The 54,162-nt window shown below is 65.7% G+C and carries 58 protein-coding genes, 1 tRNA gene and 3 pseudogenes (1 of these 62 only partly in view); 36 read left to right on the forward strand and 26 right to left on the reverse strand.

Going from position 1 to position 54,162, the window contains the following annotated elements; translation table 11 throughout:
- Nucleotides 1-249 precede the first annotated feature (249 nt).
- A pseudogene (locus QPR87_RS07940) lies at nt 250-366 on the forward strand (DUF3363 domain-containing protein); the annotation flags it as partial.
- On the opposite strand, the gene tetR(G) reads toward QPR87_RS07940, so the two are convergent.
- Nucleotides 363-989 carry a tetracycline resistance transcriptional repressor TetR(G) gene (gene tetR(G), locus QPR87_RS07945; RefSeq protein ID WP_000163574.1) on the reverse strand — a complete coding sequence of 209 codons (627 nt, stop codon included), beginning with the start codon at nt 987-989 and terminating at the stop codon, nt 363-365. The pseudogene QPR87_RS07940 and the gene tetR(G) overlap by 4 nt on opposite strands.
- Nucleotides 990-1,092: 103 nt before the next feature.
- Here tetR(G) and tet(G) point away from each other — a divergent pair, with 103 nt between their 5' ends.
- The 3 genes and pseudogenes from tet(G) to QPR87_RS07960 form a co-directional block, all read left to right on the forward strand.
- A complete protein-coding gene (gene tet(G) / locus QPR87_RS07950) occupies nt 1,093-2,268 on the forward strand; it encodes a tetracycline efflux MFS transporter Tet(G) (protein WP_001257840.1) in 1,176 nt (391 codons plus the stop codon).
- A 56-nt stretch (nt 2,269-2,324) separates the two neighbouring features.
- Nucleotides 2,325-3,281 carry a LysR family transcriptional regulator gene (locus tag QPR87_RS07955; protein WP_022675688.1) on the forward strand — a complete coding sequence of 319 codons (957 nt, stop codon included), beginning with the start codon at nt 2,325-2,327 and terminating at the stop codon, nt 3,279-3,281.
- Nucleotides 3,218-3,403, forward strand: a pseudogene (locus QPR87_RS07960) (DUF3363 domain-containing protein); the annotation flags it as partial. The gene QPR87_RS07955 and the pseudogene QPR87_RS07960, both read left to right, overlap by 64 nt.
- A gap of 123 nt (nt 3,404-3,526) precedes the next feature.
- On the opposite strand, the gene fabF reads toward QPR87_RS07960, so the two are convergent.
- Nucleotides 3,527-4,789 (reverse strand): beta-ketoacyl-ACP synthase II, encoded by a 1,263-nt coding sequence (gene fabF, locus QPR87_RS07965; RefSeq protein WP_084639837.1) that lies wholly within the window; start codon nt 4,787-4,789, stop codon nt 3,527-3,529.
- Between the two features lie 4 nt (nt 4,790-4,793).
- Nucleotides 4,794-5,300 (reverse strand): winged helix-turn-helix transcriptional regulator, encoded by a 507-nt coding sequence (locus QPR87_RS07970; RefSeq protein WP_031623797.1) that lies wholly within the window; start codon nt 5,298-5,300, stop codon nt 4,794-4,796.
- 269 nt (nt 5,301-5,569) lie between these two features.
- Between QPR87_RS07970 and QPR87_RS07975 the strand changes: the two genes are divergently transcribed.
- A complete protein-coding gene (locus QPR87_RS07975; protein ID WP_029074264.1) occupies nt 5,570-7,558 on the forward strand; it encodes a conjugal transfer protein TraG in 1,989 nt (662 codons plus the stop codon).
- Between the two features lie 10 nt (nt 7,559-7,568).
- The gene (locus QPR87_RS07980) at nt 7,569-8,042 is read left to right on the forward strand and encodes a hypothetical protein (RefSeq protein ID WP_029074263.1); all 474 of its coding nucleotides are present in this window, start codon (nt 7,569-7,571) and stop codon (nt 8,040-8,042) included.
- A 76-nt stretch (nt 8,043-8,118) separates the two neighbouring features.
- Here the strand turns inward: QPR87_RS07980 and QPR87_RS07985 are convergent, their stop codons facing one another.
- Nucleotides 8,119-8,883: an alpha/beta fold hydrolase gene (locus QPR87_RS07985; protein WP_158581548.1), complete on the reverse strand. Its 765-nt coding sequence runs from the start codon at nt 8,881-8,883 to the stop codon at nt 8,119-8,121.
- 55 nt (nt 8,884-8,938) lie between these two features.
- Between QPR87_RS07985 and QPR87_RS07990 the strand changes: the two genes are divergently transcribed.
- The 9 genes from QPR87_RS07990 (at nt 8,939) to trbF (ending at nt 16,426) form a co-directional block, all read left to right on the forward strand.
- Nucleotides 8,939-9,073: a hypothetical protein gene (locus tag QPR87_RS07990; RefSeq protein WP_255302509.1), complete on the forward strand. Its 135-nt coding sequence runs from the start codon at nt 8,939-8,941 to the stop codon at nt 9,071-9,073.
- A 194-nt stretch (nt 9,074-9,267) separates the two neighbouring features.
- On the forward strand, nt 9,268-10,215 hold the full coding sequence (gene trbB, locus QPR87_RS07995) for a P-type conjugative transfer ATPase TrbB (RefSeq protein WP_200973972.1): 948 nt from the start codon (nt 9,268-9,270) through the stop codon (nt 10,213-10,215).
- Entirely contained in the window at nt 10,212-10,544 is a 333-nt protein-coding gene (locus QPR87_RS08000) for a TrbC/VirB2 family type IV secretion system protein (protein WP_029074261.1), read from the forward strand. Before trbB ends, QPR87_RS08000 begins: the two co-directional genes overlap by 4 nt.
- Entirely contained in the window at nt 10,544-10,825 is a 282-nt protein-coding gene (locus tag QPR87_RS08005) for a VirB3 family type IV secretion system protein (protein WP_029074260.1), read from the forward strand. The genes QPR87_RS08000 and QPR87_RS08005 overlap by 1 nt, the downstream gene beginning before the upstream one ends.
- Before the next feature lie 10 nt (nt 10,826-10,835).
- Nucleotides 10,836-13,328, forward strand: a complete 2,493-nt coding sequence (gene trbE / locus QPR87_RS08010) for a conjugal transfer protein TrbE (protein WP_029074259.1) — start codon at nt 10,836-10,838, stop codon at nt 13,326-13,328.
- Entirely contained in the window at nt 13,325-14,101 is a 777-nt protein-coding gene (gene trbJ, locus QPR87_RS08015) for a P-type conjugative transfer protein TrbJ (protein WP_029074258.1), read from the forward strand. The genes trbE and trbJ overlap by 4 nt, the downstream gene beginning before the upstream one ends.
- A 14-nt stretch (nt 14,102-14,115) precedes the next feature.
- Nucleotides 14,116-14,382, forward strand: a complete 267-nt coding sequence (gene trbK-alt, locus QPR87_RS08020; RefSeq protein ID WP_031623918.1) for a putative entry exclusion protein TrbK-alt — start codon at nt 14,116-14,118, stop codon at nt 14,380-14,382.
- 2 nt (nt 14,383-14,384) lie between these two features.
- Nucleotides 14,385-15,740, forward strand: coding sequence for a P-type conjugative transfer protein TrbL (gene trbL, locus QPR87_RS08025; protein ID WP_029074256.1), 1,356 nt, complete (start codon nt 14,385-14,387; stop codon nt 15,738-15,740).
- Nucleotides 15,737-16,426 (forward strand): conjugal transfer protein TrbF, encoded by a 690-nt coding sequence (gene trbF, locus QPR87_RS08030; RefSeq protein ID WP_285049080.1) that lies wholly within the window; start codon nt 15,737-15,739, stop codon nt 16,424-16,426. The genes trbL and trbF overlap by 4 nt, the downstream gene beginning before the upstream one ends.
- 5 nt (nt 16,427-16,431) lie before the next feature.
- Here trbF and QPR87_RS08035 read toward each other — a convergent pair whose 3' ends face one another.
- Nucleotides 16,432-16,809, reverse strand: a complete 378-nt coding sequence (locus QPR87_RS08035) for a nuclear transport factor 2 family protein (RefSeq protein WP_029074878.1) — start codon at nt 16,807-16,809, stop codon at nt 16,432-16,434.
- Nucleotides 16,810-16,905: 96 nt separating this feature from the next.
- Between QPR87_RS08035 and trbG the strand changes: the two genes are divergently transcribed.
- The 7 genes and pseudogenes from trbG to QPR87_RS08070 all read left to right on the forward strand — a co-directional run.
- Nucleotides 16,906-17,823 (forward strand): P-type conjugative transfer protein TrbG, encoded by a 918-nt coding sequence (gene trbG, locus QPR87_RS08040; RefSeq protein WP_200523655.1) that lies wholly within the window; start codon nt 16,906-16,908, stop codon nt 17,821-17,823.
- Entirely contained in the window at nt 17,820-18,956 is a 1,137-nt protein-coding gene (locus QPR87_RS08045) for a TraB/TrbI/VirB10 family type IV secretion system protein (RefSeq protein WP_031623920.1), read from the forward strand. Before trbG ends, QPR87_RS08045 begins: the two co-directional genes overlap by 4 nt.
- 2 nt (nt 18,957-18,958) lie before the next feature.
- On the forward strand, nt 18,959-19,180 hold the full coding sequence (locus QPR87_RS08050; RefSeq protein WP_029074252.1) for a DUF2274 domain-containing protein: 222 nt from the start codon (nt 18,959-18,961) through the stop codon (nt 19,178-19,180).
- Between the two features lie 135 nt (nt 19,181-19,315).
- Entirely contained in the window at nt 19,316-19,633 is a 318-nt protein-coding gene (locus QPR87_RS08055) for a hypothetical protein (RefSeq protein WP_029074251.1), read from the forward strand.
- A complete protein-coding gene (locus tag QPR87_RS08060; protein ID WP_029074250.1) occupies nt 19,630-19,983 on the forward strand; it encodes a toxin-antitoxin system TumE family protein in 354 nt (117 codons plus the stop codon). The genes QPR87_RS08055 and QPR87_RS08060 overlap by 4 nt, the downstream gene beginning before the upstream one ends.
- The gene (locus QPR87_RS08065; protein ID WP_029074249.1) at nt 19,980-20,378 is read left to right on the forward strand and encodes an HVO_A0114 family putative DNA-binding protein; all 399 of its coding nucleotides are present in this window, start codon (nt 19,980-19,982) and stop codon (nt 20,376-20,378) included. Before QPR87_RS08060 ends, QPR87_RS08065 begins: the two co-directional genes overlap by 4 nt.
- A pseudogene (locus QPR87_RS08070) lies at nt 20,375-21,427 on the forward strand (recombinase family protein); the annotation flags it as partial. The gene QPR87_RS08065 and the pseudogene QPR87_RS08070, both read left to right, overlap by 4 nt.
- A 576-nt stretch (nt 21,428-22,003) precedes the next feature.
- Here QPR87_RS08070 and QPR87_RS08075 read toward each other — a convergent pair.
- The 10 genes from QPR87_RS08075 to coaBC form a co-directional block, all read right to left on the reverse strand.
- A tRNA-Arg gene (locus QPR87_RS08075) sits at nt 22,004-22,080 on the reverse strand.
- Nucleotides 22,081-22,126: 46 nt separating this feature from the next.
- On the reverse strand, nt 22,127-23,338 hold the full coding sequence (locus QPR87_RS08080; protein ID WP_285049081.1) for a cysteine desulfurase: 1,212 nt from the start codon (nt 23,336-23,338) through the stop codon (nt 22,127-22,129).
- Nucleotides 23,335-23,922: a YIP1 family protein gene (locus tag QPR87_RS08085; protein ID WP_011750203.1), complete on the reverse strand. Its 588-nt coding sequence runs from the start codon at nt 23,920-23,922 to the stop codon at nt 23,335-23,337. The genes QPR87_RS08080 and QPR87_RS08085 overlap by 4 nt, the downstream gene beginning before the upstream one ends.
- Nucleotides 23,919-24,407 (reverse strand): hypothetical protein, encoded by a 489-nt coding sequence (locus tag QPR87_RS08090; protein WP_011750202.1) that lies wholly within the window; start codon nt 24,405-24,407, stop codon nt 23,919-23,921. Before QPR87_RS08090 ends, QPR87_RS08085 begins: the two co-directional genes overlap by 4 nt.
- Complete coding sequence (locus QPR87_RS08095) at nt 24,404-25,750, reverse strand: SufB/SufD family protein (protein ID WP_285049082.1); 1,347 nt, start codon at nt 25,748-25,750, stop codon at nt 24,404-24,406. The genes QPR87_RS08090 and QPR87_RS08095 overlap by 4 nt, the downstream gene beginning before the upstream one ends.
- A complete protein-coding gene (gene sufC / locus QPR87_RS08100; protein ID WP_285049083.1) occupies nt 25,750-26,505 on the reverse strand; it encodes a Fe-S cluster assembly ATPase SufC in 756 nt (251 codons plus the stop codon). Before sufC ends, QPR87_RS08095 begins: the two co-directional genes overlap by 1 nt.
- Nucleotides 26,506-26,514: 9 nt before the next feature.
- Nucleotides 26,515-26,826: a heavy metal-binding domain-containing protein gene (locus tag QPR87_RS08105; protein ID WP_011750199.1), complete on the reverse strand. Its 312-nt coding sequence runs from the start codon at nt 26,824-26,826 to the stop codon at nt 26,515-26,517.
- Nucleotides 26,823-28,349: a Fe-S cluster assembly protein SufB gene (gene sufB, locus QPR87_RS08110; protein ID WP_285049084.1), complete on the reverse strand. Its 1,527-nt coding sequence runs from the start codon at nt 28,347-28,349 to the stop codon at nt 26,823-26,825. The genes QPR87_RS08105 and sufB overlap by 4 nt, the downstream gene beginning before the upstream one ends.
- 1 nt (nt 28,350) lies before the next feature.
- On the reverse strand, nt 28,351-29,418 hold the full coding sequence (locus tag QPR87_RS08115) for a cysteine desulfurase family protein (RefSeq protein ID WP_285049085.1): 1,068 nt from the start codon (nt 29,416-29,418) through the stop codon (nt 28,351-28,353).
- The gene (gene coaBC, locus QPR87_RS08120; protein ID WP_285049086.1) at nt 29,415-30,689 is read right to left on the reverse strand and encodes a bifunctional phosphopantothenoylcysteine decarboxylase/phosphopantothenate--cysteine ligase CoaBC; all 1,275 of its coding nucleotides are present in this window, start codon (nt 30,687-30,689) and stop codon (nt 29,415-29,417) included. Before coaBC ends, QPR87_RS08115 begins: the two co-directional genes overlap by 4 nt.
- A gap of 133 nt (nt 30,690-30,822) precedes the next feature.
- Between coaBC and QPR87_RS08125 the strand changes: the two genes are divergently transcribed.
- Nucleotides 30,823-32,337, forward strand: coding sequence for a YifB family Mg chelatase-like AAA ATPase (locus QPR87_RS08125; RefSeq protein ID WP_285049087.1), 1,515 nt, complete (start codon nt 30,823-30,825; stop codon nt 32,335-32,337).
- A gap of 124 nt (nt 32,338-32,461) precedes the next feature.
- On the opposite strand, the gene gshB is transcribed toward QPR87_RS08125, so the two are convergent.
- The 3 genes from gshB to rsmI form a co-directional block, all read right to left on the reverse strand.
- On the reverse strand, nt 32,462-33,412 hold the full coding sequence (gene gshB, locus QPR87_RS08130) for a glutathione synthase (protein WP_285049088.1): 951 nt from the start codon (nt 33,410-33,412) through the stop codon (nt 32,462-32,464).
- 188 nt (nt 33,413-33,600) lie between these two features.
- Nucleotides 33,601-34,014: a YraN family protein gene (locus QPR87_RS08135; RefSeq protein WP_285049089.1), complete on the reverse strand. Its 414-nt coding sequence runs from the start codon at nt 34,012-34,014 to the stop codon at nt 33,601-33,603.
- Nucleotides 34,011-34,919, reverse strand: coding sequence for a 16S rRNA (cytidine(1402)-2'-O)-methyltransferase (gene rsmI, locus QPR87_RS08140; protein WP_285049090.1), 909 nt, complete (start codon nt 34,917-34,919; stop codon nt 34,011-34,013). The genes QPR87_RS08135 and rsmI overlap by 4 nt, the downstream gene beginning before the upstream one ends.
- Before the next feature lie 104 nt (nt 34,920-35,023).
- Here rsmI and QPR87_RS08145 point away from each other — a divergent pair, with 104 nt between their 5' ends.
- Genes QPR87_RS08145 through murJ form a run of 3 tightly spaced genes read left to right on the forward strand, consistent with a single transcriptional unit; the run spans nt 35,024 to nt 40,594 of the window.
- Nucleotides 35,024-36,226 (forward strand): penicillin-binding protein activator, encoded by a 1,203-nt coding sequence (locus QPR87_RS08145; protein ID WP_285049091.1) that lies wholly within the window; start codon nt 35,024-35,026, stop codon nt 36,224-36,226.
- A 2-nt stretch (nt 36,227-36,228) separates the two neighbouring features.
- Nucleotides 36,229-39,039, forward strand: a complete 2,811-nt coding sequence (locus tag QPR87_RS08150; protein ID WP_285049092.1) for a [protein-PII] uridylyltransferase — start codon at nt 36,229-36,231, stop codon at nt 39,037-39,039.
- Nucleotides 39,040-39,049: 10 nt separating this feature from the next.
- Nucleotides 39,050-40,594: a murein biosynthesis integral membrane protein MurJ gene (murJ, locus tag QPR87_RS08155; protein WP_285049093.1), complete on the forward strand. Its 1,545-nt coding sequence runs from the start codon at nt 39,050-39,052 to the stop codon at nt 40,592-40,594.
- Here murJ and QPR87_RS08160 read toward each other — a convergent pair.
- Complete coding sequence (locus tag QPR87_RS08160; protein ID WP_011750187.1) at nt 40,585-41,298, reverse strand: rhomboid family intramembrane serine protease; 714 nt, start codon at nt 41,296-41,298, stop codon at nt 40,585-40,587. The genes murJ and QPR87_RS08160 overlap by 10 nt on opposite strands.
- Nucleotides 41,299-41,408: 110 nt before the next feature.
- Between QPR87_RS08160 and trpS the strand changes: the two genes are divergently transcribed.
- Together trpS and bmt are read left to right on the forward strand one after the other, a co-directional pair.
- A complete protein-coding gene (gene trpS / locus QPR87_RS08165; RefSeq protein ID WP_011750186.1) occupies nt 41,409-42,428 on the forward strand; it encodes a tryptophan--tRNA ligase in 1,020 nt (339 codons plus the stop codon).
- A gap of 88 nt (nt 42,429-42,516) precedes the next feature.
- On the forward strand, nt 42,517-43,476 hold the full coding sequence (gene bmt, locus QPR87_RS08170) for a betaine--homocysteine S-methyltransferase (protein ID WP_285049094.1): 960 nt from the start codon (nt 42,517-42,519) through the stop codon (nt 43,474-43,476).
- Here bmt and QPR87_RS08175 read toward each other — a convergent pair whose 3' ends face one another.
- On the reverse strand, nt 43,477-44,559 hold the full coding sequence (locus tag QPR87_RS08175; RefSeq protein WP_104490959.1) for a PA0069 family radical SAM protein: 1,083 nt from the start codon (nt 44,557-44,559) through the stop codon (nt 43,477-43,479).
- Between the two features lie 133 nt (nt 44,560-44,692).
- On the opposite strand from QPR87_RS08175, the gene QPR87_RS08180 reads away from it, so the two are divergent.
- Nucleotides 44,693-44,857 carry a hypothetical protein gene (locus QPR87_RS08180; RefSeq protein ID WP_199766592.1) on the forward strand — a complete coding sequence of 55 codons (165 nt, stop codon included), beginning with the start codon at nt 44,693-44,695 and terminating at the stop codon, nt 44,855-44,857.
- A gap of 93 nt (nt 44,858-44,950) precedes the next feature.
- Here the strand turns inward: QPR87_RS08180 and QPR87_RS08185 are convergent, their stop codons facing one another.
- The 3 genes from QPR87_RS08185 to QPR87_RS08195 form a co-directional block, all read right to left on the reverse strand.
- Complete coding sequence (locus tag QPR87_RS08185; RefSeq protein WP_011750183.1) at nt 44,951-45,319, reverse strand: hypothetical protein; 369 nt, start codon at nt 45,317-45,319, stop codon at nt 44,951-44,953.
- A gap of 130 nt (nt 45,320-45,449) precedes the next feature.
- Nucleotides 45,450-46,046, reverse strand: coding sequence for an HNH endonuclease (locus QPR87_RS08190; protein ID WP_011750182.1), 597 nt, complete (start codon nt 46,044-46,046; stop codon nt 45,450-45,452).
- A 135-nt stretch (nt 46,047-46,181) separates the two neighbouring features.
- Nucleotides 46,182-46,502 (reverse strand): DMT family transporter, encoded by a 321-nt coding sequence (locus tag QPR87_RS08195; protein WP_285049095.1) that lies wholly within the window; start codon nt 46,500-46,502, stop codon nt 46,182-46,184.
- A gap of 96 nt (nt 46,503-46,598) precedes the next feature.
- Between QPR87_RS08195 and QPR87_RS08200 the strand changes: the two genes are divergently transcribed.
- Nucleotides 46,599-47,018 carry a VOC family protein gene (locus tag QPR87_RS08200; protein WP_041530433.1) on the forward strand — a complete coding sequence of 140 codons (420 nt, stop codon included), beginning with the start codon at nt 46,599-46,601 and terminating at the stop codon, nt 47,016-47,018.
- Between the two features lie 202 nt (nt 47,019-47,220).
- On the opposite strand, the gene QPR87_RS08205 is transcribed toward QPR87_RS08200, so the two are convergent.
- From QPR87_RS08205 to QPR87_RS08215, 3 genes are read right to left on the reverse strand one after another with little or no spacing between them, the layout of a single operon-like run.
- Complete coding sequence (locus QPR87_RS08205) at nt 47,221-47,880, reverse strand: alpha/beta hydrolase (RefSeq protein ID WP_285049096.1); 660 nt, start codon at nt 47,878-47,880, stop codon at nt 47,221-47,223.
- Nucleotides 47,881-47,890: 10 nt separating this feature from the next.
- On the reverse strand, nt 47,891-48,514 hold the full coding sequence (locus tag QPR87_RS08210; RefSeq protein WP_285049097.1) for a DNA-3-methyladenine glycosylase family protein: 624 nt from the start codon (nt 48,512-48,514) through the stop codon (nt 47,891-47,893).
- Nucleotides 48,514-49,149 (reverse strand): GntR family transcriptional regulator, encoded by a 636-nt coding sequence (locus QPR87_RS08215; RefSeq protein WP_011750177.1) that lies wholly within the window; start codon nt 49,147-49,149, stop codon nt 48,514-48,516. Before QPR87_RS08215 ends, QPR87_RS08210 begins: the two co-directional genes overlap by 1 nt.
- Nucleotides 49,150-49,214: 65 nt before the next feature.
- On the opposite strand from QPR87_RS08215, the gene QPR87_RS08220 reads away from it, so the two are divergent.
- From QPR87_RS08220 to purF, 6 genes are all read left to right on the forward strand, one after another.
- On the forward strand, nt 49,215-49,901 hold the full coding sequence (locus QPR87_RS08220; RefSeq protein WP_285049098.1) for a pyrimidine 5'-nucleotidase: 687 nt from the start codon (nt 49,215-49,217) through the stop codon (nt 49,899-49,901).
- A 38-nt stretch (nt 49,902-49,939) separates the two neighbouring features.
- A complete protein-coding gene (locus QPR87_RS08225; RefSeq protein WP_041530432.1) occupies nt 49,940-50,137 on the forward strand; it encodes a hypothetical protein in 198 nt (65 codons plus the stop codon).
- 17 nt (nt 50,138-50,154) lie between these two features.
- A complete protein-coding gene (locus QPR87_RS08230; RefSeq protein ID WP_011750175.1) occupies nt 50,155-51,345 on the forward strand; it encodes a UbiH/UbiF family hydroxylase in 1,191 nt (396 codons plus the stop codon).
- Between the two features lie 148 nt (nt 51,346-51,493).
- Nucleotides 51,494-52,858, forward strand: coding sequence for a DNA repair protein RadA (gene radA, locus QPR87_RS08235; protein ID WP_104490953.1), 1,365 nt, complete (start codon nt 51,494-51,496; stop codon nt 52,856-52,858).
- A 43-nt stretch (nt 52,859-52,901) separates the two neighbouring features.
- Nucleotides 52,902-53,513, forward strand: coding sequence for a CvpA family protein (locus tag QPR87_RS08240; RefSeq protein WP_285049100.1), 612 nt, complete (start codon nt 52,902-52,904; stop codon nt 53,511-53,513).
- A 133-nt stretch (nt 53,514-53,646) separates the two neighbouring features.
- Nucleotides 53,647-54,162, forward strand: the 5' portion of a protein-coding gene (gene purF, locus QPR87_RS08245) for an amidophosphoribosyltransferase (protein WP_086000175.1). It continues 981 nt past the right edge of the window; only the first 516 of its 1,497 coding nucleotides appear in the window; its start codon is at nt 53,647-53,649; its stop codon lies beyond the right edge, outside the window.

Genomic DNA, 54,162 nt, shown 5'->3' on the forward strand with positions numbered 1-54,162 from the left:
GTCAGTATCGTCGGGACATTGGCGGTGACGCTGTTAAACGGCGATACAGCGTGGCCCGTGATTTGTTACGCCACGGCAATGGCAGTGCTGGTGTCGTTGGGGCTGGCGCTCCTTCGATCCCGTGATGCTGCCACCGAGAAGTCGCCAGTCGTCTAGCCGACGACTGGAAGCAAGCCCGCTCCGATGCGGCGCAATAATCTTCGAAACCTCGTGAATGGCGGTATCCTGTCTGGCAAGATACCGCTCATTTCCCTTGTCCCGTGGCGGCCGGTCATCGACCGCCAGCTCGGCCGTGAGGTCATGGGCATCGTGCAAAGCGGATCGGTGTCGTGGCAGTTGGGGCGGCAAAGGGGCATAAGCCTCTAATCTGTTGTAGATGAACGCAGCCGCTCGAAACCAGCGATGAGGCTGTCGAGTCCGAAGTTGAACGCAGCATCCATGCCGTCTGTTTCCAACTCGTGAAACAGATCGTGCAGGAAGGACGACGGTGCTTGCTCGGACACATCTGGCCTGTCCGGAACTCTCTCATCGGCATCAGATGCCTGCTGCTCGAGAACGGAACCGACCACATAGTGACTGACCGCCCGGAGCGCCCAAACGGCGCGCTTCGGACAAAAGCCCTCCGCGCAGAGAAAGCGTATTTGCGTCTCGGCGGTGCCAAAATTCGGTTCTGTCGGTCGAGTGCCGGCATGGATACGCGCGCCGTCGCGATAAGAGAGCAACGCCGTTCTGAAGCTCAGGGCATTCTCTTTCAGGAACACCCGCCAGTCCTCATTCTCTTCGGGTAGCGAGCGGGTATGGCGTTCCGCCAGCATCGCCTCGGCGAGCGCATCAAGCAGCGCTCGCTTGTTCTGGAAATGCCAGTAAAGCGCAGGCTGCTGAACCTTGAGGCGTTCAGCGAGCTTCCGCGTCGTCAGGCTGTCCATGCCAACCTCGTTCAACAGCTCTAGCGCCGCCGCGATCACGGTGCCCTTGTCCAGTTTGGTCATTCACGTTCCTTCGCCAGTGCTTGACAATTTATCACCGATAAGTTCTATGTCCATCTCCTTATCGTTGATAAAGTCGCTCCATTGAGCGGCGCTGGAGTTTCAGGTGCGCAGCTCTGCCATCATTGCCCTGCTGATCGTGGGTCTTGACGCCATGGGTCTCGGCCTCATCATGCCCGTCCTTCCGACGCTTCTGCGTGAGCTTGTGCCAGCAGAGCAGGTCGCTGGACACTATGGTGCCTTGCTGTCGCTCTATGCATTGATGCAGGTCGTCTTCGCGCCCATGCTTGGACAGCTTTCGGATTCTTACGGTCGGCGTCCGGTACTTCTGGCTTCTCTTGCAGGAGCCGCAGTCGATTACACGATTATGGCATCAGCGCCGGTCTTATGGGTGCTCTATATCGGCCGACTCGTGTCCGGCGTCACGGGCGCAACCGGAGCTGTAGCAGCCTCAACCATTGCCGATTCGACGGGGGAAGGTTCTCGCGCACGCTGGTTCGGCTACATGGGGGCCTGTTATGGGGCGGGCATGATTGCCGGGCCAGCACTTGGTGGCATGCTCGGTGGTATCTCTGCTCATGCCCCGTTTATCGCCGCCGCCCTTCTCAACGGGTTCGCGTTCCTGCTTGCCTGCATTTTCCTCAAGGAGACTCATCACAGCCATGGCGGGACCGGAAAGCCGGTTCGCATCAAACCATTCGTTCTGTTACGGCTGGATGATGCATTGCGCGGGCTAGGTGCGCTTTTCGCAGTTTTCTTCATTATTCAACTGATCGGCCAAGTGCCTGCAGCCCTATGGGTCATATATGGCGAGGACCGTTTTCAGTGGAACACCGCGACCGTTGGTTTGTCGCTCGCGGCGTTTGGGGCAACACATGCGATCTTCCAAGCGTTTGTTACCGGCCCGCTTTCAAGCCGGCTTGGAGAGCGGCGCACGCTGCTGTTTGGCATGGCTGCGGATGCGACTGGCTTCGTTCTTCTGGCTTTTGCCACGCAGGGATGGATGGTGTTCCCGATTCTGTTGCTGCTTGCCGCCGGGGGTGTTGGCATGCCGGCCTTGCAGGCAATGCTCTCAAACAATGTCAGCAGTAACAAGCAAGGGGCTTTGCAAGGAACGCTAACGAGCCTCACCAATCTAAGCTCTATCGCAGGACCGCTTGGCTTCACAGCACTCTATTCTGCCACCGCCGGGGCATGGAACGGTTGGGTTTGGATTGTCGGCGCGATCCTCTATTTAATATGTCTGCCAATACTACGCAGACCATTCGCAACTTCATTGTGATTTAGTCATGGCGATTTGGCATGCGTAGACTTAGGAGAAATGACGGATTAAATCTGTTGAGCAATCATCTCCTTTCGGGGCGAGTGCCAATGATGACCTTAGTTCACACTCTCGCTGTCGCCGAATATCTCAACTTCCGTCACGCCGCCAACGCGCTCGGCGTTGCACAGTCCAGCGTCAGCGCCCGCGTGAAGGCACTGGAAGAAGACCTCGGCATCCTCTTGTTCGAGCGTCATGCGCGCGGCGTTCGGCTGACCGAGGCCGGACGCCATTTCGTCGAGCGGATAGCCGTAGGTATTGACCAACTCGACCATGCGGTGAAAACCGCCGGCATGGCGGCAGCCGGAGAAAGCGGCCGGCTTCGTATCGGTATCCATGCCCTGATTCCGCATAGCTTCCTCGCAAAGCTGATCGGCCAATACCGCAAGGATTACCCCGATGTTGAAGTCGAGATCGCCGAAGGCCCGGCCCGTGAAGCGGTGGTGCAGCTTCGCGCCGGCAGGTTGGACGTGGCGTTCGTCGCGGGCACGCCCCAACCACCCGACTGCCATTCCCGTCGCACATGGACCGAACCGCTCTTGGCGGTGCTACCGGAACGGCATCCGCTCGCCAAGCGGTCAGCCGTCACATGGCCCGATTTGGCAGGCGAGACGTTCCTTGTCCGGCATGGCGGCACTGGACCGCAGGTTCATAGCCATATCGTGCTACGCCATGCCGAGCGCTGGCCTGCGCCGTCGATCCTGCGCTTCGACGTGGGGCGTGGCACCCTTTTGTCTTTGGTCGGACAGGGCTTTGGCATCACCATCGTCGGCGCGGCCACGGCGCTGTTGCCGACAAACGGCATTGTCTTTTTGCCCTTCACCGACGAGCCGGAGCCGGTCGCCTTCTCGGCTGTCTGGTCGCCGTCCAATCGCAGCGCGGCGCTTCGCAACCTGCTCAGCCTCGCCAACGACATGGGCCGGAAGGTCTGCACGGACTACCGTTCGATACTACCACGGATAGCGAAGGCGTGAGCGACAAGTCCACCGGCACCGTACAATTATCCAGCAGCCAGTTCGCTGTGGTTGAAAAGAGCCATAAATGCACCCTTGTCCCGTGGCGGCCGGTCATCAACCGCCAGCTCAGCAGCGAGGTCTGCGCGGGCAGATAGGACCGGCGCTATAGGATCAATGCTCTATTCGACCTTCCTCTCAAAAGCGTTATCTGACCATCGTTGCGTAGCGAACCGAAGTGTTTGCGGAAGCACAGTCCGGGACTGTTACTGCCATCGCCGGAAAGCGACACTTGCATTAACACCGCCAAAGCCGAATCCGTTGGAAATGGCATGTTCCATGAGAATGGGCCGCGCAGATTGGCGAACGAGGTCGATACCAGCGGCAACAGGATCGGGGGTTTCTAAATTTCTCGTTGGGGGAGCAATTTGATCGCGCAAAGCGAGCACCGTGAAGATTGCCTCAATACCGCCTGCGGCACCAAGTAGGTGCCCCGTAGCCGATTTCGTGGCGCTTACGACCACATCATGATTGCCGAACACGGATTGTATCGCGGCAATTTCTCCTCGATCTCCTACGGGGGTGGAGGTGGAATGTGCGTTCAAATGTTGAATATCGATTGGTTTCAACCCAGCACTGTGGAGTGCAATTCCCATCGCACGGGCCGCGCCTCGGCCGTCATCTGGACCGGCAGTCATATGATGTGCATCGGCGCTTGTGCCGTATCCCACCAATTCCGCTATGGGCTTGGCACCCCGAGCGAGGGCATGTTCTAATTCCTCTATGACGATCAGACCCGCCCCTTCAGACATTACGAAACCATCGCGCCCGGTGTCGAACGGCCTCGACGCCAGTTCCGGGGTAGTATTGTAGCCGGTGGATAGTGCTCGCGCGGCAGCAAATGCCCCAAGACTAACCTTATCAATGCATGCTTCTGCCCCGCCGCACAGAGCGATGTCGGCCTCGTTAGAGCGTATCAGCCGCGCGGCGTCGCCGATGGCTTGAACGCTGGCAGCGCAGGCGGTTACAGGCGTGCCAATAGGACCTGTAAATCCATGCCTGATGGTAACATGTCCTGCCGCGAGATTGGCCAGAAACGATGGCACGGTAAAGGGTGATAGCCTCCGTGCTCCCCGTGTATCCGTTATACGAACTGCTGAAGCAATTGCAGGAAATCCGCCTATACCAGAGGCAATAATTGTCGCCGTGCGCTCACGTTCGTAGTCGCACGTAGGATGCCATCCCGCCGTTTCAAGAGCCTCCATCGCGGCCGCTAGTGCGAACAGAATGAAGCGATCCATTTTTCGTTGATCCTTTGTGTCAACGATCACATCGGGATCGAAACCGGCTTCGGAATCTTCAATCAGGCTGGGAACGAGTCCTCCGATTTTCACCGGCAGGTCGCTGGAGATTTCATCGGGCAAACTCCTAATTCCTGATTTTCCTTCCAAGAGCCTTTTCCAGCTTGTTTCGGTCCCGGAACCAAGAGGGCCCACCAGACCCATGCCGGTTATAACAATTCGACGCATTTGATTATTCCGCTTTTTCTGAGTTTACCCGCTTCACACGGTTTATGACGCGCATCGTTTCTTCCGTCGCCGCTGGGCCTGCTAGAAGAACCGTGTTTTCAGGAGTGATTTTTTCTCCAGTATCCGCATCGACTATGATGGCGTTTCGTTCCCTACCGGTTTCCCTGTCGCCAAGGCGCATGGCTATTTCATTGGGCGCAAGATTCCGGTTTCCCCATGCGAACAGGGCGATTGCTACCGGATAGAAATCTCGCCCCTTGTCGGTAAGGACGTATTCAAATCGAGGCGGATGATCATTGTATCGTTGCCTTTCAAACAACCCTTCGGCTGTGAGATGTTTCAATCGCCTCGCCAAAATGTTCGTGGAAATACCGAGATTCTTCTCGAATTCATCGAATTTGCTCAACCCTTGGAAGGCGTCCCGCAGGATCAGGATGCTCCACCAGTCACCGACGCTTTCCAGCGCTCGGGCTGCGGGACATTCGGATGATAGAAAGCTTGTTCGTTGCATGGCACATCCATAATGGCGTTACTTCCATTATGCAAGTTACATATGTGACAGCGGCGACATGACGCGAGGGCTATCCGAGGCATCCATTGCGGCGATTCGCCCGACCAGTTGAGCAGCGGCGATCACCCGGCCGGATGGCGGTGAATGCAACCCGTCCTATTTGCCGCCGATAGTATCCGGCAGCCCTCTCGCATCCGCTTTCCTGTTGCCTGTCCCGATTTTGCCTACTCTCTGATCGGCTCCGTCTCTTTTGCCGACTGGAGCCTGCATTGCGCGGAGGCCGAATCCTTTGGGGTCAGATCGCCGTAGTCTTCACCATCGTCTTGGTGATGACGTGGGCGGCGACGCAATGGGTAGCGTTTCGTCTCGGCTTCCAGCCCCAGCTTGGCAATCCGTGGTTCGAGCTGGTTGGCCTGCCGGTCTATTATCCGCCGGCCTTCTTTTGGTGGTGGTTTTCGTTCGACGCCTACGCGCCCGCGATCTTCGTCGAGGGCGGCATCATCGCCGTATCGGGCGGTTTCCTCGCCATCGCCGCCGCCATCCTCATGTCGATCATCCGGGCACGGGAGGCGCGCAACGTCGCCACCTATGGTTCGGCGCGATGGGCAGAGGATAGGGAAATCCGCACCGCCGGCCTGCTCGGTCCCGATGGCGTCCTGCTCGGCCGATACAACCGGGACTACCTGCGCCATGATGGCCCGGAGCATGTCCTATGCTTCGCCCCGACGCGCAGCGGCAAAGGTGTCGGGCTGGTGGTGCCGACGCTGCTGACATGGTCCGCATCCGCCATCGTCCACGACATAAAAGGCGAAAACTGGACGCTGACAGCGGGCTTCCGCGCGAAGCATGGCCGCGTGCTGCTGTTCGATCCAACCAACGCCAGATCGTCGGCCTACAACCCGCTGCTGGAGGTCCGGCAAGGGGAATGGGAAGTCCGCGACGTGCAGAACATCGCGGATATTCTGGTCGATCCCGAAGGCAGCTTGGACAAAAGGAACCATTGGGAAAAGACCAGTCATTCGCTGCTGGTCGGCGCGATCCTGCATGTCCTCTATGCGGAGAAGGACAAGACCTTGGCGGGCGTTGCCAACTTCCTGTCCGATCCGCGTCGCCCGGTCGAGGCGACCTTGCGCGCCATGATGGATACGCCGCATCTCGGCGAGGCTGGCGTTCATCCCGTCATCGCGTCGTCGGCCCGCGAGCTGCTGAACAAGAGCGAGAACGAGCGCAGCGGCGTCCTTTCCACAGCCATGTCATTTCTCGGCCTCTACCGCGATCCCGTGGTGGCGCAGGTGACGGCACGATGCGACTGGCGCATTGCCGATCTGGTCGGCAGCCGCCGGCCCGTCACGCTCTATCTGGTCGTGCCGCCGTCCGACATAAACCGCACCAAGCCGCTTATCCGCCTGATCCTCAACCAGATCGGCAGGCGGTTGACCGAGGAACTGACCACCTCCGGCAAGCGCCATCGCCTGCTGTTGATGCTGGACGAGTTTCCGGCGCTCGGCCGGCTCGACTTCTTTGAATCGGCGCTCGCCTTCATGGCGGGGTATGGAATCAAAGGCTTCCTGATCGCGCAGAGCCTCAACCAGATCGAGCGCGCCTATGGGCCGAACAACGCCATCCTCGACAACTGCCACGTCCGCGTCAGCTTCGCCACGAATGACGAGCGGACGGCCAAGCGGGTGAGCGACGCGCTTGGCACCGCGACCGAGTTGCGCGATTCCACCAACTACGCCGGCCATCGCCTTGCACCGTGGTTAGGTCACTTGATGGTTTCACGGCAGGAGACGGCTCGGCCGCTGCTCACGCCGGGCGAGATCATGCAGCTTCCGCCAACCGACGAAATCGTCATGGTCGCGGGCACGCCGCCGATCCGCGCAACCAAGGCCCGCTATTTCGAGGATGCGCGGTTTCAGGAACGCATCCTGACCCCGCCCGATCTGGTCGCCGCTCCGCTGGCGCCCAGCCCATCCGCCGATGACTGGTCCGGCCGCGTGGTCGCGGCGGGAAGCCGTTCCGCAACGGTCGCCGCAGATGCGACCGAGGGCGATCCGGCCAACGCCGGCATCCGCCGCGAGCCGGAATTGCCCGAGCATGAGGAAATCGTCACCCCGCCGCCATCCCCCGAACAGGAGTTCGACATTCTGGACGACGAGCCGGATGTTGACGCGGCCAAGGCCCGCACTATCCGCCAGCGCATGAGGATGGTGGCGCGGCAGGTGGCGATGAACCCCGATGATGGAATCGAGCTTTGAGGACACGCCTATGACCACACGCACCCGCCTGAATCTCTATTTCGACCCAGCGCTCATCCCGCAGATCGAGGCGATGGCGCTGCGCCGCTCGGCGGCGCTGCGCCGCAATGTCTCGAAATCCGCCATCGTGGAGGCGGCGGTCATGTCCTACCTGTCCGGCGATGCCGACGACCAGCTTGAAGCCGCCATGTCTCGCCGCTTGGATAAACTCGGCCGCCAGATCGACACGCTCGACCTAGATCTCGCCGTCCTCGGCGAGACGGTCGCGCAGTTCATCCATTTCTGGATGACCATCACGCCGCCGCTTTCAGGAGCCGCGCAATCTGCTGCCCGCGCGAAAGGTGCGGAACGGTTTGAAGGATTCATGCAGAATCTCGGCCGGCGTCTGGCGACGGGCGACAGGTTCTTGAAGGAGATTACGAGAGATGTTGGGCCTGAAGAAGGTCTTCCGGGGTTGAACAATCATCCAACGCAGGAGCGCTGATGAAGATTATTGCACCGACTATAGTCGCTATGCGCGGCGCTAGGTTCGCCTACTTCTCTCCGTCAACGCATCAATGTTATCTAGAGCTTCCGAATTGCTGAACTACCTCTCCGGTTATCCACGCGCTATCAGGCATCAGATCAAAGTGATTTCGCCCAGGGCGTTCGAGATACCGTGCTGATGGGAAATGTGCGACGGCGGCGGCTGTTGCATTCCGAAAAAAGCACTTTTCGCCTGCATAAAGTAAAACTGGCGCAGTGAACGACTCAGAAGCCGCACCCAAGGGCGGCCATTCAGCTTCAGCGGTGCGTAATGCATGAAGTGCGTTGGTGTTGACGCGAGCAAGACGGGTGGCCATGCCGTCCGGCACATCGAACATTTGCATCCAAACAGCAAGCCAAGCTTGTGCTCCACTGGAAAATGTTTCGGCAACCATATCTGTCGCCAAATCGACTTCAGAGTGAAGCTCGAACCCCCCAAGAATCAATCCTCGATAAGCCTCTGGATTTTGAACGGCGGCAGCGAGCGCTATTTTTGCGCCGAGCGAGTATCCCCAGACTAATGGATTTACTAGATCTAGGGTGTTGATTACCGTTTCAATGTCAGAAGCCATTTTGGGCAATGCGTAAGAGGACGAATTCGTGGGGCATGTGCTTAGCCCGTGCCCGCGAGGTTCGACACATACGACATGAAATTCCTTAGCCAATCCTGAGATGTAGCCAAGTTCTAACCAGTCCTCACAGGTCATGCTGATGCCAAAGATCAGGACAAGAGGCAGGTTCGTTTCATCACCAAACGTCTCATACCTCACGAGAACGTCGTCATTTTTAACATAGGGCATGACCATCAATAACGTGCGACAAGCCTGATCGCAACTTCGGTAGCAAAAAGGAGAGGTGGAAAGGCAGCAGAATCTCGGCCGGCGTCTGGCGACCGGCGACAGGTTCCTCAAAGAGCTGTCGCGCGACCTCGACTCACTTCCCGACGATCCGTTGCCGGACGAATCCGAGAGCAACGGCGATCAAGAATAAGTATTCGGACCCGTCCTATTTACCGCCGATGGCCGCCGATTGCCGCCGCCGCTTAGATACTTGTTGAACCGGCCCAATTCCGGGCTTTCTTAATCGACCCCGATCCGGGGACCGCCTGTTGCGCCCCGCCAGAAGCCGGGGCCGACATGACCACCAACCACCACAGACAGGAAGCGATCCAGCGCGGCGCGCGCATGTTGCGCACCGCGCTCGGCCCCGCCATTGCCCGGCTGCTCGAAGACCCGGCCGTGGTCGAGGTAATGTTGAACCCGGACGGTCGCCTTTGGGTGGACCGGCTGTCCGAAGGGCTTTCCGACACGGGCGAACGCCTGTCCGCCGCCGATGGCGAACGCATCGTGCGGCTGGTCGCGCATCATGTCGGCGCAGAGGTTCATGCCCGCAGCCCCCGCGTCTCGGCAGAGCTGCCCGAGAGCGGGGAACGGTTCGAGGGCCTTTTGCCGCCCGTGGTCGCCGCGCCGGCCTTCGCCATCCGTAAACCTGCCGTCGCGGTGTTCACGCTCGACGACTATGTGGCCGCCGGCATCATGTCTGCCGATCAGGCGGAAACGCTGCGCGAAGCCGTCGCAGCCCGCGCCAATATCTTGGTGGCGGGCGGCACTTCCACCGGCAAGACCACGCTCACCAATGCCCTTTTGGCGGAGGTCGCCAAGGGCGCGGATCGTGTCGTCATCATCGAAGACACCCGCGAGCTGCAATGTGCCGCGCCCAATCTGGTGGCGCTGCGCACCAAGGATGGCGTCGCCAGCCTGTCGGACCTTGTGCGGTCCTCGCTGCGCCTGCGCCCCGACCGCATCCCGATTGGGGAGGTGCGCGGATCGGAAGCCCTCGACCTGCTCAAAGCATGGGGCACGGGCCATCCCGGCGGGATCGGCACCATTCACGCCGGCACCGGCATCGGCGCGCTTCGTCGCCTTGAACAGCTCATCCAAGAGGCTGTCGTCACGGTCCCGCGTGCGCTGATCGCCGAGACTATCGACCTTGTTGCCGTCCTTTCCGGGCGCGGTTCCGCGCGCCGGCTGGCCGAGCTTGCCCGCGTCGAGGGGCTGGGGCCGGACGGCGACTACCGCATCACGCATCCCATCCCTTCGGCAATCCCCACCAGCACAGGAGAATCTTCATGATCCGCACCCTTACGCGCGGCTATCGCTTCGCCACGACCGCCGCATCTGCCCTTGCCATCAGCCTCATGCTTGCCCCGGCCGCCCATGCGTCCGGTTCGTCGATGCCATGGGAACAGCCCTTGCAGCAAATCCTCCAGTCCATCGAGGGGCCGGTCGCCAAGATCATCGCCGTCATCATCATCATCGTGACGGGCCTGACCCTCGCGTTCGGCGATACCAGCGGCGGCTTCCGTCGCCTGATCCAGATCGTTTTCGGCCTGTCCATCGCGTTCGCCGCATCGAGCTTCTTCCTGTCTTTCTTCTCGTTCGGCGGCGGGGCGCTCGTTTGATGGCGGGCGGCCTCGAACTGCTCGACGCGGTGCCGGGCTTCACGGTCCCGGTCCACCGGGCGCTGACCGAGCATATTTTGCTCGGCGGCGCACCGCGCTCCATCGCCATCATGAACGGAACGCTGGCCGGAGCCGTGGGCCTCGGTTTGCGCCTCTGGCTGGTCGGCATCGCCATTTGGGCAATCGGCCATTTCGCAGCCGTATGGGCGGCGAAGCGCGATCCCCAATTCGTCGAGGTCGGGCGTAGGCATCTGCGCGTCCCCGGCCATCTGGCGGTGTGAGGGCGCGGCCATGATGAACCTTTCCGAATATCGCCGCACCGCCGCCCGGCTCGCCGACTATTTGCCATGGGCCGCATTGCTCGGCTCCGGCGTCGTCTTGAACAAGGACGGCAGTTTTCAGAGGACCGCGAAGTTTCGCGGTCCCGATCTGGATTCCGCCGTCGCGGCCGAGCTGGTCGCCGTCGCCGGCCGCATCAATAACGCCGTGCGCCGCCTCGGCTCCGGCTGGAGCATCTTTGTTGAGGCGCAGCGCAGCGAGGCCGCGACCTATCCCGACAGCACCTTTCCCGATGCGGCATCGGCGCTGGTCGATGCCGAGCGCAAAGCCGGGTTCGAGGAAGCAGGCACGCATTTCGTGTCGGGCTATTTCCTGACCTTCCTCTGGCTGCCCCCGGCCGAGGAAGCCGCCCGCGCCGAAACATGGCTCTACGAGGGCCGCGAGAAAACCGGCGTGGACCCGTGGGAGCTGCTGCGCGGCTTCATCGACCGCACCGACCGCGTGCTGGCTTTGCTCGACGGCTTCATGCCCGAGTGCCGTTGGATGGATGATGGCGCGACGCTGACCTATCTCCACTCCACCATCTCGACCAACCGGCATCGCGTGCGCGTGCCCGAGGTGCCCATGCACCTCGATGCGCTGCTCGCCGACCAGCCCTTGACCGGCGGGCTGGAGCCGCGCCTTGGGACCAAGCATCTGCGCGTGCTGACCATCGTGGGATTCCCGACCGCGACGACGCCGGGCCTGCTCGACGAAATGAACCGCCTGCCGTTCCCCTACAGGTGGAGCACGCGCGCGATCCTGCTCGACAAGACCGACGCGACGCGGCTGCTGACCCGCATCCGCCGCCAATGGTTTGCGAAGCGCAAGAGCATCGCCGCGATCTTGAAAGAGGTGATGACCAACGAGGCGTCCGCGCTGGTGGACACCGACGCGGCCAACAAGGCGCTCGACGCCGACATGGCCTTGCAGGAACTCGGCGCGGACGTGGCGGGCATGGCCTATGTCACGGCCACCGTCACCGTATGGGATGCCGACCCGCGCCTAGCCGACGAGAAGCTGCGCCTGGTCGAGAAGATCGTTCAGGGGCGCGACTTCACCGCCATGCCCGAGAGCGTCAACGCGGTTGACGCATGGCTCGGCAGCCTGCCCGGACACGCCTACGCCAATGTCCGCCAGCCGCCCATCAGCACATTGAATCTCGCCCACATGATCCCGCTGTCGGCGGTGTGGGCGGGGCCGGAACGGGACGAGCATTTCGGTGCGCCCCCTCTGCTCTTTGGAAAGACCGAAGGCTCAACCCCGTTCCGGTTGTCTTTGCATGTCGGCGACGTAGGGCACACCCTTGTCGTCGGCCCCACGGGCGCGGGCAAGAGCGTGCTGCTCGCCCTTATGGCCTTGCAGTTCCGGCGCTACGCCGGATCGCAGGTCTTCGCCTTCGACTTCGGCGGCAGCATCCGCGCCGCCGCGCTCGCCATGGGCGGCGACTGGCACGACCTTGGTGGCGGGCTGACAGAAGGGGCCGAGGCGTCCGTCTCGCTCCAGCCGCTCGCCCGCATCCACGACACCTATGAACGCGCATGGGCGGCGGACTGGATCGCCGCCATCCTCATGCGGGAAGGCATCGCCATCACGCCCGAGGTCAAAGAGTATCTTTGGACGGCGCTGACTTCGCTGGCCTCGGCCCCGGTCGAGGAACGCACCATCACCGGCCTTGCGGTGCTGCTGCAATCCAACGATCTGAAACAGGCGCTCCGGCCGTTCTGCGTCGGCGGTGCCTATGGCCGGCTGCTCGACGCCGAAGCCGAACATCTCGGCTCGGCGGATGTGCAGGCGTTCGAGATCGAGGGCCTTGTCGGGACTGGAGCGGCCCCGGCCGTGCTGTCCTACCTGTTCCACCGCATCGGCGACCGGCTCGACGGGCGGCCGACGCTTCTCATCATAGATGAAGGCTGGCTTGCGCTGGACGACGAGGGTTTCGCCGGCCAGCTCCGCGAATGGCTGAAAACGCTCCGCAAAAAGAACGCCAGCGTCATCTTCGCCACGCAAAGCCTGTCCGACATTGACGGCAGCAACATCGCGCCCGCGATCATCGAGAGCTGCCCGACGCGGCTTCTGCTGCCGAACGAGCGCGCCATCGAGCCGCAGATTACCGAGATTTACCGGCGTTTCGGGTTGAATGACCGGCAGATCGAAATCCTCGCACGGGCCACGCCCAAGCGCGACTACTACTGCCAGTCGAGGCGCGGCAATCGCCTGTTCGAGCTTGGCCTGTCCGAAATCGGCCTCGCGCTCTGCGCCGCATCCGCCAAATCCGACCAGACGCTCATTGCACAGATCGTCGCCGAACACGGCCGCGACGGCTTCCTCGCCGCATGGCTACGCGCGCGCGGCGTCGAGTGGGCGGCCGAGCTGATCCCCAACCTCACCAATCTTGCCGACCGGCCGGAATCCGCCGCGCCGGCCCGGCTCGATACCCACCCCACACAGGAGATTCTTCCATGACCTATCCCAAGTTTGTCGGGGCTTCGGCCCTCGCGCTGGCGCTCGCAGTGCCCGTCGCGCTGTCGCCCATGCTGGCAAGCCCGGCCCATGCGCAATTCGGTTTCGGCCGGATCGTCTATGACCCGAGCAACTACGCGCAAAACCTGCTCACGGCAGCGCGCACGCTGGAGCAGATCAACAACCAGATCACCAGCCTCCAGAACGAGGCGCAGATGCTCATCAATCAGGCCCGCAATCTGGCGAGCCTGCCGTATTCGTCGCTCCAGCAGCTCCAGCAGAACGTGAGCCGGACGCAGCAGCTTCTTAGCCAAGCGCAGAACATCGCGTTCGAGGTCGGGCAGATCGACCAAGCGTTTCAACAGCAATACGGCAACGTCTCGCTTTCGACGACCGACGCCCAGCTTGTCGCCGATGCGCGCAGCCGGTGGGAGAACACGGTCGGCGGCTTGCAGGACGCAATGCGCGTGCAGGCGGGTGCGGTCGGCAACATCGACAGCAACCGCGCCGAGATGGCCGCGCTTGTCGGCCAGAGCCAAGGCGCGACCGGCGCGCTGCAAGCCACGCAGGCCGGCAACCAGCTTCTCGCGCTCCAGTCACAGCAGCTTTCCGATCTGATCGCGGTCATCTCGGCGAACGGCCGCGCCGACGCGCTGACCGAAGCCGAGCGCGCGACCGCCGCCGAACAGGGCCGCATCCAGCGCGAGCGTTTCCTGACGCCCGGCAGCGGCTATCAGCCGGGTAACGCGCAGATGTTCAACAACGGCAACAACTGACCGGGAGGCTCGCCATGGACGGCAAGATGCTGGTCCGGCTCGGGGCCGTGGTGTTCGTTGCGATTGCCTTGACAGTGACCGCAATCGACATGACGCGGAAGGACGAGCCTTCCGCGTCACGGCCGGCATCGGCCCTCCAGCCCCCGGCCGATCCCCTGCGCGAAACCCTGCGCCGTTGCCAGCAACTCGGCGAGGCGGCGGCGAGCGACACCGACTGCCTCGCCGCATGGGCTGAATCCCGCGACCGCTTCCTCGGCCGTGACCGCAGCGAGGCGCGCTGACCATGGGAAACACGGGCGTCATCGACAATTTCCTCGGCGTATTCACGCGCTACATCGACAGCGGGTTCGGGCTGTTGTCTGGCGAAGTCGCCTTCATCGCTACCACCCTGATCGTCATCGACGTGACGCTTGCCGCGCTCTTTTGGGCATGGGGCGCAGATGACGACATCATCGCTCGGCTGGTGAAGAAGACCCTTTTCGTGGGCGTCTTCGCCTACATCATCGGCAATTGGAACAACCTCGCCCGGATCGTCTTCGAGAGCTTCGCCGGCCTCGGTCTCATGGCGTCGGGCACCGGCTTTTCTGTCACCGGTCTGACGCGGCCGGGCCGCGTAGCGCAGACCGGCCTCGACGCCGGCCGCCCGCTGCTCGACTCCATTTCCGACCTGATGGGCTGGATCGCCTTCTTCGAGAACTTCATCCAGATCGCGTGCCTGCTGTTCGCATGGGCGCTCGTGGTGTTGGCCTTCTTCATCCTCGCCATCCAGCTTTTCGTGACCCTCATCGAGTTCAAGCTGACCACGCTTGCCGGCTTCGTCCTCATCCCCTTCGGCCTGTTCGGCAAGACCGCCTTCATGGCCGAGAAGGTCTTGGGCAACGTGGTGTCCTCCGGCATCAAGGTTCTGGTGCTCGCCGTCATCATCGGTATCGGCAGCACCTTGTTTTCGCAATTCACGGCCGGTTTCGGCGGGGCGACCCCGACCATCGACGACGCCATGGCGATTGTGCTGGCAGCTCTGTCGCTGCTCGGCCTCGGCATCTTCGGCCCCGGCATAGCAAACGGCATCGTTTCGGGCGGCCCGCAGCTCGGCGCGGGTGCTGCCGTGGGAACCGGGCTTGCGGTCGCAGGTGCAGCCGTCGCCGCTGGCGGCGGGGCCATGCTCGCCGCCAAAGGTGGTGCCGCTGCCCTGTCCGGCGGGGCCGCGGCCGTCCGCGGCGGCGCGGCCACCGCGGGCGCGGCGACCGCCGCCTATAGCGTCGGATCGCTTGGCCAGTCCGGCGCGGCAGGCGTCGCCTCCGGTCTCGGCGGCGTCGGCCGCGCAGCAGGTTCGGCCGCCATCTCACCCCTCAAACGCGCCGCCGCGCGGGCCAGCGAATCCGTCAAATCCAGCTTCTCCGAAGGTTCGAAGGCCGGATTCGGCGCAAGCGGCGGCAGCTCCACCATGGGAACGGTCGGCGGGAGCGATGCTGCGCCCGCATCGCCGGCACCATCCGCCGGTCCTCCGGCCTGGGCGCAGCGCATGCAGCGTTCGCAAGCCCTCAACCACGGCACGACCATGGCCGCCCATGCGGTGCGCTCCGGCGACAGCCACGGCTCCGGTTCCTCCATCAATCTTTCCGAAAGTGACCGCTCATGAGCATCTTCAAACGACCAGCAACTCATTACGGCAAGACGCCGGAACCCGAGACGCCTTATCAGCGCGCCGCGCAAGTGTGGGACGAGCGTATCGGCTCGGCCCGCGTGCAGGCGCGGAACTGGCGGCTCATGGCCTTCGGCTCGCTGATCCTCTCGGCCGGCTTCGCCTCTGCGCTGGTCTGGCAGTCCGCGCGTGGGACCGTGGTGCCTTGGGTCGTGCAGGTGGACAATCTCGGTCAGGCGCAGACCGTCGCGCCAGCCAATGCCGACTATCGCCCGACCGATCCGCAGATTGCTTTCCATCTCGGCCGCTTCATCGAACACGTCCGCGCGATCCCGGCCGACGCGATCATCGTCCGCCAGAACTGGCTTCGCGCCTATGAATGGACCACGGATCGCGGCGCGGCGGCATTGAACGATTACGCCCGCGCCAATGACCCTTTCACCAAGGTCGGCCGCCAACAGGTCGCCGTCGAGGTGTCCAGCGTCATCCGGGCCTCGCCCAACAGCTTCCGCGTCGCGTGGACGGAAAGGCATTTCGAGAACGGCCAGCTTTCCACCACGGAACGATGGACGGCCATCCTCACTATCGTCATCCAGCCGCCGCGCGACGCCGAGCGCCTGCGCGCCAATCCGCTGGGAATCTACGTCAATGCAATTTCGTGGTCGCGGGAGATGAGCCAATGAAAACGTCAGCTTGCATCAATCACCTCGCTGATCTTTCCCTTGGAGATCATGAAGAACGAGGTGCCCGCTATCTCGATCTTCTGCCCAGCCTTCCAGCCGTTGGGCAGGTCGGCCTTGACCTTGGCGCGATAGCCGATGCGCACCGCTGCACGGTCCTCAATGGCGATGCAGTCGAGAATTGTCTGTTCTCTTTCCGCAAACAATTCAACACCCTGTTCCGCCAACGCGCGAAATGCCTCAATCCCATGCGTCTCGTTCGTCACTTCTCCGTTCGATCTGTTGATAAACCGAACGTCGCCCGACAGGCAGTCGAGCATCGCCTGAACATTCATCGTGTTGTAGGCGTCGATATACCGGGCAACAATCGTCGGGACAGTATCCATCCTGTCAGTTCCTCACTACTAATCCTAAAGCCGCTATCGTATGCTATTTTTGTGACGGTCGTGGCAATCGCTTTGACCGGCTGCGCCACCAATCGGATGCCGCAATTCAGCTATGACGCCAGCGTTCCGCCGCTGCCGACCGTGCAGGCGGCAGCAGTCGACAACACGCCCCGGCCGCTGCATGTGCCCCCGGCATGGACCGTGGCGCGGGGCGGTACGGCTGCCGGCACGCCGACCGGCCGCGTCGAGAACGCCAATGCAGCCGCCCGCGTCGAGCCGCGCCGCGAAGGCTACTACAACGCCATCCAGATATATCCGTGGTCGGAAGGCGCGCTCTATCAGGTCTATGCCGCAGTCGGGCAGATCACGACGATCGCGCTGGAGCCGGGCGAGAGCCTGACCGGCGCGGGGCCAATCGCGGCGGGCGACACCGCCCGCTGGATCATCGGCGACACGGAATCCGGTTCGGGCGCGAACCGCCGCGTCCATATCCTCGTGAAGCCGACGCGACCCGACATCGCCACCAACCTTGTCGTCACCACCGACCGGCGCACCTACATGATCGAGCTGCGCGCCCGGGAATCGCTCTACATGCCCGCCGTCGCCTGGGCCTATCCCGCGACGCCCGGCCAGCGCCGCACCGTTCCGACAGCCCCGATCATCCCCGCCGAGGCGGCGCGGAACTATCGCTACGCCTTGCAGGTGCAGGGCGATAGCCCGCCATGGCGGCCCGTCTCCGTCTTCGACGATGGCCGCCGCGTCTATGTCGTCTTCCCGGCCGGGATCGTGCAGGGCGAGATGCCGCCCATCTTCGTGCTTGGCGCGAACGGCGAGCCGCAGATCGTCAACAGCCGAGTCCACCAGAACGTCCTGATCGTGGACCGCCTGTTCGGCGCGGCCGAGCTGCGCCTTGGCTCTGGCAGCCGCCAGCAGGTCGTCAGGATCGTCCGCACCAACCCGACGCAGGCCGCCGACGCGCAGCCCGCCAGCGCGACCGGAGGCTCCCCGTCATGACCGACAACACCATCACCGAAACCGCAGCCCCCATGCGGCTGCGCGCCGAGCCGCCGCGCGTCACCCGCCTGTCCCGCAAGATGCTGGCGGGCGTCGGCGCGGTTGCGTTGCTCGGCATCGGCGGCGCACTCATCTATGCGCTCCAGACCCGCGACGGAGGGCCGGACGGCGGCGAACTCTACTCGACCGAGAACCGGCCCACGGCGGACGGCCTCGCCGGTCTGCCAAGCGACTATAGCGGGCCGGTGCTCGGCCCCGCGCTGCCCGGAGATTTGGGCCGTCCGATCCTCGACGCGCAGAACCGAGGGCAGCCCGTCGCACCGCCTACGATGGCGACGCCCGCCGTCGATCCCGCCGAGGAACGCCGCCGCGCCGAGGAAGAAGCCGCGCGCTTAAGCAATGTGTTCTTCCAGTCCGGCCCGCGCACGGGATCGCCGGCAGGGACGGCCATGCCCAGCCTTGCCGGTCTTGGCCTCGGCGGACAGCCCGCGACGCAGGACCGGCACGCGGCTTTCCTCAATGGACCCGTGGACCGGCAGACTGTCGCGCCGGATCGTGTCGCGCCGCCGGCATCGCCCTACATCCTTCAGGCCGGGGCCGTGATTCCGGCCGCGCTCATCACCGGCATCCGTTCGGACCTGCCGGGCCAGATCACGGCTCAAGTGACCGAGAACGTCTATGACAGCCCGACCGGGTCGCTGCTGCTGATCCCGCAGGGAACGCGCATCATCGGCCAATACGATGACGGCGTGACCTTCGGCCAGCGAAGGGTGCTCTTGGTGTGGAACCGCCTGATCCTGCCGGGCGGCCGTTCCATCGTCCTTGAGCGTCTGCCGGGTGCGGACGCTTCCGGTTACGCCGGGCTTGAGGATGGCGTGGATTACCACTGGTGGGATCTGATGAAGGCCGCAGGGCTGTCCACGCTGCTCGCAGTCGGCACGGAACTGGCGACCAGCGACGAGGACCGGCTTATCCGGGCCATCCGCGACGGGGCGCAGGATACCGTCAATCAGGCGGGGCAGCAGATCGTCCAGCGCCAGTTGCAGGTCGCACCGACGCTGACCATCCGGCCCGGCTTCCCGGTCAGGATCATCGTCACCCGCGACCTTGTATTCGAACCGGCAGGAGGTTGACCATGACCAAGCTGAAACTCGGCCCGCTGCCCGACGACAAGCCCGTGAAGATCACCGTGGAGCTGCCTGCGCCACTTCACCGCGATCTGGTCGCCTATGCCGAGGTGCTGGCCCGCGAGAGCGGCCAGCCCGCCGCCGATCCCGTCAGGCTCATCGTGCCGATGCTGGAGCGGTTCATCGCAACGGATCGCGGCTTCGCCAAGGCACGGCGAGCCGCCAACTGAGTCCCATCCCGGCAGGGGTGCCGCCAGCGCATAGGCGCAAATGCGGCACGCTACAGGCCGCCGACTGCCCTCCATGGTTCGCCTAATTCCGGGGCCTTGAGCGCCTCGGATTCCAACAGAACCAAGGAGGATTCCATGTGCGCAGAGCGCCGCCGCGCCCGGAGAGGGCGACCGCGACAGTCGATCCCCGAACCACTTCCCGACGATCTTTTCGACTACGCCGACGATCCTACGCCCGACGGCCGGACGCGAGCCGGCAACATGCCACTTCTCGGCCCGGATGGGCAGAGGATGCGTGTCACCGACGACTGGCCCGAAGACATTCCCGTCACCGAAGCCGAGATTGACGTGTTCGAGCGTTGGTTCGGCGATGTGTTCGACGAACTCTTGAACCCGAGAAAGCCGAATGACAGCTTGCAATACCTATCACAAACTGATAGGAAAAAGACGTGAGCGTGGATCGTGATCCAAGCCTCGACACGCTTCTGGACCTCGACGGACAGATGCTCTTTGTCGATCCCGAGGGCGGCCATTGGGTGAAGTTCGTCGTCACCCGCGTTCCGGCCTCGCCGGAAAAGCCGCACGGCCTCGATTATTCGCTCACGCTTCACGAGCCTTCGGGCGAACGGCTGGTCGGCTTCGACAATGCCCATCCGGTCGGCCGAGGCAGGCGCGGCGCGCCGATGGACCATCGGCACCGCTTTCAGACCGTGAAGCCTTACGCCTACGAGGATGCGGCCACGCTGCTGGCCGACTTCTGGCAGGCCGTGGACGCGGTATTGAAGGAACGAGGTGCCCTATGACCACATTGAAAGTCGGGATTGCCGACTATGAAGAAATGAAGGCCCGCACCATGCGGATCGCGCGCGGCGAGGAAAAACCTGCGCCCAGCGATCCGAAGGTGTGGTTCACCTCGACCGAATCCTTTGCCAAGGTGCTGTCGGCCGGCAACCGCGAACTGCTGCGCATCATCGCCGAGAAAGCCCCGGCATCGCTGGAGGAACTGGCGGAAATCACCGGCCGGGCCGGCTCCAATCTGTCACGCACCCTGAAAACCATGGAGAACTACGGTCTTGTGCGACTCGAACCGGGGCATGGGCGTAAGCTCGCGCCCAAGGTGGTGCATGACCGCGTGGAGCTGGCGTTGCCCCTGATCGACCACCCCAAGATGAAGAAAGCTATGGGAGGCCGACCATGAACATTCACAGCCCAACCACTACCGCCCGCGCCGCGCTCTACCTGCGCGTTTCGACTGCCCGGCAGGCGGAGCATGATATTTCCATTCCCGACCAGAAGCGGCAGGGCGAAGCCTATTGCGAGCAGCGCGGCTATCAGCTCGTTGAGACTTATGTGGAACCGGGCGCAACCGCCACCAACGACAAGCGCCCCGAATTCCAGCGCATGATCGAGGCGGGCACGTCGAAGCCCGCGCCCTTCGACATTGTCGTGGTGCATAGCTTCTCGCGCTTCTTCCGCGATCACTTCGAGATGGAGTTCTACGTTCGCAAGCTGGCGAAGAACGGCGTCAAGCTCGTGTCCATCACGCAGGAAATGGGCGACGATCCCATGCACCAGATGATGCGGCAGATCATGGCGCTGTTCGACGAATACCAGTCCAAGGAGAACGCCAAGCACGTCCTGCGCGCCATGAACGAGAATGCCCGGCAGGGTTTCTGGAACGGCGCACGGCCGCCCATCGGCTATCGCATCGTCGCGGCCGAGCAGCGCGGATCGAAGATCAAGAAGAAGCTGGAGATCGACCCGCTGCACGCCGACACCGTGCGGCTGATCTATCGCCTGTTCCTCGAAGGAGACGGCACGTCCGGCGCGATGGGCGTCAAGGCCATCGCCACCTATCTCAACGAGCGCCGCTTCTTCACCCGCGACGGAGGGCGTTGGGGATTGGCGCAAATCCACGCCATCCTGACCCGCACCACCTATATCGGCGAGCACAGGTTCAACACCCGCTCGCACAAGGATCGGGAGAAGAAGCCGGAGAGCGAGGTCGCCATCATGGCGGTGCCGCCCCTAATCGAGCGCGAGACGTTCGACGCGGTGCAAGCCCGCCTCAAGTCCCGCAATCCCATGGTGACGCCTGCACGTGTCTCCAGCGGCCCGACGCTCCTGACCGGCATTTGCTTCTGCGCCAAGTGCGGGGGAGCGATGACGCTTCGCACCGGCCAAGGCAGCACGGGCGCGACATACCGCTACTATACCTGCTCGACCAAGGCCCGGCAGGGCAAGACCGGCTGCAAGGGTCGCACGATCCCCATGGACAAGCTGGACCATACGGTCGCCGATTATATCGGGGACCGCCTGCTCCTGCCCAAGCGGTTGGAAACCGTCCTTGCCAGCGTCATCGACCGCCGACAGGAACGCACCGAGCGCCGCCGCGAGCATCTTGCCGAGCTTCAAAGGCGAATCACGGAAGCCGACCAGCGGCTCGGCCGTCTCTTTGACGCCATCGAAGCCGGCATGGTGGACAAGGACGACGCCATGGCAAAGGAACGCATGGTGAGCCTCAAGGCATTGCGGGATCAAGCCGCCGCCGACGCGGAGCGCACGCAGCTCGCGCTCGATAGTTCAGGCAATCAGGGCGTCACCCCCGATATGCTCAAGGGGTTTGCCCGCAAAGCCCGTGAACGGATCAGGCTCAACGATGGCGGCTACCGCCGCGACCATCTACGCGCGCTGGCGCAGCGTGTCGAGGTTGCCGACGACGAGGTTCGCATCATGGGATCGAAGTCGGAACTGCTGCGAACGCTGGTCGCCGCTTCAAGCGTAGAAACGGCGGCGTTCGGCGTTCATAGTTCTGTTCTGAAATGGCGCACCCGACACGATTCGAACGTGTGGCCTTTGCCTTCGGAGGGCAACGCTCTATCCAGCTGAGCTACGGGTGCAACGCATGGGCTGCATAGCCGCAAATGCGCGGCTCTGCAATGGGGTTCAGGCAAAAAGCTCGCGGCAGAAGGTCAGCCCGTCGATCAGCGCATCGACTTCGGCGCGGGTGTTGTACATCGCGAAACTGGCGCGCGCCGTGGCGCTGACGCCGAAGAAATCCAGCAATGGCATGGCGCAATGCGTGCCAGCCCGCACCGCGATGCCGCGCTTGTCGAGGATGGTCGAGATGTCATGCGCGTGTGCGCCCTGCATCGTCATCGAGAAGATCGCGCCCTTGTCCGCCGCGTCGCCCTGCACCGACAGCCAGTTCAGGCTGCGCAGCCGGTCGCGGGCATAGTCGCGTAGGTCGCGTTCATGCGCGGCGACATTCTCCATGCCAAGCGCCATCAGGTATTCCAGCGCCGCACCCAGCCCGATCTGGTTGGCGATGCCGGGCGTGCCGGCCTCGAAGCGCAGCGGCGGGTCGGCATAGTCGATGCTTTCGCGGGTGACGGTGCGGATCATGTCGCCGCCGCCCATGAAGGGGCGCATCTCGGCCTGGCGCTCGGCCCGGATCCAGATCGCACCCGAGCCCGAGGGGCCATAGAGCTTGTGCCCGGTAATGCAGTAGAAATCGACGCCGAGCGCGGACAGGTCCACCGGCATATGCACGGCGGCCTGCGACCCGTCGGCCAGAACCGGCACAGAGGTGCCGCGTGCGATGGCGCCGACATCGACCACGGTGCCGGTCACGTTCGACATATGCGTGACGGCGATCAGCCGGGTGCGCGGCCCCACCGCCGCCAGCACCTTCTCGGGCGGCAGCGAGCCGTCGGGCTCGGGCTCGACCCATTTCAGCACCACGCCCTGGCGCTCGCGCAGGAAATGCCAGGGCACGATATTGGCGTGATGCTCCAGCACCGACAGCACGATCTCGTCGCCGGCCTGCAGGCGGGGCGCGGCCCAGCCATAGGAGACGAGGTTGATCCCTTCGGTCGCGCCCGAGGTGAAGATCACCTCGTTCTCGCGCGGGGCGTTCAGGAAGCGAGCGATGATGGCGCGCACGCGCTCGTAATTCTCGGTCGCGAGGTTGGACAGGAAATGCAGCCCGCGATGGACATTGGCATATTCCGCCTCATAGGCGCGGGTGATGGCGTCGATCACCACGCGCGGTTTCTGCGCCGAGGCGCCGTTGTCCAGATAGACCAGCGGCCGGCCGTTCACCTGCCGCGACAGGATCGGGAAATCGGCGCGGACCTTTTCAATGTCGAAGCTCATGGTGTCACCTCGGGGACGATGCCGAATGCCGCCGCGATCAGCGACAGCACGAAGCCAAGCAGGAAGACGCTGCCGATCAGCCCCACCACCACCTTGCCGGTGCTGGTGAAGCCGTGCAGCGCCTTGGTCATGGTCACGGCAAGATAAAGGAAAAGGCCGAAGGCCAGCATGGAAAGCAGCGTGGCGGTGGCCGGAAACAGCATCATCATCACCACCTGCACCGCCTGCAGCCCGACCAGCATCAACTCCACCCAGCCGACGATCAGCAGCGCGTCCGGAAAGGTGCCATGCCCGCCGAACAGTCGCCCGATCTGGGCCACGAACAGTGCCGACAGCACCATGGCGCCAAACTGGATGCCGGCCAGCGACATCGGCTCGGACAGCATGCGCGAGACGGGATTGTCCACTTCGATCGGGAACAGCAGCAGCGACAGCCCGGCAAGCAGCGTGGACAGCGTCACGGCCAGCAGGAGCACCATCCAGCGCACCGCCATCGGCAGTTCCAGCCCGCGCAGCACGCGCACTGCCGTATCCGGGTCCCGCAAGGTCAGGACCATCAGATCGCCAAGATCGCCCAGTTTCATCTGTTCCCCGCCAATGCGCGCAATCCCGCGCCCCATATCACGAGAAAGCCGAGGCCCGCCACCGCCCGCGTCACGCCAAGCGCCGGACCGGGCCCGACCAGCCCGGCGGTCAGGCCCGCCAGCAGCATCGCCGGTGCGATCGCCAGCAAGGCCCAGAACAATGCCAGCCGCGAATCCTGAGGCGCCACGGGCCAAGGTGTCAGCCGCGACAGCGCCGAAACCAGCGCCGCCACCGCATAGGCCAGGAGCGGCATCATGAACATCACCGCCAGCAACGCCCCGCCCATGCGCGCGCCAAGGGGCACCTCGGGCTGCAATTGCGCATCCCGGGCATGGCCCGGCGCCTGCGCCACCAGAAAGATCAGCATCGCCGCCATCAGCACGACGATCAGCGCCCGGTCGGGCATGCCGCGCAGGGATCTGACCACCCTGCCCGGCGCCCACCAGCTTTCAAGGATGCGCGGGGCGATGCCGGCCCGGCTCATGCGGTGGCCGAATTGCCTGCGCGCGCGGTCAGCCAGTCTTCCAGCCGGCCGAGGATGTCGTCGCGCAGCCGCTGGTCCTCGATCTCGTCCAGCGCATCGGCCAGGAAGGACAGCACCAGAAGCACGATGGCGCGTTCCTTCGGCACCCCGCGCGAGCGCAGGTAGAACAGCGCAGTCTCGTCCAGCGCGCCGGTCGTCGAGCCATGCGAGCATTTCACGTCGTCGGCATAGATCTCCAGCTCGGGCTTGGCGAGGAACTGGCTGCCCTCGTCCAGAAGCAGCCCCTGGCTGATCTGGTAGCCGTCGGTCTTTTGCGCGCCGGGCTTGACCAGGATCTTGCCCTGGAAGATGCCCTCGGCCCCGTTCTTCAGCACCTTCTTGAACACCTGCCGGCTTTCGCAACGCTCGGCGGCATGGGTGACGAAAACGGTGTCGTCGTGGTGGAAGCGGCCGGTGTCGCCATCGCCCAGCACCGCGGCGGCGATATGGGCCACGGCATCGTCGCCGGCGATCTCGATCACCGCTTCGTTGCGCATCATCGAGCCGTTGACCGACAGCGAGAAGGACTTGAACAACGCCTCGGCCGCAACATGGGCGAAGATATGGCCCAGCCCCAGCTTGGGATCGTTGGCGCGCTTGGCGCTGATATGGTGGAAGCGGGCGCCGCGGCCCAGGTCGGCCTCGATCACCACGTTCGACCGCGCACCGATCGCGCCGCTTTCCAGCAGCGTCAACTCGGCCCCCTCCTCCAGCTTGACGACGTGATGCAGATACACGTCTGCATCGGGCGCCGAGCGGCGATAGGTGATATGAACCGGCCGCTCGACCTTGCCGGTGACGCGGATCAGCACGCCCTCGGCCGCGGCCAGGGTGTTCAGCACGGCAAAGGGACGCTTGACCGGCACCTGCCCGGCGGTTTCCAGCCGGCCGTATAGCCCGGCCGCCCAATGGTCTGCGGCGGCTTCGGCAGCGGCGAGGCTTTCGATCTCCACGCCCTCGACATCCAGCACATCCGAGGCGGCGGCGTCGAAACGGCCGTCCACGAAGACCAGGTTCAGCCGCTCGATCCCGGTGAACAGGGTCGAGGCATCGGCGCCGAATTCGACCGGCTCGGGCCGGGCGGCGTTGAAGGGCGCCGGATCGGTATAGCGCCAGTATTCGTCACGCGCACCGGGCAGGCCCATGGCTTGCAGCCGCTGTGCCGCATCCTCGCGCGCGGCGCGGGTAAAGCCGCCGCGCGGCAGGTCCAGGGCATCCAGGCGTGCGGCCAGCGCCGCATCTCCGGGGCGGACCTTGCCCTCGACCGCAGGCACTTGCGCGGCAAGAACAGCCGTATCCGCCATCATCCGACCTCCGCCAGCAGATCGCCGTAGCCGTTCTGCTCGACCTCCAGCGCCAGTTCGGGGCCGCCGGTGCGCACGATGCGGCCATCGGCCATGATATGCACCACGTCCGGCTTGATATGGTCCAGAAGCCGCTGGTAATGCGTGATCACCAGAAAGGCGCGGTCGGGCGAACGCAGCGCGTTCACGCCCTCGGCCACCAGCCGCATCGCGTCCACGTCAAGGCCGGAATCGGTCTCGTCCAGGATGCACATGCTCGGCTCCAGCATGGCCATCTGCAAGATCTCGTTGCGCTTTTTCTCGCCACCCGAGAAGCCGACATTGACCGGGCGCTTCAGCATCTCGCTGTCGATCTTCAGCGTCGCGGCCTTCTGGCGGATCAGCTTGAGGAAATCGGCCGAGGAAAGCTCTTCCTCGCCGCGCGCCTTGCGCTGCGCGTTCACGGCGGTGCGCAGGAAGGTCATGTTGCCGACGCCCGGGATCTCGACCGGATACTGGAAGGCCAGAAACAGGCCGGCGGCCGCACGCTCCTCGGGTACCATCTCCAGCAGGCTTTCGCCGTCCAGCGTCGCCTCGCCCCCGGTCACCTCGTAGCCGTCGCGGCCCGAAAGCACATAGGACAGCGTCGACTTGCCCGAGCCGTTCGGCCCCATGATGGCATGGACTTCGCCAGCGGGGACGGTCAGATCGACGCCTTTGAGGATCTGCTTGTCCTCATCCTCAAGCTTGACGTGCAGATTCTTGATTTCCAGCATGGTTCGTTCCTATTCGACACTTACGGCGGTGCCCGAGGCGGACACCATCAGCATGTTGTTGATGACTTCATAATCCAGATCGACGCCGACCACGGCATTGCCGCCCAATTGGCGGGCGCGGTCCTGCATCTCGGACAAGGCGGTTTCGCGGGCCGAGGCCAGCGCGGATTCGTAAGCCCCAGCACGGCCGCCCACGATGTCGCGAATCCCGGCGAAGATATCGCGAAAGATGTTGGCCCCGATGATGGTCTCGCCCGTCACCACGCCGTGATAGGCGCTGATGCGGCGACCCTCGATGCCGGGGGTGGTGGTGACGATCATCCGACCGACCCCTCCAGGCTGATCGCGACCAGCGACTGCGCCTCCATGGCGAATTCCATCGGCAGGGCCTGCAGGACCTCGCGGCAGAAGCCGTTCACAACCAGCGCGACGGCCTCTTCCTCGTCCATGCCGCGCTGGCGGCAATAGAACAGCTGGTCGTCATCCACTTTCGAGGTTGTCGCCTCATGCTCCACACGGGACGAAGTATTTTTCACCTCGATATAGGGCACGGTATGGGCGCCGCATTTGTCGCCGATCAGCAGGCTGTCGCATTGCGTATAGTTGCGGCTGTTCTTGGCGCGCGGGTGCATGGACACGAGGCCGCGATAGGTGTTCTGCGCCTGTCCGGCGGAAATCCCTTTGGAAACAATGCGCGAGCGGGTGTTCTTGCCAAGGTGGATCATCTTGGTGCCGGTGTCGGCCTGCTGGTGGTTGTTGGCGATGGCGATGGAATAGAACTCGCCCTGCGACTCGTCGCCGCGCAGGATGCAGGACGGGTATTTCCAGGTGATGGCCGAGCCGGTCTCGACCTGGGTCCACATCACCTTGGCCCGCGCCTCGCGGCAATCCGCGCGCTTGGTGACGAAGTTGTAGATGCCGCCCTTGCCTTCCTCGTCGCCGGGGAACCAGTTCTGGACGGTCGAATACTTGACCTCGGCATCCTCCAGCACGACGATCTCGACCACCGCGGCATGCAGCTGCGCCACGTCGCGCTTGGGCGCGGTGCAGCCCTCCAGGTAGCTGACGTAAGAGCCCTTGTCGGCGATGATCAGCGTGCGCTCGAACTGGCCGGTATTCTCGGCATTGATGCGGAAATAGGTCGAAAGCTCCATCGGGCAGCGCACCCCCGGCGGCACATAGACGAAGCTGCCGTCCGAAAAAACCGCCGAGTTCAGCGTGGCGAAGAAATTGTCCGACTGCGGCACGACCGAGCCCAGGTATTTCTTCACCAGCTCGGGATGTTCGCGGATGGCTTCCGAGATCGAGCAGAAGATCACCCCGGCCTTGGCGAGTTCGTCCTTGAAGGTGGTGCCGACGCTGACGCTGTCGAAGACAGCATCGACCGCGACCTTGCGCCCTTCGGCCGGTGCGGCCTCGGCGCCCTCGATCCCGGCCAGGATCATCTGCTCCTTCAGCGGGATGCCCAGCTTTTCATAGGTGGCCAGCAGCTTGGGGTCGACCTCGTCCAGCGACTTGGGCTTGACCTGCATGCTTTTCGGGCGGGCGTAGTAATACTGGTCCTGATAGTCGATCTCGGGATAGTTCAGCATCGCCCATTTCGGCTCGGTCATGGTCTGCCAGCGGCGAAAGGCCTGCAGCCGCCACTCGGTCATCCATTCCGGTTCCTCGTTCTTCTTCGAGATCAGCCGGACGATATCCTCGTTGATGCCCCTGGGGGCATATTCCATCTCGATCTCGGTATCCCAGCCGTATTTGTAGGACCCCATGTTCTGGACGGTCTCGACGGTCTCGCGGTCTACGCCCTCGCGGATTTCGATTGCCTCGCCGATCTCTACAGTCATCTCAAACCCTTCCCGCGGTCGCCCGCCCATCATTCCTTTGCCGCCAGCGGCCATGGGCCGCGAGCCAGGCATCCGCAAAACGCATCACGTCTCCAGGCTCCGTCGTCGGTCCGATCGAGACGCGGATCGCATCGCCCGCCCATTCCGGCGCGATTCCCATGGCCGTCAGAACCGAACTTGGCCGAACCTTGCCCGAAGAACAGGCCGAGCCTGCCGAGACGGCAAATCCGGCCAGGTCCATCTGCATCACCTGCGTCTCTCCGCGCCATCCCGGCGTCAGGATCGACAATGTATTGGGCAGGCGGCGGGCCTCGCGCCCCGGGAATGTAACCATTTCCGCCCCGGATTCCAGAGCAGCCATCAGGGAATCGCGCAGTTGCGACACTTTTTCCCCGATTCCTTGATCCAGATCATTCTGCGCCGCTTTTGCGGCCGCTGCAAAGCCCATGATGCCGATCAGGTTCTCGGTCCCGGCACGGCGGCCCTGTTCCTGCCCGCCGCCCTTGATCCGCGCCTCGACCTCGGTGCCGCGCTTCACCACCAGCGCGCCGATGCCGCGCGGCCCGCCCAGCTTGTGGGCGCTGACGAAGCCGGCCTCGATACCCAGCCAGTTGAAGGCGAAGGGGGTCTTTCCGAAGGCTTGGGTCAGGTCGCTGACCGCCAGCCCTTGCGGCAGGTCCTGGATCACGCCGGTCTCGGCATTGGCGAGTTGCAGCGTCGCGCGGCCCGGATCGGGAACCGCGACCCGCCCCGCCTGATCCGTCCGCAGCGAGGCATCGCACCAGGCCAGCACGGCGGCATGCTCGACCGGCGAACAGGCCAGCCCCCGGCCCTGAAGCGCCAGCGCCGCCGCCTCGGTCGCGCCCGAGGTGAAGATCACATCCGCCCCCTCGGCGCCAAGCGCCGTGGCGACGTCCTCGCGCGCCCGTTCCAGCGCGGATTTCGCCGCCCTGCCCTCGGCATGGACCGAGGACGGGTTGCCGACGATCCCGGTCGCGGCCAGCATCGCCTCGCGCGCCTGGGGGCGCAGCGGCGCGGTGGCGTTCCAGTCCAGATAGACCCGGTTCATATGCGCTCCTCCGGCATGCCGTCCTGGGCATGGTCCAACGCCCCGGCGATGCGCTCGGCAAGCCGTAGCGCGACCTCCTGCTTGGAAAGGCGCGGCCAGCTTTCCGCCCCGGCCTCGGAAATCAGCGTGACGGCATTCTCGGTCCCGCCCATGATTCCGGTGGCGGGGCTGACGTCGTTGGCGACGATCCAGTCGCAACCCTTGCGCTTGCGCTTGCGGGTGGCGTTTTCCAGCACGTCGTCGGTCTCGGCCGCAAAGCCCACCACCAGCGACGGACGATCACGGCCAAGCTGGCTGATCCATGCCAGGATGTCGGGGTTTTCCGCGAATTGCAGTTCGGGCAACCGGCCCGAGCCATCCTTCTTGATCTTGCCCGCCCTGGCATTGGCGACATGCCAGTCGGCGACGGCGGCGGCCATCACCGCGGCATCGGCCGGCAAGGCGGCCTCGACGGCGTCGCGCATCGCGCGTGCGGTCTCGACCGCGATCACCTCGACCCCTTCGGGCGGCGGCACCTCGGCCGGGCCGGTGACGAAGCTGACCCGCGCGCCCAGATCGCGCAGCGCGGCGGCGATGGCCGTGCCCTGCGCCCCGCTGGAGCGGTTGGCGATATAGCGCACCGGGTCGATGGGCTCATGCGTCGGCCCCGAGGTCACGATAACATGCCGGCCGCTCAGCCGCCGCGAGGGCAGCGAGACCACCGCTTCGGGCGGCAGGCGCAACGGCCGCTCGCGACCGAGGGCCGCGCGAATCGCCCCCAGGATCGCCTCGGGCTCGGCCATGCGGCCGGGGCCGTATTCGCCGCAGGCCATGTCGCCCTCGTCCGGGCCGATGAGCCGGATGCCGTCGTTCTCCAGCGTGTCGATGTTGCGCTGTGTCGCCGGATGCTGCCACATGCGCACGTTCATCGCCGGCGCGGCCAGGACCGGCTTGTCGGTCGCCAAAAGCAGGGTGGTGGCCAGGTCGTCCGCCATCCCTGCCGCCATCCGCCCCAGCAGGTTGGCGGTCGCCGGCGCGACCACCACCAGATCGGCGGCCCGCGACAACTGGATATGGCCCATTTCGGATTCGCGGGTCAGGTCGAACAACTCGGTATGGCAGGGCGCCTCGGCCAGCGCCGACAGCGTCAGCGGCGTGACGAACTCTGCCCCCGCCCGTGTCAGCACCGGCACGACCGAGCCGCCCTCGCGCCGGATCATGCGGATCAGCTCGGGTATCTTGAACGCGGCGATGCCCCCGCCGACGATCAGCAATATGCGGCTGCCTTGCATGGGCCTGTCCTCTGCCGTGTCATTCGCCCTGCACATAGGCCGAAGCGGGCCGCGGAACAAGCAAGCCGCGCCCGTTAACCGATCTTTAAGCCCTTTCGGGTTAACCCGGCCGCGGATGATGCGGGGAGAGCCGATGGCGGCGATTGCCTATACCGTGGCCTTCGACGGGGTCGAGGCGCGGCTGGTCGAGGTGCAATGTTCGGTCTCGCCGGGCCTGCCGGGCTTCGGTATCGTCGGCCTGCCCGACAAATCGGTCAGCGAGGCGCGCGAACGGGTCAAGGCCGCCTTCGGGGCCTTGTCCATCGCCATGCCCTCGCGGCGGGTGACGGTGAACCTTTCGCCCGCCGACCTGCCCAAGGAGGGCTCGCATTTCGACCTGCCCATCGCGCTTGCTGTGCTGGCCGCGCTGGAAATCGTCCCGGCCGAGGCGCTGGAGCGCGTGGTGGCGCTGGGGGAACTGGCACTGGACGGGCGGCTTTCGCCGGTCGCGGGCGTCCTGCCCGCCGCCATGGCCGCGGCCGAGGAAAGCCGCGCGCTGCTGCTGCCGCGCGCCTGCGGGGCCGAGGCTGCCTGGGTCGGCACCGTGCCGGTCTTTGCGCCGCGCACCCTGCGCGAGGCGGTCGACCACCTGACCGACCGCGCCCCCCTGGCCCGCGCCGCGCCCGGTGAACTGGCCGAGACCGTGTTCGAAGCCGACCTCTCCGAGGTGAAGGGCCAGGAACGCGCCCGCCGCGCGCTGGAGATCGCCGCGGCCGGCCGTCACCATCTGCTGATGGTCGGTCCGCCCGGTGCCAGCAAATCCATGCTTGCGACCCGCCTGCCCGGCATCCTGCCGCCGCTCAACCCGCAGGAGGCGCTGGAAACCTCGGTGATCCATTCCGTCGCCGGCCTGCTCGACGGGGGCGGTATCTCGCGCATGGCCCCCTTTTGTCAGCCGCATCATACCGCCTCGATGGCCGCGATGGTGGGCGGTGGCCGCAATGCCCGGCCGGGCCAGGCCAGCCTGGCCCATAACGGCGTGCTGTTCCTGGACGAACTGCCCGAATTCGAACGCCGCGTCATCGACGCGCTGCGAGAACCGATCGAGACCGGCGAGATCCACGTCTCGCGTGCCAATGCCCATATCCGCTATCCGGCGCGTTTCCTGCTGGTCGCAGCCGCCAATCCCTGCCGCTGCGGCGAGATCGCCGATGCCGCGCGGGCCTGCTCCAAGGCGCCGCGCTGCGGGTCGGACTACCTGGGCCGCATCTCGGGTCCGATGATGGACCGCTTCGACCTGCGCATCGAAGTGCCGCAGGTCGCGATCGAGGATCTGGGCCTGCCGGCGACGGGGGAAAGCTCGGCCAGCGTCGCCGCGCGTGTCGCCGCAGCCCGCGCGCTGCAAGCCGCCCGCTTTGCCGGCCATCCGACGGCGCGGGTGAACGCCGACGCCTCGGGCCGGCTGCTGGAAGAGGTCGCGCCCCTCGACGGCGAATGCCGGTCGCTGCTGGCGCTGGCAGCCGAGCGGCTGGGGCTGACCCCGCGCGGCTATCATCGCATCCTGCGCAGCGCACGCACCATCGCCGATCTGGACGGCTCGCCCGCCATCCGCCAGCCGCATCTGGCAGAGGCGCTGTCCTATCGCCTGCCCTTCGGCCGGCCGGATTGAAAGGCGACGGGTGGTCGGCACGGTTGCGGCCGAGGTCGCGGCAAGGCTGGCCCTCCATGAACCCGCAGCAGCGGATCATTGGATCCCCGGAGCCCTGCCTTCGGCTTCGCCTTCCGGTGCGGTATCAGCTTCGCTCGGCCAGCCGGCGCTCGATCGCGTCCCAGATCAGCGCAGCCGCATTGATGCCGTCGAAGCGCTCGAGTTCCTGAATGCCGGTCGGCGAGGTCACGTTGATCTCGGTCAGCCAGCCGTCGATCACATCTATGCCGATGAAAAGCAGGCCCTTTTCGCGCAGGACCGGACCGATATGGGCGCAGATCTCGTATTCGCGCTCGGTCAGGCCGATCTTTTCGGGACGGCCGCCGACATGCATGTTCGACCGCGCCTCGCCCTCGGCCGGAACCCGGTTGATCGCGCCGACCGGCTCGCCATCGACCAGGATGATGCGCTTGTCGCCCTTGACCACGGCGGGCAGGTATTTCTGGGCGATGATCGGCTCGCGACTATTGGCCAGGAAAGTCTCGACCAGCGAGGACAGATTCGGGTCGTCGGGTCGCATATGGAAGATGCCGACCCCGCCATTGCCGTAGAGCGGCTTGAGGATGAAGTCGCCATGCCGCTCGCGGAAGGCGCGGATCTGTGCCAGATCGCGGGTGATCAGCGTGGGCGGTGTAAGCTCTGGGAAATCGAGCACCAGCAGCTTCTCGGGACTGTTGCGCACCCAGAACGGATCGTTGACGACATAGGTCGAGGGCTGCACCCGGTCCAGCAGGTGCGTGGTGGTGATGTAGCCCATGTCGAAGGGCGGATCCTGCCGCAGCCAGACCACGTCGAACTCCGACAGATCGGCATCGGTCCAGTCGCCGAAACTCACATGGTTGCCCTGTTCGCGGCGCAGGGTGATCGGCCGGCCGCGCGCCATGACCCGCCCTTCGCAATAGCTCAGGCGGTCGGCTGTATACTGGAACAGCCGGTGGCCGCGGGCTTCGGCCTCAAGCCCCAGCCGGAACGTGCTGTCGCCGTCGATCGAGACCTGCTCGATCGGGTCCATCTGCAGGGCCACGTAAAGACTCATGCCATCATCCCCAGCCTGTTTCGGCCGAAGTTCTCGCGCGCATGGACGGGCTTTGCAAGCGGCAGCGCCGGATCGGCGCCGAGATTCGTGTTTCTGCCCACTGTCCGGCACCGGCTTCCAAGACGGCGCCGAGCAAGATCTGGCAACGCGGGCCGCACGCTCATGCGCCCTGCGAACTGGCCCAGGGCCTAGTTCACGCCAAATGCATTCTCGATGATCTCGATCCGCCCGAACTGATCGACCAGGGCTGCGTCGAAGCGCATTGCGGTCAGCAGCCCGGCGGGCAGGCGCCCGCAATATTCCAGCGCAGCATTGCAGATTCGCGCGATCTGCCGCGCACCGATCCGCTCCGCCGCCCGGTCGTGAAAGCGCGATTTCTTGACCTCGACAAAGGTGTATTCGTCATCCCTGCAAAGGATCAGGTCGATTTCGCCGCCGCGCCCGCGCCAGCGTTCGTCCATGACGTCGTAACCGCGCCGGCGATATTCCCGCGCCACCGATTCCTCGGCGAGGCGACCCGCGGAATAGGCGACGGCACCTTGCAGGGCCTTCCTGTCGACGGCCGCGACCGGCGTCCCGTCCGAAATCCTTTCGAACTTCATTCCCGTTCCTTCTTCATCTCAAGGGCCAGCGCATAGATTTCGCGTCGTGGCCGGCCAAACCGAGCCGCGACTTCTGCGGCTGCTTCCTTCACCGGCGATCCGTCCAGCAGTTCGCTCAGCGCTTCGCGCAGGCTGCCTTCATCCGCGGCAGCCGGTTCGGGGCGGCCGAACAGCACCACGATCTCGCCGCGCAGTCCCTCTCCGGGGATTTGTTCCAGCAGTTCCGTCGCCGTGCCACGCATCACCTCTTCGAATTTCTTCGTCAGTTCCCTGCAGATCACCGTAAGCCGATTCGCCTCAAGTTCGCACAGATTCTCCAACAATTGCTTAACGCGCCTGGGGCTTTCGAAGGCGATCACCGTGGCATCGACCTTGCGCCAGCTTTCGATCCATGTCCGCCGCGCACCGGCGGCGGCCGGCGGGAAGCCCACGAACAGGAACCTGTCGCTGGGCAAGCCCGAGACGGACAGCGCCGCCAGCGCCGCCGAGGGCCCGGGCAGCGCCCGGACGGCAAAGCCCGCTTCGGCGGCATCCCGCGCAAGCCGGTAGCCGGGATCGGCGACCAGCGGCGTGCCTGCATCCGAGGCATAGGCGACGGACCGTCCCTCGCCCAGGGCGGCAAGGATCGCCGGGCGCTGCCGGTCGGCATTGTGGTCGTGATAGGCGACGATGCGCCGGCCCCGGACCGGGATGCCGTGAATATCCATCAGGTGCCGCAGGTTGCGGGTATCCTCGGCGGCCAGCATATCGGCCGTGTTCAGCACGTCGAGCGCCCGCAGGGTGATGTCCCGCGCCGCGCCGATGGGGGTCGCCACCAGATAGAGCCCCGGTTCGGGCGCGGATGCCGAGATGGTCAGGGAAAGCGTTCGCGCGCCCGTCCCGGTTGTGCTGGCGCCATCCTCCATCGCGGGTTCCTTTCATGCTGCCGGGGCAAGTTGCCATGTCCCGAATATGCCAATAACCTGCCCCCATCAAACCCCCAGCCTCGATCCAAACAGGGAATCACGCCATGACCGTCCTGAAAACGATCCGCGGCGCCTTCGACCTGCGCCGCCCGCTCGCGCGCGTCGGAGCTGTCCTTTCCGTCCTGGCGCTTGCCGCCTGCCAACCGATCGAGATGGGAGCCTCGGGCCCGCAGACCGGCCAGAGCATCGATCCCTCGCAGCCGGTGCCGGTGGCGCTTCTGGTGCCCGGCGGCACGGGCAGCGCGGATCTGGACTGGCTGGCGCGCTCGCTCAGCAATTCCGCGAAGATGGCGGCGGCCGATGCGCGCGGCGCCACCATCGACCTGCGCATCTATGATTCGGGCTCCGAGCCCGGGACCGCCGTCGCCATGGCCAACCGCGCCGTGGCCGACGGCGCCAAGATCATTCTGGGCCCGCTTTTCGCCGACAGCGCCAATGCGGTCGGCAACGCCATGGCGCCGCAGGGCGTCAACGTGCTGTCCTTCTCGAACAATACCGACATCGCGGGCGGCAATGTCTTCGTGCTGGGCAATACCTTCGACAACGTGGCCGACAGGCTGGTGAAATACGGCGTCAGGAACGGCAAGCGCCGCATCATGATGGTGGCCGAGGACGACACCGCCGGCCAGGTCGGTGCCCGCGCCATCCAGCGTGCGATCCAGCGAAACGGTGCCACCCTGGCCGGGACCGCCGTGCATCCGCTGTCCAAGACCGGCATCGACGGCATCGTGCCGAATGTCGCGCAGGCGGCTCTGTCGGGCAATGTCGATGCGGTCTTCCTGACCGCGAACCAGGGCGCGGTTCTGCCCTATCTGACCGACAAGCTGGCCGATGCCGGCGTCAGCTCGGCCTCGGTGCAGATGATGGGGCTGACGCGCTGGGACCAGCCCTCGGCCCGGCTGCAGCTGCGCGGCGTGCAAGGGGGCTGGTTCGCCATTCCCGACACCACGATGAAGGCACAGTTCGACCAGCGCTACCGTGCCGCCTATGGCGAGACGCCGCATGAGCTGGGATCGCTGGCCTATGACGGCGTGGCCGCGATCGCGGCGCTGGTGCGTGCCGGCAAGCGCAATGCGCTGACCACCTCGGGGCTGACGCAGAGCGCGGGCTTCGCCGGGGTCTCGGGCGCCTTCCGCCTCAAGCGCGACGGCACCAACGAGCGTGCGCTGGCCGTGGCCTCCGTGCGGGCGGGCCAGGTGGTGGTGCTGGATCCGGCGCCGCGCAGCTTCGGCGGCTTCGGGTTCTGATCTTGAGCGCCAAGGATACCGACAGCCTGCCGCAAAGCGCCCCGGCCCTGCCCGGGGCGCATTCGCTGTTCAGCCCCGAAAGCTTCCTGCCGGCGCTGACCGAGGCGCTGCGCGACATCGCCGAGCCGCGCGAGATCCGGGCGCGCACCGTCGCGATCCTGACCCAGGCCCGCAATGCCGCCATGGGCGACATCGCCGCGGGCTTCATGTCCCACCCCCGCGCCGCGCGCGAGACGGTGCGCGCCATCGCCAGCCTTACCGACGCCACGGTGACGGCGATCCACCACGTCGCGACCACCATCCTGCACCCGCTGCTCAACCCTACGGATGCCGAGCGGCTGGCGGTGCTGGCCATCGGCGGCTATGGCCGGGCCGAGATGGCGCCGCAATCCGACGTGGACCTGCTGTTCCTGACGCCGTGGAAGGTCAGCGGCTGGGCCGAGAGCGTCGTGGAATCGATGCTCTACATGCTGTGGGACCTGAAGCTGAAGGTCGGCCAGTCCACGCGCTCGATCGACGACTGCCTGCGGCTGGGCGCGGGCGACATCACCATCCGCACCAGCCTGCTGGAGCACCGGCTGATCTGCGGCCATGCCACCGCCGCCGAAGTCCTGCGCGACCGGCTGTGGTCCGAGCTTTTCGACAAGACCGTCCCCGAATTCATCGAGGCGAAGCTGGCCGAGCGGGCCGAGCGCCACCGCCGCCAGGGCGGTCAGCGCTATGTGCTGGAGCCGAACGTCAAGGAGGGCAAGGGGGGCCTGCGCGACCTGCAGACCCTCTACTGGATCGCGAAATACATCCATCGCGTCGACCGCGCCGTGGAGCTGGTCGATCTGGGTTTCTTCACCCGCGAAGAGCACCTGACCTTCTGGCAGGCCGAGGACTTTCTCTGGGCGGTGCGCTGCCACCTGCACCTGATCGCGGGACGGCCGGCCGACAAGCTGACCTTCGACATGCAGGTCGAGGTCGCCAGGCGCATGGGCTATCGCGACCTGGGCGGGCGCCGCGCGGTCGAGATATTCATGCAGGACTATTTCCTGCACGCCACCAGGGTGGGCGAGCTGACGCGGGTGTTCCTGGTCGCGCTGGAGGCAAGGCACCTCTACCGCGCACCGATCATGAACCTGCTGTTCCAGCGCCGCCGCCGGGTCCGCTCGGGCTTCCGGATGGACCGGGGCCGGCTGACCTATGCCGATGAAAAGCAGTTCCTGTCCGATCCGCTGAACATCCTGCGGCTTTTCGAAGAGGCGCTTCGGACCGGCATCCTGATCCATCCCGACGCCATGCGCGTCGTCACCGCCAATCTGGAGATGATCGACGACCGCATGCGTTCGGACCCCGAGGCGGTGCGCATCTTCCTCGACCTGCTCCTGAAGCACGGCAACCCGGAACGTTCGCTGCGCCGGATGAACGAATTGGGGGTGCTGGCCGCCTTCATCCCCGAATTCGCGCCGGTCGTGGCGATGATGCAGTTCAACGTCTATCACCATTACACGGTGGACGAGCACCTGATCCAATGCGTGGCAGCCCTGGCCGCCATCGAGCGCGGCGAGGATGCCGAGGATCTGCCCGTGGTCAGCAAGATCATGAAGGGCAAGGTGAACCGGCGGGTCATCTATCTTGCCGTGCTGCTCCACGATATCGGCAAGGGCCGGGCCGAGGACCATTCGATCCTGGGCGCGCGGCTGGCGCGGCGCATCTGCACCCGCTTCGGCCTGCCTGCGGATGAGATCGAGACCATCGAATGGCTGATCCGCAACCACCTGCTGATGTCGGACGTGGCGCAGAAACGCGACATTGCCGATGCGCGCACGCTTCGCGACTTCGCCAAGGCGGTCAAGACGACCAAGCGGCTGGACATGCTTCTGGTGCTGACCGTCTGCGACATCCGCGGCGTCGGCCCCGGCACCTGGAACAACTGGAAGGCGATGCTGCTGCGCAAGCTGCACCAGGAAACCAAGCTTGCGCTGGAGAACGGGCTGGAGGAGCTGAACCGCGACAAGCGCATCGGCGAGGCCAAGCGTTCGCTGCGCCACCTGCTGACGGCCAAGGGCTGGGAGCCCAGGGCCATCAAGGCCGAACTGGGCCGGCATTACGACAATTACTGGCCGGGCCTGCCGACCGAGACGCAATATGTCTTTGCCCAGATGCTGAAGGACCTGGGCGATCACGAGATCCGCACCGACCTGCATCCCGATACCGACCGCGATGCGACGCGGGCCGCCTTCGTGCTGGCCGACCATCCCGGCATCTTCTCGCGCATGGCCGGCGCCCTGGCGCTGGTGGGCGCGAATATCGTCGACGCGCGCACCTATACCACCAAGGACGGCTTCGCCACCGCCGTGTTCTGGTTGCAGGATGCGGACGGCCATCCCTATGCCGCCGACCGCCTGCCCCGCCTGCGCACCATGATCCAGCGCACCCTGAAGGGCGAGATCGTCGCGCGCGAGGCGCTGGCCGGCCGCGACAAGCCGAAGAAGCGCGAGGCGGCCTTCCGCTTCCCCACCCATGTCACCTTCGACAACGAGGCATCCGACGTCTACACGGTGATCGAGGTCGATACCCGCGACCGTCCGGGCCTGCTCTACGACCTGACCCGGACCCTGGCCGACAACCACATCCAGATCGCCAGCGCCGTGATCGCCACCTTTGGCGCGCAGGTGGTGGACACCTTCTATGTCAAGGACATGTTCGGGCTGAAGCTGCACCAGCCACAACGCCGCGAGGCGCTGGAAAAAAGACTGCGGCAGGCGATCAAGGAAGGGGTCGAGCGGGCCGAGCGGGCCGAGCGCCCGTCGGGCGGGACGTTCTGAGGGACAGAAGATGCAACCGATACGACTGATCCGGGGCTTTCTCTCGGTGGGGGCCTGGACGCTGGCCAGCCGCGTGGTGGGCTTTGTCCGCGACGTGATGATCGCCGCCTATCTGGGCACCGGCCCGGTGGCGCAGGCCTATATCGTCGCCTTCACCCTGCCCAACATGTTCCGCCGCTTCTTTGCCGAGGGCGCCTTCAACACCGCTTTCGTGCCGATGTTCGCCAAGCGGCTGGAGAGCGGCGAGAACCCGCGCGGCTTTGCCGAAGAGGCGTTCTCCGGCCTGTTCTCGGTGGTGCTGGTCGTTTCGCTGATCGCGCATCTCGCCATGCCCTGGTTGGTGCTGATGCAGGCGGCGGGTTTCAAGGGCGACGAGCGTTTCGAGCTTGCGGTGATCTATGGCCGCATCTGCTTTCCCTATATCCTGTTCATCTCGCTGACAGCGCTGCTCTCGGGGCTTCTGAACGCCGGCGGGCGGTTCATGGCGGCGGCCGCCGCCCCGGTGCTGATGAACTTCGTGCTGATCGCCGCCATGCTGCTGGCGGACTGGCGGGGCTGGGACATGGGGCTGGCCATGGCATGGTCCACGCCGGTCTCGGGCATCGCGCAGCTTTTCACCGTCTGGTGGGCGGCGAAGCGCATGGGCTTTGCCCTGCACCTGCGCCGGCCCAAGCTGTCGCCGGACATGCGGCGGCTTCTGGCCGTGGCGGCGCCCGCCGTGCTGGCCGGCGGCGTGGTGCAGGTCAACCTGCTGGTCGGGCGGCAGGTCGGCTCGTTCTTCGACGGTGCCATCGCCTGGCTGACCAATGCCGACCGACTGTATCAACTGCCGCTGGGGGTGGTGGGCATCGCCATCGGCATCGTGCTCTTGCCCGACATCTCGCGCCGGCTGAGGAACGGCGATACCGGCGGCGGCCGCCATGCCTATAGCCGCGCCGCCGAATTCGCGCTGTTCCTGACCGTGCCTGCCGCCGTGGCGCTGGTGATCGCGGCCTATCCGCTGATCTCGGTGCTGTTCCGGCGCGGCGCCTTCCTGACCGCCGATGTCGGCCCGACCGCGCTGGCGCTGGCGATCTATGGCCTGGGCCTGCCGGCATTCGTGCTGCAAAAGGTGCTGCAACCGCTGTATTTCGCGCGCGAGGACACGCGCACCCCCTTCCGCTTCGCCGTCTGGTCGATGGTGGTCAATGCGGTGGTGGCGCTGGGGCTTGCGCCCTTCATCGGCTTTTCCGCCGCCGCCTGGGGCACCACCATCGCCGGCTGGACCATGGCCGCGCAGCTCTGGCGCGGCACCCGCGCCTTTGGCGAGGCGGCCGAGCTTGACGAGCGGTTCCGCCACCGCCTGCCCCGCATCTGCGCCGCATCCGCCCTTATGGGCGCGGTGATATGGGGGCTGATGCTGGCACTGGGCGATGCGCTGGAGCAGCCGGGGACGCGCTATCTGGCGCTGGCCGCGCTGGTCCTTGGCGGGATCGCGGCCTATGGCGCGGCGGCGCTGGTTCTTGGCGCCTTCCGCCCCTCGGACCTGCGCGCGGGCTTCCGGCGTCAGCGCTGACGGATCTGGCGCATCACGCGCCCGACCCCGCCCGGGATCAACACGAAGGACAAAAGGAAGCCGCAGCAGAATCCGGCGATCTCGGCGATCCAGGTCAGGCTGCCGTCCTGGAACAGGATGGCGAAGACCAATTGGAAAGCCAGCAGCATGCCGATCAGGACAAAGGCGCGCAGCCGGTTCGCGTTCTCCTGTCCGAGCCGGGTCCAGAGCAGGAAGGTAAAGGCGCCGACGAAGCCGTAGACCGCCGGATAGCCGCCGATCAGCGCCTGAAAGCGGAATTGCGGCAAGAGCCCGGCGGCCAGCGTATAGACCAGCGCGCCGCCGATGGCCGAGCCGAAGAACAACGCGGCGACCGCCCAGGCGCGGAACTGATGCGCGATCAGGTTCCCCAGCGCCAGCGTGAAGACGATCACGAAAAGCGCATGGGTCAGCGACAGGTGCACGAAGGGATAGGTGACGATGCGCCAGCTCTGGTCGAACAGAAAGGTCCGCATCTGCCACAGCCGCAGCACGAATTCGGGGATATAGGCGGTGCGCTCGACCGCGATCTGGCGCATGGCAAGGCCGGCGCCCTGCCCGCCCCCACCGATAAAGCCCATCTGGGCAAGGCCGAACACCGCCTCGCAGGCGATCATCGGCAGCGCGATCATCCAGACCACGGCGGGCACGGGGTTCAGCGGCGATTCATCGTAACCGGGACGCATCGAGGCTCCTTTCCAGCGGGCTCCTGCGCCCCTGTCCTATCTGCGGGCGGTTGCGCCCGCGCGGGGCAAGAGGTAAGCCAGCCACCGGGATTTTCCAAGCAGGTAGTGCCATGACCACGAGCTTCGCCAAGCGCATCTTCTCCGGCATCCAGCCCTCGGGCGGGCTGACGCTGGGGAACTATCTGGGCGCGCTGAAACGCTTTGCGGACTATCAGGGCAAGGGTGCCGAGACGATCTATTGCGTCGTGGACCTGCATGCGATCACCGTCTGGCAGGAGCCCGAGAAGCTGCGCCACAACACCCGCGAGGTCGCGGCGGCCTTCATGGCCTCGGGCGTGGACCCCGAGGTCTCGATCCTGTTCAACCAGAGCCAGGTTTCGCAGCATGCCGAACTCGCCTGGCTTTTCAACACCGTGGCGCGGGTCGGCTGGATGTATCGCATGACCCAGTTCAAGGACAAGGCCGGCAAGAACAGCGAGAATTCCAGCCTGGGCCTTCTGGCCTATCCCTCGCTGATGGCCGCCGACATCCTGGCCTATCACGCCACCGCCGTCCCGGTGGGCGAGGACCAGAAGCAGCATCTGGAACTGACCCGCGACATCGCCGCCAAGTTCAACCACGATTATGGCGTCGACTTCTTCCCGATCACCGAGCCGATGATCGAGGGCACGGCCACCCGCGTCATGTCCCTGCGCGACGGATCCAAGAAGATGTCGAAATCCGATCCCTCGGATGCCAGCCGCATCAACCTGACCGACGATGCCGATGCCATCGCGCAAAAGATCCGCAAGGCGCGCACCGATGCCGATCCGCTGCCGGGGTCGATGGAGGGGCTGAAGGACCGGCCCGAGGCGAAGAACCTCGTCAATATCTATGCCGCGCTGACCGGCGAGAATGGCGACCAGGTGCTGGCGCGGTTCGAGGGCCAGGGCTTCGGCGCCTTCAAGCCGGCGCTGGCCGAGGTGGCGGTCGAGGCGCTGGCCCCGATCACCCGGCGGATGACCGAGTTCATGGCCGACCCGGCCGAGATCGACCGCATCCTGGGCCGCGGCGCCGGCCAGGCCGCCGCCATCGCCGGACCCATCGTCGAGCGCACCAAGGACATCATGGGCATGATCCGCTCGCGCTGAGCGCCGCGAGCGGACTCACGAATGTTTCAATGACTTCCCGGCAGGATGGGCTATGATTCCCCGATCCTGCCGCAAAACGGGAAAAGCCATGCCTGATCAGCTGTCGAGGATGCTCGGCGAACGCCCCTGGCTTCTGGCCGACGGGGCGACCGGGACCAATCTCTACAACATGGGGCTGGCGCCGGGTCAGGCGCCCGACCTGTGGTGCGAAACCCATCCCGAAAAGGTGCGCGAACTGCACCGGCAGATGATCGCCTCGGGCGCCGACATCATCCTGACCAACAGCTTCGGCGCCAATGCCAGTCGGTTGCGGCTGGCCAAGGCGCAGGACAAGGTGGCCCAGCTGAACCGCGCCGCCGCCCGTCTGGCGCGCGAGGCGGCGGCCGAGGTCGGCCGCGCCGTGGTCGTCGCCGGCTCGATCGGCCCGATCGGCGAGATCATGGCCCCGATGGGCCGGCTGACCGAGGCCGAGGCCGCCGCCATGTTCACCGAACAGGCACAGGCGCTGAAGGATGGCGGCGCCGATCTGCTGTGGGTCGAGACCATCAGCGCCGTCGAGGAGATGCGCGCCGCCGCCAAGGCCGCGCAGGCCGTCGGCATGCCCTGGTGCGGCATGATGAGCTTTGAGCCGGGCGGACGCAGCATGATGGGGGTGACGCCGCCGCAGCTTGCCTCGCTGATCGACCGGCTGTCGCACCCGCCCATCGCCTATGGCGCGAATTGCGGCACCGGCCCGGCCGAGCTGCTGCTGGCGGTGGCCGGTTTCGCCGCTTCGGGCAACGAGCGTCCGCTGATCGCCAAGCCGAATGCTGGCGTGCCCCGCTATCAGGACGGCGGGCTGATCTATGATGCGACGCCCGAGGTCATGGCCGAATTCGCCGTGCTGGCTCGCGACCTGGGCGTGCGCATCGTCGGCGGCTGCTGCGGCACTACGCCCGAGCATCTGGCCGCCATGCGCGACGCGCTGGTCGCCGCGCCGCGCGGGCCGCGCCCCTCGCCCGAGCGCATCTCGGCCCGCATCGCCGAGGTCATGGGACCGGGGGAATAGTCAGAACAGCGTCAATTGGTCCCCAGCCCGCGGCGGAGGACCGAAGCGGCTGCAATCCAGCACCTCGGCCTCGCGCACCAGCCCCAGCCGCTTGCGGGCCAGGCGGAAACGCTGGTGCAGCAGGTCGGCCTCGTGCCCTTCGCCACGCATGCGCTTGCCAAAGCGCGGGTCGTTGTCGCGCCCGCCGCGCATGGCCTGGATACGCGCCATCACATGCGCCGCCTTGCCGGGGTGGTGGCGCTCCAGCCAGTCGCGGAACAGCGGCGCCACCTCCAGCGGCAGGCGGATCGGGATCATGCCGGCGGCACTTGCCCCGGCGTCGCGGGCGGCCTGCATGATGCGCTCCAGCTCATGCTCGGTCAGCACCGGGATGATCGGCGCCACCATGACCCGCACCGGCACGCCGGCATCCGAAAGCACCCGGATCATCCGCAGCCGGGTCGCGGGCGCCGGCGCGCGCGGCTCCATCTGCCGCGCCAGATCCGCGTCCAGCGTGGTCAGGGAAATGCAGACCATCGCCTGCCCCTTGGCCGCCATCGCCCCCAGCAGGTCCGCGTCGCGCATCACCGTGGCGCCCCGCGTCACCAGGCTCAGCGGGTGGTTCCAGTCATGCAGCACCTGCAGGCAGCCGCGCATGATGCCCAGCTTGGCCTCGATGGGCTGGTAGGGGTCGGTATTGGTGCCAAAGGCGATGGGCGCGACGGCATAGCCCCGCCTGCCGATCTCGGCCGCGAGCAGTTCGGGGGCGTTGGGCTTGGCCACGATTCGCGTCTCGAAATCCAGCCCGGGCGACAGGCCCAGATAGGCATGGCTCGGTCGGGCGAAGCAATAGATGCAGCCATGCTCGCAACCGCGATAGGGGTTGATCGAGCGGTCGAAGGGAATGTCGGGCGACGTGTTGCGGGTAATGATCGAGCGCGCCCGCTCCTGCGTGATCTCGGTGCGCAGCAGGTCCTGGTCCTCGGGTATGTCCCAGCCGTCGTCCTCGCGCTCGGTCCGGTAGGGCTCGAACCGCGCTGCGGGGCGCGAGTCGGCGCCGCGGGCGCGCAGGATCTCGTCGGGGTTCCGGGGTGGCAGGCTCATGCCGCCACGCTAGAATATTTAGAGAACATTTTCCAGCGCGCGCAGGAAACCCGGCGGCGCAGGCCGGATTAATCGCCCGCGGGCCTTTTCGTCGGAGGCGCGCGGGGGCATATTGAGGGCAACGGAGGATGACATGCCGCTGCCGCATTTCCTGTTCCTGATCCTTGCCGTGATCCTGGCCGCCGGGCTGACGATCTGGGCGGCGAGCGCCGTGGGCATTCCGCTGTTCGCGCTGGGTCTTGTGGCGCTGCTGGCGGCCGCGATCGCGCATCTGACGACACGCGATCACCGAAGCTAGCTTTCCGGCCGCTGCCCGAAAACCGGGCCGAAACCCGAACCAGCCGGAAGAAAAGGCGCAGGCGGCGCGAATCGCCGCCCCTTCGCCATGGTGTTACGCGGCCGCGTTGCCCGGTTTCTCGGCACCGTCCTTGATCGCCGAAAGCGCGGCCTCTTCCGTCCATGCTCGTCCGTTGGCATTCGGATCGTGCAGCACGGACCATGCCCAGGAGGCGATGCCCGGCTGTTTCGGATCGTGACAGATGCGCCCCACCGGCACCTCGTTGCGGCAAATCGTCCAGTCACCAGAAACGGGTTTACCATCCACCACGGTCTGAATACGTGTCCACATGCGAGATCCTTTCTTGTCTTTTCGTTGATCGCCCTGCATGGCCGCAGATGCGGGCGCCATGCGCGCGGGCGACGGTCGCAGCGCCGGACGAATGCGAATCGGCGCGTAAGCAGGCTTGATGTCATCACGCAAACCTGACGATTTCTTTAACCGGCATTGCCCGTCGCTGCAATAAATCCGCTGCGTCCCAGGCCGACTCTGTCCGAAAAACTGTCAGGATGCAGAGAAAATACCAGATATAACAACTGATTACCGAGACATTCTACTCTGCAATCAGCTCCGTATCCCAGTAGAGAAAATCCATCCAGCTGTCGTGCAGATGGTTGGGCGGGAAGCGCCGGCCGATGGCGTGCATCTCCTCCGGCGTGGGCCGGCGAGGCGGGCGACGCAGCCTAAGCCCCGAATTCTTCAGCAGTTTGTTGGCCTTCCTCAGGTTGCAGGGCGAACAGGCGGCGACGACATTCTCCCAACTGGTGATCCCTCCGCGCGAGCGCGGCAGGACATGGTCAAAGGTCAACTCGCCCTTCGCACCGCAATACTGGCAGCAGAATTCGTCCCGCAGAAAAAGATTGAAGCGCGTGAATGCCACGCGCTTCTGGGGTTTGACGAAGTCTTTCAGCACGACGACCGAGGGGATGCGTATCGCGTGATGCTGGCTGCGCACCACCTCGTCATATTCGGCGATGATCTGGACACGGTCCAGGAACACCGCCTTCACCGCCTCCTGCCAGGGCCAGAGCGACAGCGGATAATAGCTGAGCGGTCTGAAATCGGCGTTTAGGACCAGTGCGGGATGGTGGCGCAAGAAGGATGGCTCGCGCACGAATTGGGTTCGGAATTCGCCATGGTCGTCCAGCATCGGCCCTCGCTTCGCCTTGTCCGGGACGGGTCAGAACATGGCACCGACTATATATCGCGGTTCCGGGCTGACAAGTCCCTGAATATATGCCTGGCACACAAATAGCCCTGTGGCGTGACAGCGGCGTGACAAGGCTCAATGCGGCGAGGCGATCTTCATCAGCACCAGGCCCGCAACGATCAGCACCGCGGCGAGAAGGCGCAGCGAATCGGCCGATTCGCCCAGCAACAGCACCCCCAGAACGAAGGTGCCGACCGCGCCGATGCCCGTCCAGATGACATAGGCGGTGCCCAGGGGCAGCACCTTCATCGACAGCGACAAAAACCAGACGCTGGCCGCCATGGCGACAAGGGTGGTGGCGGTCGCCCAGGGCCGGGTGAAGCCGTCGGACTGCTTCATGGCAAAGGCCCAGATCACCTCGAACAACCCCGCCACACCCAGATAGATCCACGCCATGCCTTGCCTCCTGTCCTGCCGGGCAGGTTGTGGCGGCGCATGGGGCAAGGTCAAGCCGGGCTGGCCCCACCGAAGGATTGCTGGCAAGATGGCGGCATGACGATACCGCCCAAGCTGATCGGCACGCTGGAATCCGCGCTTTACGCCGAGGATCTGGACGAGGCTGCCCGTTTCTGGACCGGAATCATCGGCCTGCCCGAGATCGCCCGGGTGCCCGGCCGGCATGTGTTCTTTCGCTGCGGCGCGCAGGTGCTGCTGGTGTTTCGTGCCGACGCGACCCGCATCCCGCCCAAGCCCGATGCCCGCCTGCCTGTGCCGCCGCATGGCAGCGAGGGGCCGGGGCATTTCTGCATGGGCGCCAAGCCGGACACGTTCGACGCCTGGCGCGCGCATCTGGAGGCGTCGGGCATCGAGATCGAGGCCGATTTCATCTGGCCGCAAGGCGGCAGGTCGCTGTATTTCCGCGATCCTGCCGGGAACTCCATCGAGATTGCCGATCCCGCGATCTGGGCGTGACCGACGGGCCGGCCGAAAGGATCAGCGGCGGGCGCGCACCGCTGCGGGCTGCGGCGCCAGAAGACGCAGGGAAACCATGCCGGCCGGAATCAGGGCGATCGCGGTCATCCAGATCAGGGTCATGTGCACTCTCCTCGTCTCTTCCTCTTTAAGAAGGTAGGGACTGCATTTCCTTTCGCAAGTGCGAAATCGCCCAAAGACCTTACGACCCGGCGGCAAACCGCTCCTTCAGGAAGGCCAGGGCCACGGACAGCCCGTCGGGCGAGATGCCGTGGCCGGTATTCTTCATCACATGGCCGTAGACGGTGAAGCCGGCCGCCTGCAGCGCCTCGCCGGCGATCCCCATGCTTTCGAAGGGCACGACCGGGTCCTGGTCGCCATGGATCAGCAGGACCGGCGGCTTGACCCGCGCCTGGCCCACGTTCTCGGGGTCCAGCAAGCGGCCCGAGAACCCCACCACCCCGGCGATCTCTTCTTGGCGCTGCGGAGCGACGGCCAGCGCCATCATCGTGCCCTGCGAAAAGCCGACCAGCGCCAGCCTGTCCGCGGCCAGCCCTTCATCCGCCAGAACCTTGTCCAGGAAGGCATTGATGTCCTTGAAGGATTGCGCCGCCGATTCCTTGGCCTGCGTCTCGGACGAGCCGTCCATCCAAGGGATGGGAAACCACTGATAGCCCATCGGATTGTTCACGCAGGGCTCGGGTGCGTTCGGGGCATAGAAGGCGGTGCCGGGCAGATGCGGCGCCAGCGGATCGGCCAGTCCCAGCAGGTCGGCCCCGTCGGCGCCGTAGCCGTGCAGAAAGACCACCACGGAATCGGCCTGGCGCGGCCCCTTGCGTTCGGATTTCAACTCGCGCAGCATCTCGTCCCCCTCAGCGGACGCCCTCGCGCCCTTTTGCGGCCCGGTAATAGGCCCAGAGCGCCCGGGCCGCAACCGCCCGCCAGGGCCGCCACGGCTCGGCCAGCTCGGTCAGGGCGGCCGGACGGGGGCGTTCCGGCAGGCCATGGAGCAGCCGCGCCGCCTCGGCCAGCGCCAGATCGCCCGCGGCAAAGGCATCCGCCCGGCCAAGCGCGAATTTCAGATAGATGTCGGCGGTCCAGCGCCCGATTCCCGGCAAGGCGGTCAGCCGGGCGATCACCGCCTCGTCGGGCAGGTCGCGCAAGCCCGCCCAGTCCACCCCTGCCCCGGCAATGCCGCGCAGATAGCGGATCTTGGGCCGCGACAGGCCGGCGGCGCGCAGCGTCTCGTCATCCGCTGCGGCGATTCCCGCCTCATCGGCCAGCCTCGCCGCAGCCATGCGCGCGGCGATGGCATTGGCAGCCTGGGTCGAGATCTGCTGCGAAACCACCGCATCGCGGATTGCCGGGAACCCTTCGGGCCAGCGCCGCAGCGGCAGCGGCATCAGCGCCGGCAACTCGCGCGCCCAGACCGGACAGACCCGCATCAGATGCGCCGCGCCCTCCTCCAGATCGGCCGGGGCGCGGATTTCGCGCATCAATCCTCTTCCTCGTCGGCCAGCCGCGCCTCTTCCTTCAGCCGGGTCTCGAAGGCCATCGAGATGTGATGGCGCAGCGCCTGTTCCGCCGCCGCCCCGTCATGGGCGGCGATGGCATCGACGATGGCCTGGTGCTCGTCCAGGGTGACGACGTCGCGGCCCTGCGCCGCCAGGCTGGTGCGCGCCATCAGGGCCATGCTGCGATGCACCAGGTCCAGTTGCTGCACCAGATAGCGGTTGTGCGAGGCCAGGTGGATCTGGTGGTGAAAGCGGCGGTTCGCCCGTGCCAGGGCCTGCGGGTCGCCCAGGATGGCGCGGTCGTCCTCGACCATGCCGGCCAGAACGCGCACCTCCTCGGGCGTGGCGTGGCGGGCGGCCAGCCGCGCCGCCAGCGCCTCGAGCTCGGCGCGCACCGTGTAAAGCTCGGCCAGCTGGTTGTGGTCCAGCGTGGCGACGATCAGGCTGCGCCCGTCGCGTTTCAGCATGGACTGGGTTTCCAGCCGTTGCAGCGCCTCGCGGACCGGGGTGCGCGAAACGCCGAAGCGTTCGGCCAGTTCGGATTCGACCAGCCTGTCGCCGGGGCGATAGCTGCCGTTGTCGATGGCGGAGAGGATCAGGGAATAGGCGTCTTTCATGGCACGCACGATCCGCGCTCGGAACGGCGATTGCAAGCGCCATGCCGCGGGTTTAGGCAGGGATCATGGATTTTCGGCATGTCACCACCTGGATCTTCGATCTGGACAACACGCTTTATGCGCCCGAGGTCAGGCTTTTCGCCCAGATCGAGCGGCGCATGACCGCCTATGTCATGCGCGAGCTGCGCGTGACCGAGGCCGAGGCGAACCGGCTGCGCAGCCATTACTGGCGCGAGCACGGCACCACGCTGGCCGGGCTGATGGCCGAACACGGCATCGCCCCGCTGCCCTATCTGCGCGATGTCCACGACATCGACTTCACCGTTCTGACGCCCGACCCGGAACTGGCCGGGCTGATCACTGCCCTGCCCGGCCGCAAGATCGTGCATACCAATGGCGACAGCGCCTATGCGACGCGGGTGCTGGAGCACCGCGGGCTGATGGTGTTCGATGCGATCCACGGCGTCGAGGAGGTGGGTTTCCACCCCAAGCCGGACCCGCGCGCTTATGCCGCAGTCCTGGCCGCCGAAGGCTTCGAGCCGTCCCGCGCCGCCATGTTCGAGGACGACCCCCGCAACCTTGCCATCCCGCATCGGCTTGGAATGCGGACGATTCTCGTCGGAACCGGCCGTCATGGCCCGGACGATCTGGCCGAGGGCCAGGACCACGGCCCGCATGTCCACTATCGCACCCAGGATCTGGGCGAATTCCTGCGCGGGCTTGCCGCAAGCGGCGGTCCGGGTAAGATCTGACGTTCCGCCGACAGGAAACAGATAACTAGGGAACGCGCATGTCCGAGCCACTCACCCCCGCCGAAGCCAAGGCCGAGGCCCGCACCGCCACCGCCCTTTTCACCTTCGCCCTGCTGGTCGTCGTGCTTTCGGTGCTGGCCCTCGTGCTCTGGGGCCTGCCGGCGCTCAGCCTGATCGCGCTGGCCGCGACCGTGCTGGTCTTCGGCATGCTCGCCGCCTATGCGGCCGGGTTCTAGGCAGGCCGGAACCAGACATGCAGATCGACGATACCGAGATCCTCGTCTCCGGCGGCGGCATCGCCGGGCTCATCGCGGCCGCCGCCTTCGGCAGCGCGGGACATTCCGTGATCTGCGTCGACCCCGCCCCGCCGGTCACCGAAGAGGCGGCCCAGGGATCGGACCTGCGCAGCACCGCCTTCCTGCACCCCTCGATCGCGGTGCTGCAGGCGGCCGGCTTGTGGGAGCGCCTCGCCCCCCATGCCACCGCGCTGCAAACCATGCGCATCATCGATGCCGGCGGGAAACTGTCGCAAGCGCGGTTGACCCGCGATTTCGACGCTTCCGAGATTTCGGACCAGCCCTTCGGCTGGAACCTGCCCAACTGGCTTCTGAAGCGCGAGATCTCGGCGCGGCTCGCCGGCCTGCAAAACGTCCGCTTCCTGCCCGGCACCGGGACGGCGGGACTGGTGGTCCGCGACAGCGAGGCGCTGGCCACGCTGACCGACGGCAGCCGCATCCGGGCAAGGCTGGTGATCGGCGCCGACGGCCGCAACTCGCCGGTGCGCCAGGCGCTCGGCATCGGCACCCGCACGCTGCGCTATGGACAAAAGGCGCTGGCCTTCGCCGTCACCCATGAACGCCCGCACGAGAACGTCTCGACCGAGGTCCACCGCTCGGGCGGCCCCTTCACGCTGGTGCCCTTGCCCGACCGGGACGGAAAACCCTCCTCGGCCGTGGTCTGGATGGAACGCGGCCCCGAGACCGCCCGGCTGCGCGCCCTGCCGCCCGCGGAATTCGAGGCCGAGCTGAACCGCCGCTCGGCCGGCGTGCTGGGCCATCTGACCCAGGCGACCCGGCTGACGGAATGGCCGATCATCAGCCAGATCGCCGACCGCTTCACCGGCCCGCGCACGGCGCTGATCGCCGAAGCCGCGCATGTCGTCCCGCCCATCGGCGCGCAGGGGCTGAACATGAGCCTCGCCGATCTGGCCTCGCTCATCGCCCTCTCGACCGGCGATCCCGGCAGTGCGAGATCGCTCGCCGCCTATGAGCGCCGCCGCCGCCCCGAGGCGCTCGCGCGTCTTATCGGCATCGACGCGCTGAACCGCGCCAGCATGATCTCGGCCCGCCCCCTGCGCGACCTGCGCGCTGCCGCCCTGGGCGGCCTCTACGCCGTGGCGCCCGTGCGCCGGATCATGATGCGCGCCGGCCTGGGCGTGACCTGATCCGCCTTCACCGTTTCCCAAATACTCATCGTGCCGGCCCATCAGGCACGGCCCCGGACTTCTTCGTTCCCCAAATACTCATGGGACCGCGCCACCGGCGCCGCCCTTCCCGGTGGCGCCCGTCCGCGCAATCTGCCAGATAGCGAGCATGGCCAAACCGATCACCGCCTTCACCTGCACCGCCTGCGGCGCCAGCCATCGCAAATGGGCCGGCCGCTGCGACGCCTGCGGCGCCTGGAACACCGTCATCGAGGAGGCGCCGCTCAGCCAGGGCCCCGGCCGCGGCCTCGGCACGCTCAAGGGCAAGCCTATCCCGCTTTCGGGCCTCGCCACGCAGGATGCGCCGCCCAGGCGCGCCACCTCTGGCATCGCCGAGCTCGACCGGGTGCTGGGCGGCGGGCTTGTCCCCGGCTCGGCCATTCTCGTCGGCGGCGATCCGGGCATCGGCAAGTCCACCCTGCTGCTGCAGGCCGCCGCCGCCTTTGCCCGCGCCGGTCAGCAGGCGATCTATGTCTCGGGCGAGGAAGCCAGCGCCCAGGTCCGGTTGCGCGCACAGCGCCTGGGCCTGGGCGACGCGCCCGTCCGCCTGGGTGCCGAGACCGCGCTGCGCGACATCCTGACCACGCTCGACGCCGAGCGCCCCGACGTGGCGGTGATCGACTCGATCCAGACGCTCTGGTCCGACCGGATCGAGGCCGCGCCCGGCTCAGTGGCGCAGGTCCGCGCCAGCGCGCATGAACTCGTCACCTTCGCCAAGCGGCGCGGCACCTCGGTCATCTTGGTCGGCCATGTCACCAAGGAGGGCCAGATCGCCGGCCCCCGCGTGGTCGAGCACATGGTCGACACCGTGCTGTATTTCGAGGGCGAGCGCGGCCACCAGTTCCGCATCCTGCGCGCCCACAAGAACCGTTTCGGCCCCGCCGACGAGATCGGCGTCTTCGAGATGACCGGGGGCGGGCTTGCCGAGGTCGCCAACCCCTCGGCGCTGTTCCTGTCCGAACGCGGCGAGGCCAGCGCCGGCTCGGCGGTCTTTGCCGGGATCGAGGGCACGCGCCCGGTGCTGACCGAGGTGCAGGCGCTGGTCGCCCCCTCGACATTGGCAAGTCCCCGCCGAACCGTGGTCGGGCTGGATGGCGGACGGGTCTCGACCATCCTCGCCGTGCTTGAGGCGCGCTGCGCCGTCCCCTTCGCGGGTCTCGACGTTTTTCTCAATGTTGCCGGGGGGATGCGCGTCAGCGAGCCCGCCGCAGACCTTGCCATCGCCGCCGCGCTGCTCAGCGCGCGCGAGGACGTGGCGCTGCCGCCCGAGGCGGTGCTTTTCGGCGAAATCAGCCTCTCGGGCGCGCTGCGGCCCGTCGCGCAGGCGGAAAACAGGTTGAAAGAGGCGCAGAAACTTGGTTTTTCACGAGCGATCCTGCCTTCGGCCACCAAGGTCGAGGGCGTGGCCGGGATGCGAATCGACCGCATCGCGGATCTGACAAGTTTCGTGGGCGAGACATTCGGCGCCGGATGAACTCGTCCCAAAGACGCGGGGAATGCCGCGAAAGGGCGTGAAAATGGACGGATTCACCATCATCGACGGCATTGTCGCCGTCGTGATCATCCTCTCGGCGATCCTGGCCTATGCGCGGGGCTTCGTGCGCGAATCGCTGGCGATTCTCGGCTGGATCGGCGCGGCGGTGCTGGCCTTCATCTTCGCGCCGACGGTGCGGCCGATGGTGGCGCAGGTTCCGGGGCTGAACGAGTTCCTGGCCGACAGCTGCGAACTGGCCACCATTGCCGGCTTCGCCGCAGTCTTCGCGCTGGCGCTGGTGCTGTTCTCGATCATCACGCCGCTGTTTTCCTCGGTCGTGCAGCGCTCGGCGCTCGGCGGCGTGGATCAGGGCATGGGGTTCCTCTTCGGGGTGGCGCGCGGCATCCTGCTCGTCGCCATCGCCTTCATCGTCTATGACCGGGTGATGGCGACGCAGCCCGTGGCGGTGGTCGAGAACTCCCGCTCGGCGCAGGTGTTCGAGCGCATGCGCGGCCAGATGGACCAGCAGATCCCGCAGGACGCGCCGGGCTGGGTGGTCAGCCGCTATGAACAACTGGTGCGCAGTTGCGTGCCCTCGGGCCAGCCGGTCGACGCCCAGACGCCCGCCCCCACGCCCGCCGCACCGGCGAATTGAGCCGATATGGCCAATTTGTGACATAAAAAGCGCCCCGCGATGGCCGTGGGGCGTGACTTCGTCCGCCTGACACCCTAGATTGGCGTCAAGCGTCCCATACCCAGCCCCGGAATAGCCCCAAGAGTCGGTGATGATGCAGCCATTCCTTGCCCATCCCTTCGATTCCGACCGCCTGCATGAAGAATGCGGCGTGTTCGGCGTGATCGGAGTGACGGATGCCGCCAATTTCGTCGCATTGGGGCTGCATGCCTTGCAGCACCGCGGGCAGGAGGCCGGCGGCATCGTCGCCCATGATGCCGAGCAGGGCTTCAACAGCGCCCATCGCTTCGGCTATGTGCGCGACAACTTCACCAAGCAAAGCCTGATGGAGACCCTGCCGGGCTCGCTCGCCATCGGCCATGTGCGCTATTCCACCGCCGGCACCAAGGCGGCGACGGCGATCCGCGACGTGCAGCCCTTCTTTGGCGAATTCGCCATGGGCGGCTGCGCGCTCGCCCATAACGGCAACATCACCAACGCCATGGCGCTGCGCCGCGAGCTGATCGAGCGCGGCTCGATCTTCCAGTCCAGTTCGGACAGCGAATGCATCATCCACCTGATGGCGCGTTCCATCCAGCGCAACATCCCCGAGCGGATGAAGGACGCGCTG

The sequence above is a fragment of the Paracoccus sp. SSJ genome (assembly GCF_030234105.1).
GTDB classification, from domain to species: domain Bacteria; phylum Pseudomonadota; class Alphaproteobacteria; order Rhodobacterales; family Rhodobacteraceae; genus Paracoccus; species Paracoccus denitrificans.

Excerpts from the sequence above, each read along its gene's own strand:
- QPR87_RS08190 (WP_011750182.1), bottom strand. The coding sequence starts at position 46,046 with ATGCTGGACGACCATGGCGAATTCCGAACCCAATTCGTGCGCGAGCCA.
- QPR87_RS08090 (WP_011750202.1), bottom strand. The coding sequence starts at position 24,407 with ATGAGCCGGGCCGGCATCGCCCCGCGCATCCTTGAAAGCTGGTGGGCG.
- QPR87_RS08240 (WP_285049100.1), top strand. The coding sequence starts at position 52,902 with ATGGACGGATTCACCATCATCGACGGCATTGTCGCCGTCGTGATCATC.
- QPR87_RS08135 (WP_285049089.1), bottom strand. The coding sequence starts at position 34,014 with ATGAAGTTCGAAAGGATTTCGGACGGGACGCCGGTCGCGGCCGTCGAC.
- QPR87_RS08175 (WP_104490959.1), bottom strand. The coding sequence starts at position 44,559 with ATGAGCCTGCCACCCCGGAACCCCGACGAGATCCTGCGCGCCCGCGGC.
- QPR87_RS08125 (WP_285049087.1), top strand. The coding sequence starts at position 30,823 with ATGGCGGCGATTGCCTATACCGTGGCCTTCGACGGGGTCGAGGCGCGG.
- QPR87_RS08105 (WP_011750199.1), bottom strand. The coding sequence starts at position 26,826 with ATGATCGTCACCACCACCCCCGGCATCGAGGGTCGCCGCATCAGCGCC.
- QPR87_RS08095 (WP_285049082.1), bottom strand. The coding sequence starts at position 25,750 with ATGGCGGATACGGCTGTTCTTGCCGCGCAAGTGCCTGCGGTCGAGGGC.
- QPR87_RS08195 (WP_285049095.1), bottom strand. The coding sequence starts at position 46,502 with ATGGCGTGGATCTATCTGGGTGTGGCGGGGTTGTTCGAGGTGATCTGG.
- gshB (WP_285049088.1), bottom strand. The coding sequence starts at position 33,412 with ATGAGTCTTTACGTGGCCCTGCAGATGGACCCGATCGAGCAGGTCTCG.
- trbK-alt (WP_031623918.1), top strand. The coding sequence starts at position 14,116 with ATGGACGGCAAGATGCTGGTCCGGCTCGGGGCCGTGGTGTTCGTTGCG.
- QPR87_RS08215 (WP_011750177.1), bottom strand. The coding sequence starts at position 49,149 with ATGAAAGACGCCTATTCCCTGATCCTCTCCGCCATCGACAACGGCAGC.
- trpS (WP_011750186.1), top strand. The coding sequence starts at position 41,409 with ATGACCACGAGCTTCGCCAAGCGCATCTTCTCCGGCATCCAGCCCTCG.
- QPR87_RS08145 (WP_285049091.1), top strand. The coding sequence starts at position 35,024 with ATGACCGTCCTGAAAACGATCCGCGGCGCCTTCGACCTGCGCCGCCCG.
- QPR87_RS08180 (WP_199766592.1), top strand. The coding sequence starts at position 44,693 with ATGCCGCTGCCGCATTTCCTGTTCCTGATCCTTGCCGTGATCCTGGCC.
- trbB (WP_200973972.1), top strand. The coding sequence starts at position 9,268 with ATGTTGCGCACCGCGCTCGGCCCCGCCATTGCCCGGCTGCTCGAAGAC.
- rsmI (WP_285049090.1), bottom strand. The coding sequence starts at position 34,919 with ATGGAGGATGGCGCCAGCACAACCGGGACGGGCGCGCGAACGCTTTCC.
- coaBC (WP_285049086.1), bottom strand. The coding sequence starts at position 30,689 with ATGCAAGGCAGCCGCATATTGCTGATCGTCGGCGGGGGCATCGCCGCG.
- QPR87_RS08225 (WP_041530432.1), top strand. The coding sequence starts at position 49,940 with ATGTCCGAGCCACTCACCCCCGCCGAAGCCAAGGCCGAGGCCCGCACC.
- murJ (WP_285049093.1), top strand. The coding sequence starts at position 39,050 with ATGCAACCGATACGACTGATCCGGGGCTTTCTCTCGGTGGGGGCCTGG.
- QPR87_RS08160 (WP_011750187.1), bottom strand. The coding sequence starts at position 41,298 with ATGCGTCCCGGTTACGATGAATCGCCGCTGAACCCCGTGCCCGCCGTG.
- QPR87_RS08200 (WP_041530433.1), top strand. The coding sequence starts at position 46,599 with ATGACGATACCGCCCAAGCTGATCGGCACGCTGGAATCCGCGCTTTAC.
- QPR87_RS07970 (WP_031623797.1), bottom strand. The coding sequence starts at position 5,300 with ATGCAACGAACAAGCTTTCTATCATCCGAATGTCCCGCAGCCCGAGCG.
- QPR87_RS08085 (WP_011750203.1), bottom strand. The coding sequence starts at position 23,922 with ATGAAACTGGGCGATCTTGGCGATCTGATGGTCCTGACCTTGCGGGAC.
- sufB (WP_285049084.1), bottom strand. The coding sequence starts at position 28,349 with ATGACTGTAGAGATCGGCGAGGCAATCGAAATCCGCGAGGGCGTAGAC.
- QPR87_RS08055 (WP_029074251.1), top strand. The coding sequence starts at position 19,316 with ATGTGCGCAGAGCGCCGCCGCGCCCGGAGAGGGCGACCGCGACAGTCG.
- fabF (WP_084639837.1), bottom strand. The coding sequence starts at position 4,789 with ATGCGTCGAATTGTTATAACCGGCATGGGTCTGGTGGGCCCTCTTGGT.
- QPR87_RS08205 (WP_285049096.1), bottom strand. The coding sequence starts at position 47,880 with ATGCTGCGCGAGTTGAAATCCGAACGCAAGGGGCCGCGCCAGGCCGAT.
- QPR87_RS07980 (WP_029074263.1), top strand. The coding sequence starts at position 7,569 with ATGACCACACGCACCCGCCTGAATCTCTATTTCGACCCAGCGCTCATC.
- QPR87_RS08000 (WP_029074261.1), top strand. The coding sequence starts at position 10,212 with ATGATCCGCACCCTTACGCGCGGCTATCGCTTCGCCACGACCGCCGCA.
- QPR87_RS08080 (WP_285049081.1), bottom strand. The coding sequence starts at position 23,338 with ATGAGCTTCGACATTGAAAAGGTCCGCGCCGATTTCCCGATCCTGTCG.
- bmt (WP_285049094.1), top strand. The coding sequence starts at position 42,517 with ATGCCTGATCAGCTGTCGAGGATGCTCGGCGAACGCCCCTGGCTTCTG.
- trbJ (WP_029074258.1), top strand. The coding sequence starts at position 13,325 with ATGACCTATCCCAAGTTTGTCGGGGCTTCGGCCCTCGCGCTGGCGCTC.
- QPR87_RS08005 (WP_029074260.1), top strand. The coding sequence starts at position 10,544 with ATGGCGGGCGGCCTCGAACTGCTCGACGCGGTGCCGGGCTTCACGGTC.
- QPR87_RS08035 (WP_029074878.1), bottom strand. The coding sequence starts at position 16,809 with ATGGATACTGTCCCGACGATTGTTGCCCGGTATATCGACGCCTACAAC.
- QPR87_RS08065 (WP_029074249.1), top strand. The coding sequence starts at position 19,980 with ATGACCACATTGAAAGTCGGGATTGCCGACTATGAAGAAATGAAGGCC.
- trbL (WP_029074256.1), top strand. The coding sequence starts at position 14,385 with ATGGGAAACACGGGCGTCATCGACAATTTCCTCGGCGTATTCACGCGC.
- trbE (WP_029074259.1), top strand. The coding sequence starts at position 10,836 with ATGATGAACCTTTCCGAATATCGCCGCACCGCCGCCCGGCTCGCCGAC.
- QPR87_RS08045 (WP_031623920.1), top strand. The coding sequence starts at position 17,820 with ATGACCGACAACACCATCACCGAAACCGCAGCCCCCATGCGGCTGCGC.
- trbF (WP_285049080.1), top strand. The coding sequence starts at position 15,737 with ATGAGCATCTTCAAACGACCAGCAACTCATTACGGCAAGACGCCGGAA.
- QPR87_RS07985 (WP_158581548.1), bottom strand. The coding sequence starts at position 8,883 with ATGCCCTATGTTAAAAATGACGACGTTCTCGTGAGGTATGAGACGTTT.
- QPR87_RS08220 (WP_285049098.1), top strand. The coding sequence starts at position 49,215 with ATGGATTTTCGGCATGTCACCACCTGGATCTTCGATCTGGACAACACG.
- QPR87_RS08115 (WP_285049085.1), bottom strand. The coding sequence starts at position 29,418 with ATGAACCGGGTCTATCTGGACTGGAACGCCACCGCGCCGCTGCGCCCC.
- trbG (WP_200523655.1), top strand. The coding sequence starts at position 16,906 with ATGCCGCAATTCAGCTATGACGCCAGCGTTCCGCCGCTGCCGACCGTG.
- QPR87_RS08230 (WP_011750175.1), top strand. The coding sequence starts at position 50,155 with ATGCAGATCGACGATACCGAGATCCTCGTCTCCGGCGGCGGCATCGCC.
- QPR87_RS08210 (WP_285049097.1), bottom strand. The coding sequence starts at position 48,514 with ATGCGCGAAATCCGCGCCCCGGCCGATCTGGAGGAGGGCGCGGCGCAT.
- radA (WP_104490953.1), top strand. The coding sequence starts at position 51,494 with ATGGCCAAACCGATCACCGCCTTCACCTGCACCGCCTGCGGCGCCAGC.
- sufC (WP_285049083.1), bottom strand. The coding sequence starts at position 26,505 with ATGCTGGAAATCAAGAATCTGCACGTCAAGCTTGAGGATGAGGACAAG.
- QPR87_RS08050 (WP_029074252.1), top strand. The coding sequence starts at position 18,959 with ATGACCAAGCTGAAACTCGGCCCGCTGCCCGACGACAAGCCCGTGAAG.